The 55,728-nt window shown below is 61.0% G+C and carries 56 protein-coding genes (1 of these 56 only partly in view); 48 read left to right on the forward strand and 8 right to left on the reverse strand.

Translation table 11 applies throughout. The annotated features are described in order from the left end of the window. The first annotated feature begins 100 nt into the window (after positions 1 to 100). From Q0P59_RS01250 to Q0P59_RS01300, 11 genes are all read left to right on the forward strand, one after another. The gene (locus Q0P59_RS01250; protein ID WP_295002657.1) at positions 101 to 853 is read left to right on the forward strand and encodes an ABC transporter permease; all 753 of its coding nucleotides are present in this window, start codon (positions 101 to 103) and stop codon (positions 851 to 853) included. A 5-nt stretch (positions 854 to 858) separates the two neighbouring features. Beyond that, complete coding sequence (locus Q0P59_RS01255) at positions 859 to 1,101, forward strand: BolA family protein (RefSeq protein ID WP_295002659.1); 243 nt, start codon at positions 859 to 861, stop codon at positions 1,099 to 1,101. Then, entirely contained in the window at positions 1,094 to 2,347 is a 1,254-nt protein-coding gene (gene murA, locus Q0P59_RS01260; RefSeq protein WP_295002661.1) for a UDP-N-acetylglucosamine 1-carboxyvinyltransferase, read from the forward strand. Before Q0P59_RS01255 ends, murA begins: the two co-directional genes overlap by 8 nt. Before the next feature lie 223 nt (positions 2,348 to 2,570). Further along, positions 2,571 to 2,777: a cold-shock protein gene (locus Q0P59_RS01265; RefSeq protein WP_295002663.1), complete on the forward strand. Its 207-nt coding sequence runs from the start codon at positions 2,571 to 2,573 to the stop codon at positions 2,775 to 2,777. Positions 2,778 to 2,898: 121 nt separating this feature from the next. Then, positions 2,899 to 3,921: a DctP family TRAP transporter solute-binding subunit gene (locus Q0P59_RS01270; RefSeq protein WP_295002665.1), complete on the forward strand. Its 1,023-nt coding sequence runs from the start codon at positions 2,899 to 2,901 to the stop codon at positions 3,919 to 3,921. 67 nt (positions 3,922 to 3,988) lie between these two features. Beyond that, positions 3,989 to 4,471 carry a TRAP transporter small permease gene (locus tag Q0P59_RS01275; protein WP_295002667.1) on the forward strand — a complete coding sequence of 161 codons (483 nt, stop codon included), beginning with the start codon at positions 3,989 to 3,991 and terminating at the stop codon, positions 4,469 to 4,471. Beyond that, positions 4,471 to 5,751, forward strand: a complete 1,281-nt coding sequence (locus Q0P59_RS01280) for a TRAP transporter large permease (RefSeq protein ID WP_295002669.1) — start codon at positions 4,471 to 4,473, stop codon at positions 5,749 to 5,751. The genes Q0P59_RS01275 and Q0P59_RS01280 overlap by 1 nt, the downstream gene beginning before the upstream one ends. A gap of 46 nt (positions 5,752 to 5,797) precedes the next feature. Then, positions 5,798 to 6,442 (forward strand): ATP phosphoribosyltransferase, encoded by a 645-nt coding sequence (gene hisG / locus Q0P59_RS01285; RefSeq protein WP_295002671.1) that lies wholly within the window; start codon positions 5,798 to 5,800, stop codon positions 6,440 to 6,442. Between the two features lie 4 nt (positions 6,443 to 6,446). Next, entirely contained in the window at positions 6,447 to 7,748 is a 1,302-nt protein-coding gene (gene hisD, locus Q0P59_RS01290) for a histidinol dehydrogenase (protein WP_295002673.1), read from the forward strand. A 13-nt stretch (positions 7,749 to 7,761) separates the two neighbouring features. Beyond that, the gene (locus Q0P59_RS01295; RefSeq protein WP_295002675.1) at positions 7,762 to 8,325 is read left to right on the forward strand and encodes a chromate transporter; all 564 of its coding nucleotides are present in this window, start codon (positions 7,762 to 7,764) and stop codon (positions 8,323 to 8,325) included. Continuing rightward, positions 8,322 to 8,840: a chromate transporter gene (locus Q0P59_RS01300; protein WP_295002677.1), complete on the forward strand. Its 519-nt coding sequence runs from the start codon at positions 8,322 to 8,324 to the stop codon at positions 8,838 to 8,840. Before Q0P59_RS01295 ends, Q0P59_RS01300 begins: the two co-directional genes overlap by 4 nt. Here Q0P59_RS01300 and Q0P59_RS01305 read toward each other — a convergent pair. Continuing rightward, a complete protein-coding gene (locus tag Q0P59_RS01305) occupies positions 8,796 to 9,320 on the reverse strand; it encodes an Rrf2 family transcriptional regulator (RefSeq protein WP_295002679.1) in 525 nt (174 codons plus the stop codon). The two genes, Q0P59_RS01300 and Q0P59_RS01305, sit on opposite strands and share 45 nt — an antisense overlap. 147 nt (positions 9,321 to 9,467) lie before the next feature. On the opposite strand from Q0P59_RS01305, the gene ccoG reads away from it, so the two are divergent. After that, positions 9,468 to 10,874 carry a cytochrome c oxidase accessory protein CcoG gene (ccoG, locus tag Q0P59_RS01310; protein WP_295002681.1) on the forward strand — a complete coding sequence of 469 codons (1,407 nt, stop codon included), beginning with the start codon at positions 9,468 to 9,470 and terminating at the stop codon, positions 10,872 to 10,874. A gap of 20 nt (positions 10,875 to 10,894) precedes the next feature. Here the strand turns inward: ccoG and Q0P59_RS01315 are convergent, their stop codons facing one another. Next, positions 10,895 to 11,104, reverse strand: coding sequence for a hypothetical protein (locus Q0P59_RS01315; RefSeq protein ID WP_295002683.1), 210 nt, complete (start codon positions 11,102 to 11,104; stop codon positions 10,895 to 10,897). A 5-nt stretch (positions 11,105 to 11,109) separates the two neighbouring features. Next, positions 11,110 to 12,180, reverse strand: a complete 1,071-nt coding sequence (gene hisC, locus Q0P59_RS01320; protein ID WP_295002685.1) for a histidinol-phosphate transaminase — start codon at positions 12,178 to 12,180, stop codon at positions 11,110 to 11,112. A gap of 77 nt (positions 12,181 to 12,257) precedes the next feature. Here hisC and hisB point away from each other — a divergent pair, with 77 nt between their 5' ends. The 23 genes from hisB (at position 12,258) to tatC (ending at position 36,187) form a co-directional block, all read left to right on the forward strand. Then, on the forward strand, positions 12,258 to 12,845 hold the full coding sequence (gene hisB / locus Q0P59_RS01325) for an imidazoleglycerol-phosphate dehydratase HisB (protein WP_295002687.1): 588 nt from the start codon (positions 12,258 to 12,260) through the stop codon (positions 12,843 to 12,845). Beyond that, on the forward strand, positions 12,842 to 13,498 hold the full coding sequence (hisH, locus tag Q0P59_RS01330; RefSeq protein ID WP_295002688.1) for an imidazole glycerol phosphate synthase subunit HisH: 657 nt from the start codon (positions 12,842 to 12,844) through the stop codon (positions 13,496 to 13,498). The genes hisB and hisH overlap by 4 nt, the downstream gene beginning before the upstream one ends. Before the next feature lie 34 nt (positions 13,499 to 13,532). Continuing rightward, on the forward strand, positions 13,533 to 14,285 hold the full coding sequence (gene hisA, locus Q0P59_RS01335) for a 1-(5-phosphoribosyl)-5-[(5-phosphoribosylamino)methylideneamino]imidazole-4-carboxamide isomerase (protein ID WP_295002690.1): 753 nt from the start codon (positions 13,533 to 13,535) through the stop codon (positions 14,283 to 14,285). Next, the gene (gene hisF / locus Q0P59_RS01340) at positions 14,282 to 15,043 is read left to right on the forward strand and encodes an imidazole glycerol phosphate synthase subunit HisF (protein WP_366090145.1); all 762 of its coding nucleotides are present in this window, start codon (positions 14,282 to 14,284) and stop codon (positions 15,041 to 15,043) included. Before hisA ends, hisF begins: the two co-directional genes overlap by 4 nt. Continuing rightward, the gene (hisI, locus tag Q0P59_RS01345; RefSeq protein ID WP_295002694.1) at positions 15,040 to 15,441 is read left to right on the forward strand and encodes a phosphoribosyl-AMP cyclohydrolase; all 402 of its coding nucleotides are present in this window, start codon (positions 15,040 to 15,042) and stop codon (positions 15,439 to 15,441) included. The genes hisF and hisI overlap by 4 nt, the downstream gene beginning before the upstream one ends. Before the next feature lie 458 nt (positions 15,442 to 15,899). Continuing rightward, positions 15,900 to 16,706 carry a PEP-CTERM sorting domain-containing protein gene (locus tag Q0P59_RS01350; protein WP_295002696.1) on the forward strand — a complete coding sequence of 269 codons (807 nt, stop codon included), beginning with the start codon at positions 15,900 to 15,902 and terminating at the stop codon, positions 16,704 to 16,706. Between the two features lie 470 nt (positions 16,707 to 17,176). Beyond that, positions 17,177 to 18,700 carry an MraY family glycosyltransferase gene (locus Q0P59_RS01355; RefSeq protein ID WP_295002698.1) on the forward strand — a complete coding sequence of 508 codons (1,524 nt, stop codon included), beginning with the start codon at positions 17,177 to 17,179 and terminating at the stop codon, positions 18,698 to 18,700. Between the two features lie 34 nt (positions 18,701 to 18,734). Next, positions 18,735 to 19,175, forward strand: a complete 441-nt coding sequence (locus tag Q0P59_RS01360; protein WP_295002701.1) for a low molecular weight protein-tyrosine-phosphatase — start codon at positions 18,735 to 18,737, stop codon at positions 19,173 to 19,175. A gap of 84 nt (positions 19,176 to 19,259) precedes the next feature. Continuing rightward, positions 19,260 to 20,435 carry a polysaccharide biosynthesis/export family protein gene (locus Q0P59_RS01365; protein WP_295002703.1) on the forward strand — a complete coding sequence of 392 codons (1,176 nt, stop codon included), beginning with the start codon at positions 19,260 to 19,262 and terminating at the stop codon, positions 20,433 to 20,435. A 95-nt stretch (positions 20,436 to 20,530) separates the two neighbouring features. Next, positions 20,531 to 22,771, forward strand: coding sequence for a polysaccharide biosynthesis tyrosine autokinase (locus Q0P59_RS01370; RefSeq protein WP_295002705.1), 2,241 nt, complete (start codon positions 20,531 to 20,533; stop codon positions 22,769 to 22,771). Positions 22,772 to 22,848: 77 nt separating this feature from the next. Continuing rightward, positions 22,849 to 24,066 carry an oligosaccharide flippase family protein gene (locus Q0P59_RS01375; protein ID WP_295002707.1) on the forward strand — a complete coding sequence of 406 codons (1,218 nt, stop codon included), beginning with the start codon at positions 22,849 to 22,851 and terminating at the stop codon, positions 24,064 to 24,066. 4 nt (positions 24,067 to 24,070) lie between these two features. Next, positions 24,071 to 25,366 (forward strand): hypothetical protein, encoded by a 1,296-nt coding sequence (locus Q0P59_RS01380; protein ID WP_295002709.1) that lies wholly within the window; start codon positions 24,071 to 24,073, stop codon positions 25,364 to 25,366. A 13-nt stretch (positions 25,367 to 25,379) separates the two neighbouring features. Continuing rightward, the gene (locus Q0P59_RS01385; protein ID WP_295002711.1) at positions 25,380 to 26,441 is read left to right on the forward strand and encodes a glycosyltransferase; all 1,062 of its coding nucleotides are present in this window, start codon (positions 25,380 to 25,382) and stop codon (positions 26,439 to 26,441) included. Positions 26,442 to 26,554: 113 nt separating this feature from the next. After that, the gene (locus tag Q0P59_RS01390) at positions 26,555 to 27,490 is read left to right on the forward strand and encodes a glycosyltransferase family 4 protein (protein WP_295003189.1); all 936 of its coding nucleotides are present in this window, start codon (positions 26,555 to 26,557) and stop codon (positions 27,488 to 27,490) included. Between the two features lie 97 nt (positions 27,491 to 27,587). Then, complete coding sequence (locus Q0P59_RS01395) at positions 27,588 to 29,651, forward strand: glycoside hydrolase domain-containing protein (RefSeq protein ID WP_295002713.1); 2,064 nt, start codon at positions 27,588 to 27,590, stop codon at positions 29,649 to 29,651. 51 nt (positions 29,652 to 29,702) lie between these two features. Then, positions 29,703 to 30,812: a UDP-N-acetylglucosamine 2-epimerase (non-hydrolyzing) gene (gene wecB / locus Q0P59_RS01400; protein ID WP_295002715.1), complete on the forward strand. Its 1,110-nt coding sequence runs from the start codon at positions 29,703 to 29,705 to the stop codon at positions 30,810 to 30,812. A 3-nt stretch (positions 30,813 to 30,815) separates the two neighbouring features. Continuing rightward, on the forward strand, positions 30,816 to 32,468 hold the full coding sequence (locus Q0P59_RS01405; RefSeq protein WP_295002717.1) for an alginate lyase family protein: 1,653 nt from the start codon (positions 30,816 to 30,818) through the stop codon (positions 32,466 to 32,468). A 4-nt stretch (positions 32,469 to 32,472) separates the two neighbouring features. Next, on the forward strand, positions 32,473 to 33,753 hold the full coding sequence (locus Q0P59_RS01410; RefSeq protein WP_295002719.1) for a glycosyltransferase family 4 protein: 1,281 nt from the start codon (positions 32,473 to 32,475) through the stop codon (positions 33,751 to 33,753). A gap of 289 nt (positions 33,754 to 34,042) precedes the next feature. Then, positions 34,043 to 34,369, forward strand: a complete 327-nt coding sequence (locus tag Q0P59_RS01415) for a phosphoribosyl-ATP diphosphatase (RefSeq protein WP_295002721.1) — start codon at positions 34,043 to 34,045, stop codon at positions 34,367 to 34,369. After that, a complete protein-coding gene (locus Q0P59_RS01420) occupies positions 34,366 to 34,716 on the forward strand; it encodes a histidine triad nucleotide-binding protein (RefSeq protein WP_295002724.1) in 351 nt (116 codons plus the stop codon). Before Q0P59_RS01415 ends, Q0P59_RS01420 begins: the two co-directional genes overlap by 4 nt. A 10-nt stretch (positions 34,717 to 34,726) precedes the next feature. After that, positions 34,727 to 34,957, forward strand: a complete 231-nt coding sequence (tatA, locus tag Q0P59_RS01425) for a Sec-independent protein translocase subunit TatA (RefSeq protein WP_295002726.1) — start codon at positions 34,727 to 34,729, stop codon at positions 34,955 to 34,957. A gap of 58 nt (positions 34,958 to 35,015) precedes the next feature. Then, positions 35,016 to 35,381, forward strand: coding sequence for a Sec-independent protein translocase protein TatB (gene tatB / locus Q0P59_RS01430; RefSeq protein ID WP_295002728.1), 366 nt, complete (start codon positions 35,016 to 35,018; stop codon positions 35,379 to 35,381). Next, positions 35,378 to 36,187 (forward strand): twin-arginine translocase subunit TatC, encoded by an 810-nt coding sequence (gene tatC, locus Q0P59_RS01435; protein ID WP_295002731.1) that lies wholly within the window; start codon positions 35,378 to 35,380, stop codon positions 36,185 to 36,187. Before tatB ends, tatC begins: the two co-directional genes overlap by 4 nt. A 42-nt stretch (positions 36,188 to 36,229) precedes the next feature. Here the strand turns inward: tatC and Q0P59_RS01440 are convergent, their stop codons facing one another. Both Q0P59_RS01440 and Q0P59_RS01445 read right to left on the reverse strand, forming a co-directional pair. After that, positions 36,230 to 37,036: a class II glutamine amidotransferase gene (locus Q0P59_RS01440; RefSeq protein ID WP_295002733.1), complete on the reverse strand. Its 807-nt coding sequence runs from the start codon at positions 37,034 to 37,036 to the stop codon at positions 36,230 to 36,232. Positions 37,037 to 37,044: 8 nt separating this feature from the next. Further along, positions 37,045 to 38,199 (reverse strand): Do family serine endopeptidase, encoded by a 1,155-nt coding sequence (locus Q0P59_RS01445; protein WP_295002736.1) that lies wholly within the window; start codon positions 38,197 to 38,199, stop codon positions 37,045 to 37,047. Between the two features lie 13 nt (positions 38,200 to 38,212). Between Q0P59_RS01445 and Q0P59_RS01450 the strand changes: the two genes are divergently transcribed. Beyond that, the gene (locus tag Q0P59_RS01450; RefSeq protein WP_295002739.1) at positions 38,213 to 38,959 is read left to right on the forward strand and encodes a Nif3-like dinuclear metal center hexameric protein; all 747 of its coding nucleotides are present in this window, start codon (positions 38,213 to 38,215) and stop codon (positions 38,957 to 38,959) included. Positions 38,960 to 38,972: 13 nt separating this feature from the next. Here Q0P59_RS01450 and Q0P59_RS01455 read toward each other — a convergent pair whose 3' ends face one another. Continuing rightward, positions 38,973 to 40,733 (reverse strand): hypothetical protein, encoded by a 1,761-nt coding sequence (locus Q0P59_RS01455; RefSeq protein ID WP_295002742.1) that lies wholly within the window; start codon positions 40,731 to 40,733, stop codon positions 38,973 to 38,975. 106 nt (positions 40,734 to 40,839) lie between these two features. On the opposite strand from Q0P59_RS01455, the gene Q0P59_RS01460 reads away from it, so the two are divergent. The 12 genes from Q0P59_RS01460 to tfpZ all read left to right on the forward strand — a co-directional run bounded on the left by Q0P59_RS01460 (position 40,840) and on the right by tfpZ (position 52,902). Then, complete coding sequence (locus Q0P59_RS01460) at positions 40,840 to 41,541, forward strand: fumarylacetoacetate hydrolase family protein (protein ID WP_295002744.1); 702 nt, start codon at positions 40,840 to 40,842, stop codon at positions 41,539 to 41,541. A gap of 99 nt (positions 41,542 to 41,640) precedes the next feature. After that, complete coding sequence (locus Q0P59_RS01465; protein WP_295002746.1) at positions 41,641 to 42,969, forward strand: MATE family efflux transporter; 1,329 nt, start codon at positions 41,641 to 41,643, stop codon at positions 42,967 to 42,969. Positions 42,970 to 43,117: 148 nt separating this feature from the next. After that, positions 43,118 to 44,278: an ADP-forming succinate--CoA ligase subunit beta gene (gene sucC, locus Q0P59_RS01470; protein ID WP_295002750.1), complete on the forward strand. Its 1,161-nt coding sequence runs from the start codon at positions 43,118 to 43,120 to the stop codon at positions 44,276 to 44,278. Between the two features lie 11 nt (positions 44,279 to 44,289). After that, a complete protein-coding gene (sucD, locus tag Q0P59_RS01475) occupies positions 44,290 to 45,183 on the forward strand; it encodes a succinate--CoA ligase subunit alpha (RefSeq protein WP_066882103.1) in 894 nt (297 codons plus the stop codon). A gap of 66 nt (positions 45,184 to 45,249) precedes the next feature. Further along, entirely contained in the window at positions 45,250 to 45,951 is a 702-nt protein-coding gene (locus Q0P59_RS01480) for a TerC family protein (protein ID WP_295002753.1), read from the forward strand. A 12-nt stretch (positions 45,952 to 45,963) separates the two neighbouring features. After that, positions 45,964 to 46,917: an ornithine cyclodeaminase family protein gene (locus tag Q0P59_RS01485; protein ID WP_295002755.1), complete on the forward strand. Its 954-nt coding sequence runs from the start codon at positions 45,964 to 45,966 to the stop codon at positions 46,915 to 46,917. 201 nt (positions 46,918 to 47,118) lie between these two features. Continuing rightward, positions 47,119 to 47,952: a Stp1/IreP family PP2C-type Ser/Thr phosphatase gene (locus Q0P59_RS01490; RefSeq protein WP_295002757.1), complete on the forward strand. Its 834-nt coding sequence runs from the start codon at positions 47,119 to 47,121 to the stop codon at positions 47,950 to 47,952. Positions 47,953 to 47,967: 15 nt separating this feature from the next. Then, a complete protein-coding gene (locus Q0P59_RS01495) occupies positions 47,968 to 48,672 on the forward strand; it encodes an FHA domain-containing protein (protein ID WP_295002759.1) in 705 nt (234 codons plus the stop codon). Between the two features lie 181 nt (positions 48,673 to 48,853). Continuing rightward, on the forward strand, positions 48,854 to 49,621 hold the full coding sequence (locus Q0P59_RS01500) for a 3',5'-cyclic-nucleotide phosphodiesterase (protein WP_295002761.1): 768 nt from the start codon (positions 48,854 to 48,856) through the stop codon (positions 49,619 to 49,621). Position 49,622: 1 nt separating this feature from the next. Next, positions 49,623 to 51,251 (forward strand): HD family phosphohydrolase, encoded by a 1,629-nt coding sequence (locus Q0P59_RS01505; RefSeq protein ID WP_295002763.1) that lies wholly within the window; start codon positions 49,623 to 49,625, stop codon positions 51,249 to 51,251. A 269-nt stretch (positions 51,252 to 51,520) separates the two neighbouring features. Continuing rightward, positions 51,521 to 52,069 (forward strand): pilin, encoded by a 549-nt coding sequence (locus Q0P59_RS01510; RefSeq protein WP_295002765.1) that lies wholly within the window; start codon positions 51,521 to 51,523, stop codon positions 52,067 to 52,069. A 98-nt stretch (positions 52,070 to 52,167) separates the two neighbouring features. Then, entirely contained in the window at positions 52,168 to 52,902 is a 735-nt protein-coding gene (gene tfpZ, locus Q0P59_RS01515; RefSeq protein WP_295002767.1) for a TfpX/TfpZ family type IV pilin accessory protein, read from the forward strand. A 2-nt stretch (positions 52,903 to 52,904) separates the two neighbouring features. On the opposite strand, the gene Q0P59_RS01520 is transcribed toward tfpZ, so the two are convergent. Together Q0P59_RS01520 and Q0P59_RS01525 are read right to left on the reverse strand one after the other, a co-directional pair. Continuing rightward, positions 52,905 to 54,368, reverse strand: a complete 1,464-nt coding sequence (locus Q0P59_RS01520; protein WP_295002769.1) for a CYTH and CHAD domain-containing protein — start codon at positions 54,366 to 54,368, stop codon at positions 52,905 to 52,907. Between the two features lie 3 nt (positions 54,369 to 54,371). Continuing rightward, positions 54,372 to 55,728 carry the 3' portion of an EAL domain-containing protein gene (locus Q0P59_RS01525; RefSeq protein ID WP_295002771.1) on the reverse strand. 557 nt of this gene lie beyond the right edge of the window, so only the last 1,357 of its 1,914 coding nucleotides appear in the window; the start codon falls outside the window, past its right edge; its stop codon occupies positions 54,372 to 54,374.

Genomic DNA, 55,728 nt, shown 5'->3' on the forward strand with positions numbered 1-55,728 from the left:
CCCGAGACCAACACCCTGCATATCGTCGGCAGCGTCAGATGTGTATAAGAGACAGCCCGGGAGCGTCGCTGGAAGAGGTGTTCGTCAGGACGCTGCAGTCGTGATCGGCTTTCTGACCCTGCTCGAAAAGGAATTCCTGCGCTTCTGGAAGGTGGCTTTCCAGACGGTTGCCGCGCCGGTGTTGACGGCGCTGCTCTACCTGCTGATCTTCGGTCATGTCCTCGACGATCACGTCACGGTGCACGGCGTGCGCTACACCAGCTTCCTGATTCCCGGCCTGGTCATGATGCAGGTGTTGCAGAACGCCTTCGCCAATTCGTCGTCCAGCCTGATTCAGGCCAAGATCACCGGCTCCATCGTCTTCGTGCTGCTGCCGCCGATTCCCTACGGGGCCTTTTTCGCCGCCTATGTCCTGGCCGCCGTCTTGCGCGGCCTGATGGTCGGCTTGGGCGTTCTGCTGGCGACCGTCTGGTTTGTCGAGCTGAAGGTGGTGGCGCCGCTCTGGATTGTTGTTTTTTCGATGCTCGGCGGCGCCCTGTTCGGCGCGCTCGGCATGATTGCCGGCATCTGGTCCGAAAAGTTCGACCAGCTGGCCTCCTTCCAGAATTTCCTGATCATGCCGCTGACCATGTTGTCCGGCGTTTTCTATTCGATTTACACCTTGCCTGCATTTTGGCAGGGCGTGTCGCATTACAATCCTGTTTTTTACATGATCGACGGCTTCAGATATGGCTTTTTCGGCGTCTCGGATGTGGCGCCTGAAACCAGTCTGCTGGTCGTCGTTGCCTGCTTCGCTGCCGTGTCCTGGGGGACGCTGGGCTTGCTGAAGCGAGGCTGGAAGCTTAGAGCCTGAGTCACATGCACCCCGAACATATCAAGCAACTGATCCTGGCCGGCATGGCCTGCGATTTTCTCGAACTGGACGGCGACGGCCAGCATTTCCAGGCCATCGTCGTGAGTAGCGAATTCATCGGCAAGAGCCGCGTACAGCGCCAGCAGCGCGTCTATGAAACCCTGCGGGAAAAGCTGGCGACCGGCGAGTTGCACGCCTTGTCCTTCAAAACCCTCACCCCGGAAGAATGGAGCGCCCAGCGTGGATAAGTTGTTGATTGAAGGGGGCAAAGTGCTCTCCGGCGAAGTGGCCATGTCCGGCGCCAAGAATGCGGCGCTGCCCATCCTGTGCGCCTCGTTGCTCACCGCCGAACCGGTGCATTTCACCAACGTGCCGCACCTGAACGACATCTCGACCATGCTGCGCCTGCTCGGCGACATGGGTGTCGGCGTCACCATGGACGGCGTGGATGGCCTGGTGCTCAACGGCGGCGGCCTGAACAATCCGGTCGCCTCGTACGAAATGGTCAAGACCATGCGCGCCTCCATCCTTGTGCTCGGCCCGCTGGTCGCCCGCGGCGGCGAGGCTCGCGTCTCGCTGCCCGGCGGTTGTGCCATCGGCGCCCGGCCGGTGGATCAGCACATCAAGGGCCTGCAGGCCATGGGCGCCGAGGTCAAGGTCGAACAGGGCTACGTCCATGCCAAGGCGACCCGCCTGAAGGGCGCGCGCATCTGTACCGACATGGTCACCGTGACCGGTACCGAGAACCTGATGATGGCCGCCTGTCTGGCCGAGGGTGAGACGATCATCGAGAACGCCGCTCGCGAGCCGGAAGTGGTCGATCTGGCCAACTGCCTGATTTCCATGGGCGCCCGCATTTCCGGCGCCGGCACCGACGTCATTCGCATCCAGGGTGTGGACAAGCTGCACGGCGCGACGCACGCCATCATGCCGGACCGCATCGAAACCGGCACCTACCTGTGCGCCGCGGCGGTAACTGGCGGAGATATCCGCCTGCTGAAAACCTCGGCCGCCTATCTGGATACCGTTGTCGACAAGCTGATGGATGCCGGTTGCGACATCACCGTCGAGCGCGATGCCATCCACCTGGTCGCCCCGAAGCGGCTCAAGGCGGTCAGCCTGCGCACGGCGCCGTACCCGGCCTTCCCGACCGACATGCAGGCCCAGTTCATGGCCATCAATTGCGTGGCCGATGGGGTGGCGACCATCCGCGAAACCATCTTCGAAAACCGCTTCATGCACGTCAACGAGCTGATGCGCCTGGGTGCCAATATCCAGATCGAAGGCAACAATGCCATCGTGCGCGGCGTCGAGCGACTGGAGGGGGCGACCGTGATGGCGACCGACCTGCGCGCCTCGGCATCGCTGGTCATCGCGGCATTGGTGGCGGACGGCGAAACCCTGATCGACCGTATCTACCATCTGGATCGCGGTTACGAACGGATCGAGGAAAAGCTGGCCAAACTGGGTGCCTCCGTCAAGCGGGTGCATTGATCGTCGGGGGGGGCTGCCGGGCGTTGTTTCGTTGCTGAAACTTTACTTGCCAGGCGTCCCGTCAACGAAAAGTGAAAAAAATGCTTGGCGTATTCGAAATGCTGCTCCATACTCTCCAACTCGGGATTTCCAGGCAGTGTGTTGTTCCTGCACCGTAATCGGTTTGTCAGCTCCTCGGTCTTGGCTCTCGTAATTTTTTCAATCTTTTCCAAGGAAGCTACAAATGGCAACTGGTACCGTCAAGTGGTTCAACGACGCTAAGGGTTTTGGTTTCATCTCTCCGGACGGCGGCGGTGAAGACCTCTTCGCTCACTTCTCCGCAATTCAAGGCAACGGTTTCAAGACCCTGGTCGAAAACCAGAAGGTCACCTTCGACATCGTTACCGGCCCGAAGGGCAAGCAAGCCGCGAACATCAACAAGGCCGACTAAGTCGCCCTGTTGATCGCGAAAAGCCCGGCTTGCCGGGCTTTTTTGCGTTTACGCCCGGTTGCGCATGGCATGGGCAGCGGCCATAATCGATTCTTTGCCCCATAAGAACGAGGAGACATCGATGTTGCGCAGAACCTTCATCGCCGCTGCCGTGGCCACAGCCATGTTTGGCGCCGCCGCCGTCCAGGCGCAGACCTATCGCGCCGAATACCGTCTGTCGACCACGCTGGGTACGGCTTTCACCTGGGGGCAGGCCGGCGAACGCTGGGTCGAACTGGTCAAGGAAAAGACGCAAGGGCGCATCAACATCAAGCTCTACTCCGGCAACTCGCTGGTCGGCGGCGAACAGACGCGCGAATTCACCGCCATCCGCCAGGGTGTGATCGACATGTCCATCGGCTCGACCATCAACTGGTCACCGCAGATCAAGGAACTCAATCTCTTTTCACTGCCTTTCCTGATGCCCGATTACAAGGCGATCGACGCGCTGACCCAGGGCGAAGTGGGCAAGGATCTGTTCGCCGTGCTGGAAAAGCGCGGTGACGTGATTCCGCTGGCCTGGGGGGAGAACGGTTTCCGTGAGATGTCCAACTCCAAGCGTCCGATCGCCTCGCCGGCCGACATGAAGGGCATGAAGTTCCGCGTCGTCGGGTCGCCGCTGTACAACGAGACCTTCTCGGCGCTGGGCGCCAACCCGACCCAGATGAGCTGGGCCGATGCCCAGCCGGCCCTGGCTTCCGGGGCGGTCGACGGCCAGGAAAATCCGCTGTCGGTTTTCGTCGCCGCCAAGTTGCCGACGGTCGGCCAGAAATACCTGACCCTGTGGCATTACGTCGCCGATCCGCTGATTTTCGTGGTCAACAAGCAGGTCTGGAACAGCTGGACGCCGGCCGACCGCGAGGCAGTGCGCCAGGCCGCGCTGCAGGCCGGTCGCGAGAACGTCGACAAGGCACGCAAGGGGATTGCCGGCAACGACAACGCCGTGCTGAAGCAGATCGAGGCTGCCGGCGTGACCGTCACCCAACTGACGCCGGCCCAGCGCGACGCTTTCGTTCAGGCCACCCGTCCGGTGTACGACAAGTGGGCCAAGACCATCGGCGCCGATCTGGTCAAGAAGGCCGAAGCGGCCATCGCCAAGCGCTGAGCCTGTCCTTGTCCCGCCGCGCCGACCACGGGTTGGCGCGGCGTTTTCGTTTTTCTAGAAGTGATCCATGTCTGAATCCGACAAGGCCGCCCCAGGCGGCAAGCTGACGCTGGGTGCCATCGAGCGTTTCCTGATGGCCGCCTCGATGGGCGTGCTGTGCCTGCTGACCATGGCCAATGTGCTGGTCCGCTACTTCACCGATATTTCCTTCGCTTTCACCGAGGAAATTTCCGTGGCGCTGCTGGTGGTCATGACCCTGGTTGGCGCATCGCACGCCTTCGCCAGCAACCACCATATCGCCATCAGCTTCTTCGTCGATCGCAAGCCGGCCCTGCACGGTGCCGCCCGTCGCCTCGCAACGCTCTGTTCGCTGATCATGTTCGGCCTGCTCGCCTGGTACGGTGTGCTGATGGCCTGGGACGACTACAGTTTCGAAGTGACCTCGCCGTCGCTCGGCGTGCCGCAATGGTGGTACACCGTCTGGCTGCCGCTGCTCTCCGTTCTTATCGTGCTGCGCCTGCTGGCGGTGCTGTGGCGAGGGGGCAAGTGATGGACTGGATACTCTTCGGCATTTTCATCGTTCTGATGTTTTCCGGTGTGCCGCTGGCCGTGGCCATGGGCTTGGCCGGCGTGGCGGTGGTGGCGATCGCCGACTTCGGCATGCTGTCGCTGCCGACCAACGTCTATACCGGCATCGCCAAGTATCCGCTGATGGCCATCCCGGTCTTCGTCATTGCCGGCCTGATTTTCGAAAAAGCCGGCGTGGCGGCCACCATCGTCCGCTTCGCGTCGGCGCTGGTCGGCCAGCGCCGGGGCAGCCTGGCCATCGTCGCCATCCTGGTGGCGATGATCCTGGGCGGCATTTCCGGCTCCGGGCCGGCCGATTCGGCGGCGGTCGGCGCGGTGATGCTGCCGTCGATGCTCAAGGCCGGCTATCCGCGCTCCTTTACGGCCGGCGTCATCGCCGCTGCCGGTTCGACGGATATCCTGATCCCGCCGTCCATCGCCTTCGTGATCTACAGCCTGCTCGTGCCGCAGGCCTCGGTGCCGGCGCTGTTCGCGGCCGGCATGATTCCCGGCATCCTGTCCGGCCTGACGCTGATCCTGGTCGCCTGGTGGCTGTCGGTGAAGCATGGCTTCGAGGCGGATGTGCAGGAAAAGCGCCCGCTGTTCTGGAAAAGCCTGAAAGAGGCCGGCTGGGGCCTGGCGGCGCCGGTCATCATTCTCGGCGGCATGCGCAGCGGCCTGTTCACGCCGACCGAGGCGGCAGTCGTCGCGGTGTTCTACGGTGTGCTGGTCGGTACGGTGATCTACCGCACGCTGAACTGGAAGGACATCTACAACGTCCTCGTCGAATCGGCCGAGATTTCCTCGGTGATCCTGACCGTCGTCGCGCTGGCCAGCGTCTTCGCCTGGGCGAGCAACACGCTGGGTACCTTCGACCATCTGGCGGCGGCCCTGCTCGGCACCGGGCTGTCGGAAATTCCGATGCTGCTCAGCATCCAGTTGCTGTTGCTGATCGCCGGCATGTTCCTCGATGCCATCTCGATCTATTTCATCTTCCTGCCGCTGCTGGTGCCCATCGCCATGCACTTCAACTGGGATCTGGTGTGGTTCGGCGTGATCATCACGATGAACATGGCCCTCGGTCAGTTCCACCCGCCGCTCGGCGTGAACCTGATGGTGACCTGCCGGATGGCCGGCGTGTCGATGGAATCGACCGTGCCCTGGGTGCTATGGATGGTGGCGGCGATGGCCGGAACGATGTTCCTGGTGACTTTTGTGCCCGATCTGGCCCTCTGGTTGCCGCGTCACCTCGGGTATCTGTAAGGGGCTCTGCTAAAATGGCGCTTTCGCCTATTTAGCAAGCCTGCCCGTGACGACCATCACCATCGCCCTGTCCAAGGGCCGCATTTTCGACGAAACCCTGCCGCTGCTCGCGGCCGCAGGGATCGTGCCGACCGAGAACCCGGAAACCTCCCGCAAGTTGATCATCGAGACCAATCAGCCGAACGTGCGGGTGGTCATCGTCCGCGCCACCGATGTGCCGACCTATGTCCAGTACGGTGCCGCCGACATCGGCGTGGCCGGCAAGGACGTGCTGATCGAGCATGGCGGCGAGGGGCTCTACGCGCCGCTCGACCTGAATATCGCCAAGTGCCGGATGATGGTCGCCATTCCCGAGGGCTTCGATTACGACAATGCCGTGCGCCAGGGCGCTCGCCTCAAGGTGGCCTCGAAATACACCAAGACGGCGCGCGAACATTTTGCCGCCAAGGGTGTCCATATCGACCTGATCAAGCTCTACGGCTCGATGGAGCTGGCGCCGCTGGCCGGCCTGGCCGATGCCATCGTCGACCTGGTGTCGACCGGCGGCACGCTGAAGGCCAACAAGCTGGTCGCCTGCGAGCACATCATGGACATTTCGTCGCGCCTGGTCGTCAATCAGGCCTCGCTGAAGGTCAAGCGCGAAACCCTGCAACCGATTATCGACGCCTTTGCCCAGGCGGTGGAGAAGTAACATCATGGTGGCTATCAAGCGTCTTTCCACGGTCGATGCCGATTTCAAGGCGAAAATGGATGCGCTGCTCGCCTTCGAGGCGGCGGCCGACGAGAACATCGAACGCACCGTTGCCGGCATCCTGGCCGACGTCAAGACGCGCGGCGATGCGGCCGTCGTCGAGTACACCAACAAGTTCGACCGCCTGACCGCCGCTTCGATGGCCGATCTGGAGCTCTCCAGGGAGGAAATGCAGAAGGCCCTCGACGGCCTGCCGGCCGAGCGCCGCGCCGCCCTCGAAGCCGCTGCCGGCCGCATCAAGGCCTACCACGAGCGCCAGCGCATGGAAGGCTGGTCCTACACCGAAGCCGACGGCACCATGCTCGGCCAGATGATCACCCCGCTCGATCGCGTCGGCCTCTACGTGCCGGGCGGCAAGGCGGCCTACCCGTCGTCGGTGCTGATGAACGCCATTCCGGCCAAGGTCGCCGGCGTCGGGGAACTGATCATGGTCGTCCCGACCCCGGGCGGCGAGCACAACCAGTTGGTCCTGGCAGCAGCCTGCCTGGCCGGCGTCGACCGGGTATTCACCATGGGCGGCGCCCAGGCCGTCGGCGCGCTGGCCTACGGCACGCAGACCGTGCCGCAGGTGGACAAGATCGTCGGTCCGGGCAACGCCTATGTCGCCACGGCCAAGCGCCGGGTGTTCGGCATCGTCGGCATCGATATGGTCGCCGGCCCGTCGGAAATTCTCGTCGTCTCGGACGGCTCGGGCAACCCGGACTGGGTGGCGATGGACCTCTTCTCGCAGGCCGAGCACGATGAACTGGCGCAGTCCATCCTGATCTGTACCGACGCCGCTTTCATCGAGCAGGTGCAGACCAGCGTCGAAAAACTGCTGCCGACCATGCCGCGCCGCGAAGTGATCGAGACCTCGCTGACCAACCGTGGCGCCTTCATCCTGGTGCGCGATCTGGCCGAGGCGGTGGCGATCGCCAACCGCGTCGCGCCGGAACACCTCGAACTGGCGCTGGCCGATCCCGACCCGTGGGTCGCCCAGATTCACCATGCCGGCGCCATCTTCATCGGCCACTACACCTCTGAATCGCTCGGCGACTACTGTGCCGGCCCGAACCACGTGCTGCCGACTTCCGGTTCCGCCCGCTTCTCGTCGCCGCTCGGCGTCTACGACTTCCAGAAGCGGACCAGCCTGATCAAGGTGTCGCAGGACGGTGCCCAGACGCTGGGCCGCATCGCCTCGACGCTGGCGCAGGGTGAAGGCCTGCCGGCGCATGCCAAGTCGGCGGAATTCCGCCTGGAAAATTGAGCCGGAAACGACCTTGAGCCTAGCCAGCCAGAAACCGCAAAACCGCCCGGACCTCCGGGCGCTTTTTTTGGGATTTTCGTCGGTCGGTCTTTCCGGTTTCGGCGGCGTACTGCCTTTTGCCCGGCGCATGCTGGTCGAGGAGCGGCGCTGGATGACGGCCGAGGAATTCAACGCCCAGCTTGGTCTGTGCCAGTTCCTGCCCGGGCCGAACGTCATCAATCTGGCGGTGGTCGTCGGCAAGCGCTACCAGGGCCTGCCGGGCGCCATCGTGGCGCCGGTCGGCCTGCTCGGTGGGCCCTTCCTGATCGTGCTGGTGCTCGCCATGCTCTACGACGCCTACGGCAGTTTGCCGCTGGCGCAGGGCATGTTGCGCGGCATCGCCGCCGTCGGCTGCGGCCTGCTGTTCGCGATGGCCTGGCGGATGGCGATGGCGATCAAGGACAAGGCGGCCTTCCTGCCCTTCACGATCCTGGTCGTCGCCGCCATCGCGTGGCTGCGCTGGCCGATGCCGCTGGTCATGCTCGGCGGCTTGCTGCTCTCCGGTGGGGTGGCCTACTGGAAACTGGGCCGGCGATGATCGCCCTGCAGCTTTTCCTCGAATTCGCCTTGCTCTCCGGCGTCGCTTTCGGCGGCGCCACGGCCCTGTTGCCGGAAATGCACCGCGTCGTGGTCGACAATCACCACTGGCTGGACGATGCGACCTTTACCCATCTCTATGCCATCGCCCAGGCGGCGCCGGGGCCGAACGTGCTGGTCGTGACGCTGATTGGTTGGGAGATTGCCGGTCTGGCCGGGGCGCTGGCGGCGACGACGGCCATGTGCCTGCCGATGAGCGTCCTCATCTACCAGCTCATCGACCGTTGGGAAAGCTTCGCCGGCAAGCGCTGGCAGAAGGCGATCAGCATTGGCGTGGCGCCGCTGGCGGTCGGCCTGATCTTTTCGGGGGCGACGCTGATCGCCCAGGCGGCAGCCTTCGGTTGGGCGGCGTGGCTGATCGTCGGGGCGACGGTCTTCGTCAATCTGAAGACCAGGCTGCATCCGCTCTGGCTAATTGTCCTGGGCGGGGCGATCGGCCTGTCGGGTTGGGTCTGAGCGATCCGGACGATCCGCCGGGCCCTTGGGCAGGCGGCCCGGCGGGGTGCCGAGCCGCATCAGCGCGGCGAGCTCCTGGTCGTTGCCGGTCAGGTCGGCGAGCGTGTAGGCGTCGAGAGCCTCGAACAAGCCGTCGAAAGCCTGGGCAAGTATGCGATTCAGGCGACAGGCCGGGGCAATGCGACAGCCGTTTTTGTTTGCGGAGAAGCACTCGACGATGGGTGCGTCGCCTTCGCTGGCGCGGATGACGCCACCCAGCCGGATTTCGTCCGGCCGACGTGCCAGCTTGATGCCGCCGCCCTTGCCGCGAACCGATTCGACGAGCCCGCTCCTGGACAACTGATGCACGACCTTCATCAGGTGGTTCTGCGAAACGCCATAGGCGGTGGCGAGTTCCGAGATGGTTGCCAGGCGGTCCCTGGCGACGGCCAGATACATCAGTACGCGTAGCGTGTAGTCGGTAAAGGTGCTCAGGTGCATAAGGTGTCATCCGCGCCGAGCGGACTACATTTCATTTCTGGCGTTGTTTGCTTTTAAGATGTATAAAATATACATCTTCACGTGGCGTTTCATGATACGCCATTGGCAGTCTATCCCGACTCAATACGGACATACCAACCCCAGACGATGTCAGAGAACAAGCCCAGCAAGAGAGTGATCGAGATAAAGCCCGTGCTCGATGTCGATGCGAAAGTCTATCCACGGTCGATCACGGGGTATTTCCAGCGTTGGCGCTGGGTCATGGTCGGGCTCACCCAGCTCGTTTTCTACGGCTTGTGCTGGCTGCCCTGGAACGGCCGGCAGGCGGTCCTGTTCGATCTCGACGCCCGCCGCTTTTATCTGTTCGATTTCGTTCTGTGGCCGCAGGACACTATCTACCTGGCCATCCTGCTGGCGCTTTCTGCACTGGCGCTGTTCCTGTTCACGGCCGTCGCCGGGCGCCTGTGGTGCGGATATACCTGTCCGCAAACGGTCTATACCGAGATATTCCTGTGGCTGGAGCGCCTGGTGGAAGGCGACCGTCCCAAGCGGATCAAGCTCGACGCCGCTCCCTGGTCGCCGCGCAAGCTGGCGATCAAGAGCGCCAAGCACGGGCTGTGGCTGGCCCTGGCGTTGTGGACCGGCCTGACTTTCGTCGGCTATTTCACCCCCATCCGCGAGTTGCTGGCGGGGGTGGGCAACTTCTCCCTCGGTCCCTGGGAAATCTTCTGGGTATTCTTCTACGGTGCCGCCACCTACGGAAATGCCGGGTTCCTGAGGGAGCACATGTGCAAGTACATCTGTCCCTACGCCCAGTTCCAGTTCGTGATGTTCGACCGCGACACGCTGAACATTACCTATGACAAGGAGCGCGGCGACCCGCGCGGCGGGCGGGCGAAAGGAGCGGACCCGCGCTCGGTGGGGCTGGGCGACTGCATCGATTGCAGCATTTGCGTCCAGGTCTGCCCGACCGGCATCGATATCCGCGATGGCTTGCAACTCGAATGTATCGGCTGCGCGGCTTGCGTCGACGCCTGCGATCAGGTCATGGACAAGATGGGTTATCCGCGGGGACTGATTCGTTATTCAACCGAGAATGCGGTGCTCAACAAGGCAACGCGGGGCGAGATAATCCGCCGTGCCTTCCGCCCCCGGGTGCTCATCTATCTGGCCATATTCCTGTCGGTATCCCTTGCCACGGCCTGGTCGCTGGCCACCAAGGTGCCGCTCAAGGTGTCGGTGATCCGCGACCGGGCCGCCATGTCGCGGGAGGCGGCGGACGGCAGCATCGAGAACAGCTATACCCTGCAGCTGACCAATGCCAGCGAGCAGACGCGCCGCTACCGCATTTCCGTTGACGGCCTGCCTGGCCTGCGCATTGCCGACGAGCAGGAGGTATCTGTGCCTGCTGCGGCCATTGGCGAAGCGGCGCTGGTGCTGTCGCTGGAGCAGGGCGCCGTCGGTGCTGGAGCGCACAACATTCGCATCCGGGTCGAGGATGTGGCCGACCCCGCCGTGGCGGCTACCGAGTCGGCCAGGTTCTGGATGCCCTAGCGTCGCCTGTCCGGCAGGCCCTAGCGATCCTGTCGGTAGGGGTTCTCGAGGCCGGTGATCAGGTCCTGAAAGACGGCCCTGATCTGGTTTTCGTCGCACTCCATCAGCAACGCGTCCTCGAAGGCGTCCTGCGCCATCTGGCGCAGTTCTTCGAGGTTTTCGCGCAGGACCTTGATCTTCTCGGTGCAGGCGACGATGCTGCCGTCGGGGCGTTTCCAGACGGTTTCCATGGGCATCAGCCGAGAATGCCGCGCAACCCGGCGACCAGCGCCTGGCATTCGGCATCGGTGCCGACGGTGATGCGCAGGAACTGCTCGATGCGCGGCAGCTTGAAGTGGCGGACGATGATGCTGCGTTCGCGCAGCGCCCTGGCCAGTTCGGCCGCGTCGCGCTGCGGATGGCGGACGAAGATGAAATTGGCCGCCGACGGCAGCACCTCGAAGCCGAGGCCGGCCAGGTCGGCTGACAGCGTGTCGCGGGTCGCGATCACGGCCCGGCAGCACTGCTCGAAGTGGGCGGTGTCATCCATGGCCGCGACCGCGCCGACGATGGCCAGGCGGTCCAGCGGATAGGAGTTGAAGCTGTTCTTGACCCGTTCCAGCCCCTCGATCAGGGCCGGGTGGCCGACCGCGAAGCCGACACGCAGGCCGGCCAGCGAGCGCGACTTGGACAGCGTATGGACGACCAGCAGGTTGTCGTAGCGGTCGACCAGCTTGATGGCCGATTCGCCGCCGAAATCGACATAGGCTTCGTCGACGACGATGGCCGAATCCGGGTTGGCCTTGGCGATCCGTTCGATGGCGTCGAGCGCGAGCAGGCGGCCGGTCGGCGCATTGGGATTGGGGAAAATGATGCCGCCGTTCGGCTTGCCCACGTAGTCGGCCGGATCGATGGAAAAATCGTCGGCCAGTGGCACGCTTTGGTAGTCGACCCCGTACAGCCCGCAATACACCGGATAGAAGCTGTAGGTGATGTCCGGGAACAGGATGGGCGCGTCGTGCTTGAGCAGGGCCATGAAGATGTGGGCCAGCACCTCGTCCGAGCCGTTGCCGACGAAGACCTGCTGCGCCGAAACGCCGTGGTGGCGGGCGATGGCCGCCTTGAGCAGGTCGGCGTTCGGGTCCGGGTAGAGGCGCAGGCGCGCCGCGTCGCCGTCGAGTTCCGCCTGAATCGCGGCCAGCGCCTTGGGCGAGGGCGGATAGGGGTTCTCGTTGGTGTTCAGCTTGATCAGGTTGGCGATCTTGGGCTGTTCGCCCGGGACGTAGGGGGTGAGGTCGTTAACGACCTGGCTCCAGAAGCGGCTCATGGGAATTCACGGAAAGCGGAAAATCAGGCCGAAATGGTATCATGCCCTTCCGATTCAACGTTTTGCAGCCAACCGTCATGCGGCAAGCCGAAGTTACCCGTAATACCCTCGAGACGCAGATCACCGTGCGCCTCAACCTCGATGGCACCGGCCAGGGCAAATTCGCCACCGGTGTGCCTTTCCTCGACCACATGCTCGACCAGATCGCCCGTCATGGCCTGATCGACCTCGACATCGACGCCAAGGGCGATCTGCACATCGACGCCCACCATACCGTCGAGGACATCGGCATCACCTTCGGCCAGGCGCTGGCCAAGGCCTGGGGCGACAAGAAGGGCCTGACCCGCTACGGCCACAGCTACGTGCCGCTCGATGAAGCGCTGTCGCGCGTCGTGATCGACCTTTCCGGCCGCCCCGGCCTGGAGCTCAACGTCGATTTCACGCGGGCGATGATCGGCCAGTTCGATGTCGATCTGTTCAGCGAATTCTTCCACGGTCTGGTCAATCATGCCGGCATGACGCTGCACATCGACAACCTGCGCGGCAAGAACGCCCATCACCAGGCCGAGACCATCTTCAAGGCCTTCGGTCGCGCCCTGCGCATGGCGGTGACGCCCGATCCGCGCATGGCCGGCACCATGCCGTCCACGAAAGGCACCCTGTGAGCGTTGGCAGCAAGGGCGACGGCGCCATCGCCGTCATCGACTACGGCATGGGCAACCTGCGTTCCGTGTCGAAGGCGCTGGAGCATGTCTCCGGCGGCAAGCCGGTCGTCGTCACGGCCGACCCGGCCGTGGTGGCGGCTGCCGAACGCGTCGTCTTCCCCGGCCAGGGGGCGATGCCGGACTGCATGGCCGAACTCGACGCGCGCGGCCTGCGCGCCGCCGTCCTGCAGGCCGCCAAGGAAAAACCTTTCCTCGGCATCTGCGTCGGCGAGCAGATGCTGTTCCAGCGTAGCGACGAAGGCAATGTGCCGGCGCTCGGCGTCTTCGCCGGCAATGTCGTCCGTTTCCCGGATGAAAAAATGTTCCTGCCCACCGGCGAGCGCCTGAAAGTGCCGCACATGGGCTGGAACGAGGTGCACCAGGTGTCGCATGCCCTGTGGCATGGCATCGCCGATGGTGCCCGCTTCTATTTCGTGCACAGCTATTTCGTGCAGCCCGCCGATGCGGCGCTGGTGACCGGCACTTGCGAGTATGGCGTCCCCTTTACCTGTGCGGTGGGGCGGGATAATATCTTCGCGGTTCAATTCCACCCCGAGAAAAGCGCCCGCGACGGTTTGCAGTTGCTGAAGAACTTTGTCGAGTGGCACCCCTGATTCGCTTTCGTCGAATTTATTCTCCTAGACTCCCATGCTGATTATTCCTGCGATTGACCTCAAGGACGGCCAGTGCGTCCGTTTGAAACAGGGCCTGATGGAACAGGCCACCGTTTTTTCCGAAAGCCCTGCCGAGCAGGCGCGGCACTGGTTGAACCAGGGCGCGCGCCGCCTGCATCTGGTCGATCTGAACGGCGCCTTCGCCGGCAAACCGAAGAACGCGGCGGCGATCAAGGCCATCCTGGCCGAGGTCGGTGACGAAATCCCGGTCCAGCTCGGTGGCGGCATCCGCGACCTCGACACCATCGAGGCCTGCCTCGATGGCGGTTTGTCCTACGTCATCATCGGCACCGCGGCGGTCAAGAACCCAGGCTTCCTGCACGACGCCTGCGTCGCCTTCCCCGGCCACATCATCGTCGGCCTCGATGCCAAGGACGGCAAGGTGGCGACCGATGGCTGGTCCAAGCTGACCGGCCACGACGTGGTCGATCTGGGTAAGAAATACGAGGATTACGGCGTCGAGTCGATCATCTACACCGATATCGGCCGCGACGGCATGCTGTCCGGCATCAATATCGAAGCCACCGTGCGCCTGGCGCAGGCGCTGAGCATTCCGGTCATCGCTTCCGGCGGCCTGTCCAATCTCGACGATATCAAGGCGCTGTGCGCCGTCGAGGGCGAGGGCGTGGTCGGCACCATTGCCGGTCGTGCCATCTACGACGGCTCCCTCGACTTCGCCGCGGCCCAGAAACTGGCCGACGAATTGCTGCCCAAAGCGGGCGCCTGATGCTCGCCAAGCGCATCATTCCCTGTCTCGACGTCACGGCCGGTCGTGTCGTCAAAGGCACCAATTTCGTCGGCCTGCGCGATGCCGGCGATCCGATCGAGATCGCTCGCCGCTACAACGAGCAGGGGGCCGACGAGGTGACCTTCCTCGATATCACGGCTTCAAGCGACCAGCGCGACATCATCCTGCACATCGTCGAAGCCTGCGCCGAGCAGGTCTTCATTCCGCTGACCGTCGGCGGCGGCGTGCGCAAGGTCGAGGACGTCCGTCGCCTGCTCAATGCCGGGGCCGACAAGGTGTCGATGAACACGGCCGCGGTGCAGAATCCGGACCTGGTGTTCGACGCGTCGAGCAAGGTCGGCTCGCAGTGCATCGTCGTCGCCATCGACGCCAAGCAGGTGGCGCCGGGCAAATGGCACGTGTTTACGCACGGCGGCCGCAACGATACCGGCCTCGATGCCATCGAATGGGCGAAAAAGGTCGAGGCGCTGGGCGCCGGCGAAATCCTGCTCACCAGCATGGACCGTGACGGCACCAAGAACGGTTTCGATCTGCCGCTGACCCGTGGCGTGTCCGATGCGGTCAAGATCCCGGTCATCGCCTCCGGCGGCGTCGGCAACCTGCAGCACCTGGCCGACGGCGTCTCCGAAGGTCGCGCCGACGCCGTGCTCGCCGCCTCTATCTTCCACTTCGGCGAATACACCGTGCGCCAGGCCAAGGAATACATGGCAACGCGCGGGATCGAAGTCCGCCTGTGAGCGATCTCGACAATTCCCTCGACTGGCTGACTGCCCTCAAGTGGGACGCCGACGGCATGATTCCCGCCATCGCGCAGGACCAGAACGGGCGGGTCGTGATGTTCGCCTACATGAACCGCGAGTCGCTGCAGGAAACGATAGCCTGCGGCAACGCGGTATACTGGTCGCGTTCAAGGAAGCGTCTGTGGCGCAAGGGCGAGGAATCGGGTCACTTCCAGAAGATTCTCTCCATTCGAACTGACTGCGATGGCGATGTCCTGTTGCTCCGTATTGAGCAGGTCGGCGGCATAGCCTGTCATACCGGCCGTGAAAGTTGCTTCTTCAATGAGCTCAGCGGCAAGCGCTGGGTTCCGGTCGATCCGGTTCTAAAAGATCCCAAAGATATTTACACGGCCTGATCGGTCGTGTGTTGCCGATACCCGACGGCTGAAAAGTATCGAGTATTGCGTAGGGCTGAATCAGCCATTCCTTTGTTTGTGCGCTAAGCCGAACTTTTTCTGACGCGATCAGTTTCGTGTCCGGCCGTATCTCGGCCGATTCCTGTCCCCGAAGAGCGACATCATTGCCGCTGAATTGGCGTGGCTAATTGTTCGCACACGTCGACTTGTCATTCATTAGCGCAATGTTTTCAAATTAAGCAATTGACAATCCATTGTCATATTCGTAATGGGTGTCGATATTCTTTACATGGTTTTTAAAAATTGCTTTGTCATTTATTGTTTCTTCTGAAAGTACAGGGAACTAGGCGAAGTGGACCAGTTATTGCTACAGAAATGCGGCTACTGTTTGGCATGTTGATATTGAATTGTCGCATCGCCATGCATTGAAATTTGCTTGTTTTTTAGGGGTATTGGATATGAAGAAGATTGCTCTTGCGCTCGGAGTCGCAGCTACGCTGGGTGCGGCCAGCGCTCACGCCGGATACACCACCAGCTTCGCCGGCCTGAATGGCAGGTTCGTCATCGATCAGTTCGGTGTGGACCAGCCTGGTGCCAGCCTGACGCTGCCGGACGCTGATCAGCGTTTCCGCATCAGTCTTACCAATCTGAATGGCGCCGTCAGCATCCAGGTGCCGACGGCTGGTACCTACAGCGCCCAGGCCATGCCGGGCTTTGCGGGTGGTATCGACTACAACGGCGTGCCGGGCTTCGACTTGGGCGTGACGTATCCGCAGGGTGCAGGCCTGGGTACGGGCTATATCAGCGTCACCAATACCAGCACCAGACTGATCAACATGAACTTCAACGGGGTGAATGCAACCACCCTGTTGCTCGATGGTGTCGCCCAGACCTTGGATTACACCGGTCACCTTACGCTGAGTGGCTTTGGTGCCACCACCTTTTTTGCCAGCCTGTTTGGCCTGAATGGCTTCCTGACCGGGCCGGTATCCGGTTCAGTTGATGTGGCCTACACCGTCCGCCAGGATGCGCTGGAGGTTTTCATTGATGAAACCAATCTTGTTGGCACCAAGTTCGAAAACATCTTCCTGGCCCTCGACAATGGCGTGATTCCGGGGGCTCCCGCTGATCCGCTGAAGAATGCTCGGATCGATGGTGTCTTCGCAGTTAACGGCAGCATCAATGTTCCGGAGCCCGGCTCTCTCGCACTGTTGGGTCTGGGGCTTGCTACGTGCTTGACTTTGCGCCGCCGCAAGGCTGTATGACTCGACGATAAGATGCAAAAAAAAGCGGCGAAAGCCGCTTTTTTTATGTCTGCAATACATGACGTATTTGTGTAAAGAATATGTCTTTGAATTCAACATTGGTTGTTGTGTTGCATTGCAGTAAATTTTAACTGTCTTGAACCGTGCGTTGAGTGCTTTGTTGTATAACCAAAGTTATATCATGTTGGTTATAAACACATAAAATTCATGGCCTCGTCTTTTTCATATGCGTTCCGGGTTGTTACAATGTTGTGCACTTGCAGTGTCGGAATCCTTTCCATGTTCAGAGCAAGGCCGAAATATTCAAAAGACATTTCCATATAAATTAAATTGTTATGAATTTGGCATGAATATTGCACCTATGGGAGTGTTTGGGGAGGTGCGTAAATGGGGTCCAGAGAAACTCCAAATGCATAAATAGTGTTTCTTTCGAAGAAACAATTCTGTCAAATGGATTGTTGGGGACGATCATGTCGTTGAGCCTGTTTTTTGTCGTTTGTCTCATTGTGTCTGGCCTGGTTATTCGGATCGGGATGGCGCTCATGGCACGTTTCGGGGTTCTCGATCATCCTGGCGGGCACAAGCAGCACGATGCGAGTACGCCGTTCGTTGGCGGTTTTGGTATCGTTGTCGTGATGTTTGCCGTATTGGCTGTGGGGGAGGGGTTGTTTCCCGAGTTGTCAGCCTTGCCCTTGCGCGTGGTCGTGCTTGGTGCTGCAGTCCTTTTCGTGACGGGTTTTGCCGACGACATCTGGCATCTCTCTTTCAAGGTCCGGTTTGTCATCCAGGCGCTGGTTGCTGTGGCGATGGTGCTTCTGGGCGATGTGGGGCTGTCCTCGCTCGGTGAGTTGGTGCCTGGGTTATCCGCCGATTTGGGTGCGCTCGCCATCCCGTTCACCATCTTTGCCACGGTTGGTCTGATCAATGCCCTCAACATGATCGACGGCATCGATGGCCTTTCCGGTTCGCTGTCATTTAGCAGCATGGCGGGTGTTGCCATGATTGCGGTAACCTCCGGCCAGATGGGCTACCTGACGATGGCTGTGGCCCTCATGGGCGGCCTGGCCGGCTTCCTCTATTTCAACCTGCGCTACCCAGGCAACCTCAAGGCTCGCGTCTTCATGGGCGACAACGGCAGCATGCTGCTCGGCTTTGTCTTTGCATGGATGCTGATCGGCCTATCTCAAGGCGAGCAAGCGGCCATGGCGCCGGTCACCGCCCTGTGGCTGTTTGGCGTTCCGCTGCTCGATACGGTGAGCGTCATGCTGCGCCGCGTCTGGCTGGGCAAGTCGCCATTTCATGCCGACCGCCACCACCTCCACCACCTCTTCCTGCGGGCCGGTTTCCGGGTGAGCGATACGGTCCGCATGGTCATTCTGGTTCAGGTCTTGCTGGTAGTCATTGGGCTGGCCGGAGAGTATTTCAATGTTCCCGAATACCTGATGTTCGGTGCCTTCCTGATGGTGTTTGCCAGCTACTTCTACGTCATATTCCGGCCTTGGCGGGTCGTTCCCAACCTGTCTCGTCTTAACGCCTGGCTGGGTCTGCCCTCGGTTGCGGCACGCGGGGTGTTTGTTGGTTATTTCACCGAAGCCGAGGCCAAGCGGGTTCTGGGCAACGTTATCGAAGATCTGGGGCGGCGATTCGAATATCGCCTCAGCCTGCATACGGTCGACAACAAAGCATTGGGGGGCAGCAACGTATTTGCCCTGGTGGAGCTTGATGAAGACGTCAATGAAGTCACGGTAGGCGCCACCAAGGCATTGATGGTGCAGATCAAGGAGCATCTCAGCTACCTGCCGAAAGCCCAGGTCCGCCTCTTCATGCATCGCAATGGCGACAACGATCGTCGTGCCGACCCGCGTCGTCAGAAGGGCGAGGCACCCAAATATTGCATCCGCGGCGGCGAGCGTCGCTCTTCCCAAGGCAGCGCCGTCTTTTACGAGGTCGAGTTGAGCGTGTCAAAGAAAGATGCTGATGCCGTCCGGGTGTAGAATTCAGCCTCTTGGTATTTGAAAAATAACGGTTTTGTTTAAAAGTATTCTCACTGTCTGCACAGGAAATATATGCCGTAGTCCCGCTGCGGAATATTTCCTGAGAGATCGCCTCGCACGGCGAGAAGCTTGGCAGGGTGTTGTTCAATCGGCCGGGGTGGCTGCGCTGGACGGGCGCGCGGCAGATGAGACTACGCAGGCGCTGATGCTGGAGCGGGGCATCGACCTTGGCGGTCATCGGGGCAGGCAGTTGACAGTCGATATCCTGCGCAAGGTCGATCTCGTGCTGGTCATGGAAAAGTACCATCGCGACGCCCTGCTCGATATCGATCCGGCAGCAAGGGGCAAAACCTTCCTGCTGGGGCACTGGATGAACATGGAAATCGCCGACCCGTACCGGCGAGGTCGTGAAGCGCATGGCGAATCACTGCGCCTGATCGATATGGCAATCGAATCCTGGCTGGGCAAACTGTAAGCGCAGTAGAGCCCGGCTGTAATGAAAATGGGTAGGCGGTCCAAACGGCCTACAGGAAAGAAATTTGGGAGTTCTGGAATGAAGATGTCTGATATTCGACCCATGGCCCTGCGCGCCGTCATGACCGCCCTAGTTGTCTGCGGCATGACTGCCTGTGCCATCTCGCCGGGTAATCCCAGTTACTCCAGTCGCGATCAGTCGGACAACAAAATCCCGGTCAAGAAAGGCGACGAAGTCGTGCCGGAAAACGTCAAGGTTCGGCAGATCAACTCCGAGCTGATCATCGACATGTACAAATCGGCCCGTCCCTTCCGAGAAGTCGGCGTCGGCGCCAGCAAGGAAACCGCAAAGGCCACCCCGGTCGACCCGGCAGCCAAGGTCGGCGACTACAAGCTCGGCCCCGGCGACATCATCACCATCATCGTTTGGGACCACCCCGAACTGACCACGCCGGCCGGTAGCTTCCGTACCGCCGAGCAGGCTGGCACTGTCGTTTCCGAAGACGGCACCATCTTCTACCCCTACGCCGGCGTGCTCAAGGTGGCCGGCAGGACCACCCGCGAAGTCCGCGACGCCCTGGCCGCCAAGCTCGCCAAGTTCATCGAAAAGGTCCAACTCGACGTGCGCGTGGCCGTCTATCGCAGCAAGCGGGTTTACGTCGTCGGTGAAGTGAATAGACCTGGCAACCAGGAAATTACCGACATCCCCATGACCGTGCTCGAAGCCGTCAACCGGGCCGGTGGCTTCTCGACCGAGGCAGACTTCAGCCGCGTGCTGCTCACCCGCAAGGGCTCCACTTACCGCGTCGACATCCAGGCCATGTACGAAGAGGGCGCCACCGAACAAAACGCGATGCTCGAACCCGGCGACATCGTCAACGTGCTCGACCGCAGCTACAACAAGATATTTGTGCTCGGTGAAGTGCTCAAGCCCGGTTCCATGCTCATGAACAAAAAGCGCTCCACCCTGGCTGAAGCCCTGGGCGACGCCGGTTACATCAACCAGGAAAAAGCCAGCCCGCGCTGGATCTACGTCATGCGCAGCGACGACGACACCCCGGAACTCTTCCACCTCGACGGCCGTTCGCCGGATGCCATGTTGCTGGCCGACCGCTTCCCGCTCAAGCCGCGCGACATCGTCTATGTGGATGCCTCCGACCTCATTCGCTGGAACCGCGTCATCAGCAACATCCTGCCCACCTCGCAGATGCTCAACCTGACCAGCGGCACCAAGTACCCGTTGTTCGGCGGGCGGCAATAAATCCGCCTGACACAAGGCCGGCGCACACTTACCACATCACCTACCGGCAAACGCCATCCGCAAGGGTGGCGTTTGCTTGCAACATCGGATAACGCATGGAACAAGAGCAACTCAAACCTGTAGCCACCTCGCCAGCCATGGCCTCGCCCGGTACCCCGCAAATCCAGTTGGAAGAAGACGAAGAAGGCATCTCCATCGGCGAAATCATCGCCACCGTCATGGAATACCGCTGGCTCATCACCAGCATTACCCTGGCCGCCGTGGTTCTTGGCCTGGCCTATATCTTCGTTGCCAAACCGGTCTATCGCGCAGACGGCTTGCTGCAGATCGAGGAAAAGCACGCGGGTGGAGCGCTCAAGGCGCTGGAGCCCCTGATGGGTGACGACACCACTGTCGCCGCAGAGATGGAAATCCTCACCTCGCGCATGGTCCTCGGCCGTGTCGTTGAAAAGCTCAAGCTCGATATCGTTGTAGCCCCCAAGACATTCCCCCTGTTTGGTAGCGCCATCGCCCGCCGCCATACGGATGCCGAACCGGCAGGCGCCTTCCTCGGCCTTTCACGCTATGCATGGGGTGGCGAGCAGGTTCAGGTCGATTCGCTCGATGTGCCGCGCGATTATCTCGACGAAGCACTCCTCCTCGTTGCCGGTGACAACGGCGCCTACACCATCATCAATGACGACGACCAGACGGTGTTGGAAGGCAGTGCCGGCACGCGCGCCAGCAAGCAAGGCTTTTCCGCCTTCGTCTCCCAACTCAAGGCCCGCCCGGGAACACGCTTCAACCTGATGAAGTGTTCCATGGAAATGACCCTCACCGACCTGCGCAAGCAATATGTGGTCAAGGAGAGAGGCAAGAAATCAGGCGTTCTCGAACTTAGCTACCAAGGCTTCAAGCCAGAGCAGATCGGCCTTGTTCTCGACGAAATCCTCAACGCCTACGTCCGCCAGAACGTCGAGCGCCGCTCCGCCGAGGCCGAAAACACCCTCAAGTTCCTCGAAACCCAGTTGCCCGCCCTCAAGACACAAGTCGACACCGCCGAGGCCGCCTACAACAACTACCGCCAGAGTCGTGGCTCCCTCGACCTCAGCCTCGAAACCCAGGGCGTTCTCAAATCCGTCGTCGAAATCGAAGACGCTGCGCTGAAGCTCAAGCAGGAGCGTGAAGAGCTGCGCCAGCGCTTCACCGCTGAGCACCCCACCGTTCAGGCCGTAGACAACAAGCTCGCCCGCCTCAATGAGCGCCGCAAGCAATTCGAAGGCGAAGTCTCCAAGCTGCCGGACACCCAGCAAACCGTACTGCGCCTGGCGCGCGACGTCGAAGTCTCCACCAAGCTCTACACCGAGCTACTCAATACCGCCCAGCAACTCAAGGTCTCCAAGGCCGGCACCGTCGGCGACGTGCGCGTCATCGACAGCGCCATCGTCTCGCGCACTCCCGTTGGCCTGAAACCCGCAGCAGTGGTGGTCATTGCTGTCGTCATGGGTATCCTCATCGGTCTGATCGTTATCTGGATCATGCGTGCGATACGCGTTGTCGTCGAAGATCCGGAAATCATCGAAGCAAAACTGGGCCTGCCGGTATACGCCACCGTGCCACATAGCAAGGCCCAAATAGCGCTGGCAAGGGCTCCCAAGGCCGGGCCGGGCCATAGCCAGCTACTTGCCGTAATCCAACCGGAAGACGATGCAATCGAAAGCCTGCGCAGCCTGCGCACAACACTGCACTTCGCTTTGCTTGACGCCCAGCACAATTCCCTGCTGATCACCGGCTCCAGCCCCGGCCTGGGCAAGAGCTTCATTTCGAAAAATCTCGGCGTCGTGCTGGCACAAACCGAGAAACGCATCGTCATCGTCGATGCCGACTTGCGCCGGGGGCATATACACAAGGAGTTCGGCCTGCTGCGCGAAATTGGCGTATCGGAATACGTTGCCAGTCATGCCTCCCTGGCCGATATCGTCAAACCGACCGCCGTGCCCAATCTATCGATCATCACCACCGGGCGCATTCCCCCAAACCCGTCCGAATTGCTCATGCATTTGCGCTTTGAAGCGCTCCTCGCCGAGCTCGGCCGCCTGTTCGATACCGTCATCATCGACAGCCCGCCAATCCTGGCGGTATCCGACGCGGCCATCATCGGTCGCCATGCCGGAGCCACATTGATCGTGGCGCGGGCCGGCAAGCATCCGATCCGCGAGCTGGATCAAGCCGTCAAACGCCTCAACCACAGCGGCGTTGCGGTCAAGGGCTTCGTGTTCAATGACCTTGATACCGATCGGCAACGTTATCGCTATGGCTATAAAGGCTACGTCTATCGCTACTCGTACAAGCAGTAGCAAGGTGAGGCGAGAGTAGGAGCACCTTTTTCGCTATTCGCTTATCGCGTCGAACTTCAACAACATCAAAGTAACGAATGGCCACTTCCGGGCTGAAAAAAATTTCGCTGGTCATGGTTTCCAACCTGATCGCAAACGGTGTGACCTTTCTGATATTGATGGTCGCCGCCAGCGCATTGCCCGTCGACCGCTTTGCGAGCTTCAGCCTTGCCGTCTCGCTGGGATTCATGCTGACGACCCTGCTTGATTTTGGCGTCAATGTAACGGCGGTCCGGTCTTTCGGCATGGAAAAAAACAAGTTGGTGCTCGACGGCATGATGAGTGCCAAATGGCTTACCTTGGCGGTGGCCGCGTTGCCCAGTGTTGCGAGCCTCTACTTTTCGCCGGGGCCGGGCTCCTATTATTCAATCATTGCCAACGGGGTGATTGGCGCCGCAGTGCTCAATCTCTGGATGGGATGCAGGACGCTGGAGCAGGCCAACGAATCGTTTGCATCCTATGCCCGAAGCAACATCCTCTACGCCACGATTCGGCTTCTGGCAGGCGGCATCGTGCTGTGGCTCAGCAAGGATGCGCAGTATCTTTACCTGGCCTCCTTTGTCTTGCCGGGCCTGCTGTTTGCGCTGGCGCAGGGGGTATGGGGGCGAGCCTATGAACTTTCCTGGGCCGGGGTGAGACAGACATTCCGGCAGGCCAAGAACTACTCGATCTGGGTGTTCGTCAGCAGTGCAGCATACGGGGCCGTCTTGTACTCACCGCAGTTTTTCATTGCGAAGCAATTTGGTCCGGTAGAGGTTTCCAGCTACGGCATTGCACTCAGCTTTATGGGAATAGTGACCCTGATCGCCAATTCCATCCGCACCGTATTGCTGCCCAGAATGATGAAGGCGGGGGCAACGGAAACGGTGGGCAGCATTAACGTTTTGTTGAGCCGGCTTATCCGGTTTTTTCCAGCATTCCTCGGGGGCGCGGCCCTCATCCTGATTGCCGGTTGGTTCGTGATTGATTTCTGGTATGCCAGGACATTGCCGGATGCGGCATGGGTCTTTGTGGCATGCAGCGCTGGATTATTGGGAACTGTCTATGTCGGCTTTTTTAATATAGGCATTCATTCCCTCGGTATGCCCAATACCGAGGCGATAAACAATATAGGCAGGTTGCTGCTCCTGATCGGTTCATTATATTTGTTCGGAAAGTCAGCCATTGCCGTGGCTGTGGTGTTTGCGGTAGTTCTATTGCTTGGAGAACTGTGGACTGCCGCCATTGTATTCATGCGAACACGAAGCGAAGAATAGATAAATGAAATTGTCTATCTCGAAAATCATTATTGTTTTGTATGTAATGATGCTTCTCTTTTCTCCTCCTCTTAGATTTTCCGGAGTTTCCGGAATGCGTGGTGTGACTGCAGATCAGGTTTTTTTGTTTGTGTTGGTATTGACGCTTTTTTTTGTACAAACCAACGGTTTTTTAAAAGCATTAGCTACGCTGCTTGATAGGCGTAGGTTTCTAGGTTTTTGGTTCGTATTTTTACTTGTAATTGGCATCTTCTGCGCTGCACTCAGGATGTTGTTTGATGCTGCATCCGAGGGGCCTTTGATAGAAGTGGCAAGAATATATGGTTTTGTACGCCCAGCATTTATTTTCCTATTGACCGCTGTTTTGTTGCAAATCAAGTCAGAGCGGGATGGCGGAATATCTCTGAGATTCTTGAATCGCGTAATTGTTAGTGTTGGATTTGTCCCGGTTATGTGCGGTGCCTTGCAAGGGATTGGATATGAGCCGGTGTCAGATTTTTTAGTTGCCAACTACACGCGAGACGTTGATTTTGATGATGTGATTACTTATGGCAGAGCCTATTCATTCTTCGATGGCCAGCCTAATACCTATGGAACATTTTGCGCATTCTATCTACTATTGGTTCTTGGTTTAATCAGAGGCTTATTGTCACTTATATTGGCCCTGCCACTGATCGTGGTTTCTTGTTTCGGATTACTGGTTTCTGGGTCTCGAGGTGCCTTGCTTTCACTTCTTATCGTCGGTGCCGTCTGGATAGTCTCTAGGCGTAACTGGATGGCGCTATGGGCGATAGGGCTAACCTTGATGTGCTCATTGGTTGCAGTGAATTTTGCTGGCGAGTTTGTCCCGCCAATGATTCTGGATCGACTAGCTGATGCCCTTGGATTCGGTGGCCAAGGATCGGTAGGCTTGGTTACTAGCCGCTTACCTTATTGGGGTACAGTAATTTCATTATTGAGTGAAATGCCACAAAGAATGATTTGGGGGGTGCCCGGATTATTAATGCCGCCTGCAGATAATTTGCAGTTGGCATTAATCGGGTTGTTTGGTTTTGTAGGCATGGCTATCTTCATGATGATCGTCATGGTCATGATCTGGAAACTATTCAGACACCGAGATCCAGAGACCCAGGCGCTACTAGTTTTCGCTGTCTTGATGCTGTTCAATGGAATTTCTTATCCCACTTTTTTTAGTGCCCGCATTAGTGATCTGTACTGGCTATTTGCCGGAATTTTTTTCTTTTATCCACAAACAAAATTGAGAAATGCGAATACTGCAAGTTACCCCCAGTCTATATAACGGTGGAGGCGAAATGTTCGCATTTCAACTATCTGAGGCGCTAGCTAACCGTGGCCATGATGTTTGTCTTGTTTCGGTGACAGAGCCAGATCCGCGCAGCCCGCTTTTTGAACGACTAAAAACGGCTCCATTCGAATTTATTTCTCTGGATAAGCGGAGTGGAAACGGCGTTGATTTGAGAATTCCGTTCAGGATATTGGGGCGTACCCTTGCGTGGAAACCTGAGGTTATTCATACACATCTGCGTGCTCTTGCTTATTCGTTATTCTCAACGCCGGTGGCTGGCGCAAAATTTCACACCGTACATAGTTTGGCAGAAAAAGAGTCGTCGTCACGCACTCGGGTACTTTATGGCCACTTGTTTTCGCTAGGTTGGAATCCGGTCGCCATTTCGACTGCCGTCGCAGAAAGTATTAGACAGGTTTATAAATTAAATCCTCCTCAAGTGGACAACGGGGTAATTGAGCTTGCCTCTAGCCCGAGAGAGTATTTTCGAAATGAAATAGGAGCCACTAAGCAGGATAGAATAATTTGCCACGTTGGGCGCCTGACAGATACGAAAAATCAGTTGGGATTGCTCAAGGCTTTTTTGCAACTGCGGCCCCTTGCCCAAGATTTGCGTCTGGTACTCGTGGGTAATGATCCAGCGATTGGCGAGCCCTATAAGCGGATGTTGCAAACGGAGATCGCGGCTCTGGCTCCATCGCTACGCGACAGGATTCACTTGCTCGATGTTCGTTGTGACATTGGCAATATTCTTGGGGCATCGGATGTTTTTGTGCTTTGCAGTCGATATGAAGGGTTGCCGCTATCGCTTCTGGAGGCTATGTCCTTGGGCATGAAATGCGTTTGTACCCGTGTTGGCGGTATTCCGGATGCGATTGACGAAAGTAGCGGCTGGTTGGTTGCGCCCGATGATGAGGCTGCCCTCGCAGCGGGTTTGACCGAGGCACTTGAGTCTGCCGGCAATGGCCGAGGGGCGGTGGCGCGCGCAGTGTTCGAATCTCGGTTTTCGATGGAAAAGTGCGCAGAGGCTTACGAAGCGCTTTATTCGCAGCAATTGGGAGTGAGTTGATGAGGTTGTTGGCGCTTGGGCCTTTGCCCCCCCCTTTGGGCGGTACCACTGTTCTGTTTGACGATTTTCGGCAGCGCGTTATCGACTTGCCGGTAGACGTGGCTGTCGTGGACATGAATGACAGGAGGGCTGGTAGCGGAAAGCTGGCTCGCCTGGGTGCTGCCCTGTCTGCCTGGAAGGAGATTTTTGGCGGTTGGAGCGCGAGCGACGTGGTCACGCTCCACGCTTCTTCAAAGCGTTTCATTTTGTATGGGGCTTTCCTGCGGCTGTTGTCGTTGTTGAGCGGTAAGCCCGTTGTGCTGAGGGCGTTTGGCGGTTCTCTCGACCTGGTTTACCAACGCTCCGGTTGGTTGATGCGCCAGGCGTTCGGACTGGCTTTTGCCAATTCGCTGGTGCTGCTGGAAACCACGCATCTGGGCAATTATTTCAGGCAGGTCTTTCCCAAGGCACGGATTGATCGTTTGCCAAATAGTCGCTCGATCATGCCCCCCTCTGATTCCGGCTCGTCGCGGAACGGGCGGTTTGTGTTCGTCGGTCATGTCAATGATGCGAAGGGTGTGGGTACGCTGATTGAAATGCTGAAGCGCAATGTTGGCGCCGGTATCCGCATCGACGTCATCGGGCCGCTGACTCAGGGATTCGCCAGGGCGCGCCTGGATGGCGTGCCCGGCCTGAACTACATCGGTGTCCTTCCTCCCGAGGAGGTGGCTCGCTGCCTGGCCGGCTACGAAGCCTTGGTCCTTCCCAGCCAATACGAGGGAGAGGGGCATCCGGGGGTCATTCTTGAGGCGTATGCACAGGGGACCCCTGTTGTTTCGACCCATTGGCGGTCTATTCCGGAGATTGTGCAGGAACGCAAGACAGGGCTGTTGGTTGAACCAGGTAATCCGGATCAATTGTTCGCCGCGCTACAAGAACTGCGCGGGAACGAAGCACTCATGCAGCGCATGCGCAGGAATGCATTGCGTTATGCCCGTTGTTTTGATGCGAAGTATTGGCACTTGAGCAAGTGGCGTGTTTGGCTTCATGAGGTACATCCGCCTGCCTAGCATGAGCCTACTGGGCCGCTTTTTTGTTCTCTTGGTTATTTGCTGGGACGTCTCGTGTTGGGCAGATGTCTCATCAATCAACGCAGGGCGGCCGTATATGGTCGAACCCCCCGCAAATTACCGAGTCGGAGCCAATCCCTCTGCTCCCGTTTTAACCGATGGTCGTGAGGCCAGCCAACTCGGACGCTTCTGGACCCAGAGTGCAACGGCGGGTTGGGAGTCGGTAAGGCTGATCAAGGCTTCGTTCGATCTGGGGGCGGCGCACGATCTGGACAAATTGGCGCTTACCGTGGCAAGTGGTACGGCGTCAGGGGTGCATTTTCCAGTGGCCAGCTATGTTTTTCTCAGCGAGGACCAGGAAAGCTGGACGCTGGGTGGTTGTTCCCGGCATGTGTCGCCAGGTGCCGGTGTTGGCACCGACCGGGAGATTCGGGAGCGCCTGGAAATCACCTTGGGTAATCAGCGGGCACGCTTTATACGGTTTTTTGTCGTGCCGTCGGGAGAGTTTTTCTTTACCGACGAGGTCAGTGTCTTGCCAGCCAAGCCTGGCGCGCCCCGGGCGCTTCGTCCTGTGCCGGTGTCGCGTCAGGGGCTGACGAAAGCAGTCGATTCGATGCGGCATCGCGATTGGTCGCGTTATCTGGCAGCGAGCCGTGAGCCGGTTCGCACCCGCTCTCCGTTTGTGGATTGTGTACTGGATGAGGTGGGGGCACCGAGGGATTTTGCGGTGGATGACAGGGCACGGAGCGGAGGGGCGACGAGGGAGCTTGCGTCGTTTGCTGTGTTTCCTTGCGCGGACGATGAGCGAATTTCTGTTGGTGCCGGGTGTTCCGGTGGCTCGGGCTTGTTGCGGAAGCAGGAGTGGTTGCGCTTGGGGGGGCGCCAGTACCGGGCGTTCAGGATCAAGGCGAATTCCGGTGGCGCGTTGCCTGTTGTGGTGCGTAGCCTGCATGGCAAGGTTCGCGCGGCTGTCTTTGAATCGCCATTTGTTCAGGCCTTGAACGGGGAACTGCTGGCTGACCCGTTGCGCGTCAGCGATGGCTTGATCGGCGTGGATTCATCGCACGGAGGCGTGGTGGTGCTCGAACTGGATGCCGTTCAAGCCGGGCGCGATCGGGTCGAGGTGCAGTTTGGCAAGGGGAGCAAGGCTTGGCGTCACGCCTTCGATGTCGATGTGCTACCCGTGGTCGAGTCTTCGCGTTTGTTCGGGAATGTCTGGCCTTATCTGGACTGGCCCTTGGTGGCCGACCGCCAGGAGGCCGCAGTAAGGGATTTGAAGCGCCACGGCGCTGACGTGCTGGTGGTGCCGTATCGTGCCTTGCCGGTGCCGGGCGGGGGAGGCGATTTTTCGGGCCTGACCGAGCTGGCTGCAAAGTTTGACAAGCCGCGGGCGGTGTTGCTTTACCTGGGGGTCGATCAGCGCGGACCGGAGTCGGGTAATCCCTGGTTTGACAAGGGGTTGCTGGGGCAATGGCTGGCCGGTGCGTATGCCGCACTGGCGCGGGCCGGCGTGGCGCGGGAGCAGGTCTATCTTTACCCGGTGGACGAGCCGCGCGGCAGTTCGCTGGAGACCGCGCAGCGGTTTGTGCCTTTTTTGAGAGCGAATCATCCGGGAGCCAGGCTGTACTCGACTTTGAGTGTGCGCGATGCGCTGGTTTTGTTGCCGCAGTTGGATGTTGCACAGGTTTTGGATCGCAAGGGCTTGGCGGAGGCGGCGGCCAGGCAGATCAAGCCGGGCCAGCAACTGTGGCTGTATATGACGGATGGCCCTTCCAAACTGAATGATCCCTACGCGTATTACCGGCTGATGGGGTGGCGCGCTTTTGCACTGGGCGCAGAGGGCGTGGGGTTCTGGAATTATGCGGATACCCAGCGCGGGGCTTATGCAGGCGATGGCTGGGACGATATCGACAGCGGTCGTGACTTTGCGGTGGTATATCGCGGTGCAGGTGGCTCGATTGTCGATGGCCGACGCTGGGAGGCTTTTTCGTCTGGCCTGGACGATTTTCAGGTGCTCAAGGCTTATCAGCGCTTCGCCGGGATTGAGGCTGCAAGGCGCCTGGCAGTCGAGGTTGTTGAGGGAAAAATGCCGGGCCAGGCAGAGAACGTAAGGCAGCGCATGTTGCGAGAGCTATCTGTTGGCGCCATTTTGGCGAAATGAATACGGCATAATATGGCGTTTTGTTTTACCGCATCTTGTTGGGAAGCTTGAATGAAAACAATCGATATCATTGCCGGGGCGCGTCCCAATTTTATGAAGATTGCCCCGATCATCCGGGCTCTTGAGGCGCACCGGTCTGCCGGGGGAGCATTGCGTTATCGCCTGGTCCATACGGGGCAGCATTACGACGCGCGCATGTCCGGGGACTTTTTTACACAGTTGGGTATCCCTGAGCCGCAGGTGAATCTGGAGGTGGGTTCAGGTACGCAGGCCGAGCAGACGGCGGCGATTTTGGTGCGCTATGAGCAGTTGTTGCTGGAGGCGCCGTGCGATGTCTGCCTGGTGGTGGGCGATGTGACGTCGACGATGGCCTGCGCCATTGCGGCGCAAAAGCTGCGCGTGCCGGTTGCGCACGTGGAGGCGGGTATCCGCTCCGGGGATTGGTCCATGCCTGAGGAAATCAACCGGATGGTGACGGATTCGATCACCAACTGGTTTTTTACGACCAGCGATGTGGCAAACGAGAATCTGCGGCGCAGCGGGGTGGGCGAGGAGCGGATTTTCTTTGTCGGCAATACGATGATCGATACCTTGCTGGCCAACATGGCGCGTTTGCGCCCGCCGCCGTTTTTTGAGGAGTTGGGCCTTTCGGCGGGGAATTATTTTGTGGTGACTTTGCATCGCCCGGCCAATGTGGATACGGCGCAGGGCTTTGCTGCGCTGCTGTCGGCCATTGGCGAGAGTACGCGCGGCTTGCCGACGGTTTTCCCGGTGCATCCCCGTACGGCAAAGACCTTGCAGGAGGTGAGCGCGCTCCCGCCCAACGTGCATTTGGTCGATCCGCAGCCTTATCTGGAATTCAATTACCTGGTGAAAAATGCCCGGGCGGTGATTACCGATTCCGGCGGCATTACCGAGGAAACGACGGTGATGCGCGTGCCGTGCCTGACCTTGCGGGATTCTACCGAGCGCCCGGAAACGGTGACGGTGGGGACAAACGAGTTGATCGGAACCGATCCCGCCAGGATCAAGCCGGCAATGGACAGGTTGTTTGCCGGGGAGTGGAAGAAGGGCGGCATCCCGCCGTTATGGGATGGCCAGACGGCTACGCGCATTGTTGCGGCGCTCGATTCCTTGCTCATGCCTGCGGCCGGGCGTTGATCGATGGCGCTGGCTCGCGTCCTGCGCTTGTGGAGAACGGCGCGCCATTTGCGTGCGGAGCAGGTGGCTTTCCGTTTGTATTTTCGCCTGGCCAAGCCCTGGGTGCGGCACCGCGCTTTGGCTGCGGTGGGCGAGGCGGTGCGTCGCCCCTGGCTGGCTTCGTGGTTGGCGCCTCTGATCGGGGCGCGCAGCCATGTTGAGTTGGGTGAGTTCGAGTTTCTGGGGGAGCGCGGCAACCTGGCGGCGATGCGCGGCTGGAATTCGCCGGAGAAGGCGAAGTTGTGGTTGTACAACCTGCATTACCTGGACGACCTGAATGCGGCCGATGCGGATGGGCGTGGCGAGCAGCATGCCTGGTTGATCGATCGCTGGATCGAGGGAAACCCGGCTCTGGCGGGGAATGGTTGGGAGCCTTACACGCTTTCGTTGCGCATCGTTAACTGGGTCAAGTGGTTTGCCCGCCAGACGGCGATTCCGCAACCTTGGCTGGATAGCCTGGCGCGACAGGCTCAGGCGCTGCTGGTGCAGGAGGAGCGGCACATTCTGGCCAATCATTTGTTTACCAACGGTAAGGCGCTGGTTTTTGCCGGGGCGTTTCTAGGCGGGGATATTGGCCAACGCAGTTTGCGGCGTGGCCTGGCGATTTTGGATCGCGAGATTGATGAGCAATTTTTGGCGGATGGCGGGCATTTCGAGCTGTCGCCGATGTATCACGCGACGTTGTTGTGGGATTTGTGCGACCTGCTGAATGTGGCGGGCTGCAGTGGCGTTGCGACGCTGACCGAGCGGATTGGCCATTGGCGGGGTGTTGTGGAGCGCGGTTTGTCGTGGCTGGATGCGATGTGCCATCCAGATGGCGAGATCGCGTTTTTTAACGATGCCGCGTTTGGTATTGCGCCTTCGCCTCTGGCCGTCCGTGCCTACGCGGCCTGGCTGGGGTGCACCCTGCCTGCTGGTGATGCCGGCGATGCCTGCGCGGCGAGGCATTTGGCCGATACGGGCTATGTCTCGGTGTCTCTGCCGGCCAACGGCAAGGCGATTGTGGATGTGGCCGAGGTGGGGCCGGCGTATCAGCCGGGTCATGCCCATGCGGATACGCTGAGTTTCGAATTGAGTCTTTTTGGCCAGCGCGTTCTGGTTAATTCCGGAACTTCGCAGTACGGCGAGGATGCGGAGCGGCAGCGGCAGCGGAGTACGCAGGTTCATAACACCGTCGAGGTGGACGGCGAGAATTCGTCGGAGGTGTGGGCCGGCTTTCGCGTGGCGCGCCGGGCGAGTGCCCGTGATGTGAGCGTGGGCCGCGCGGGGCCGGGCGATCTGCTGGTGTACGGGGCGCACGATGGTTATTTGAGGCTTCCCGGCAAGCCGGTGCATGGTAGGTCGTGGTGTTTTTCGGGTAAGAGTCTGCGCGTGCTTGATCGGGTTTCGGGGCGCTATGGGCGAGCTGTTGGGCGGTTTTTCCTGCATCCGGCGGTGGCTGTCGAGAACGACAGGCTGGTCTTGCCGGGCGGTGAGGTTGTGCGCTGGTCATGTTCCGGGGGGCGGGCTGCGGTCGTGCCTTCAACCTGGCATCCGGCATTTGGGGTTTCTGTTCCAAGTCGCTGTCTGGAGGTTTCGTTCGAGGCCCCTGAGGTGACGATGGTTTTTTCTTGGTGATGACATGCATATCCTGTTTCTGACCGACAACTTTCCTCCGGAGGTGAATGCCCCGGCCAGCCGCACTTTTGAGCATTGTCGCGAGTGGATCAAGGCCGGTCACGAGGTGACGGTGATTACCTGCGCGCCGAATTTTCCGAAGGGCCGGGTTTTCGACGGTTATCGCAACAAGCTGTTCCAGCAGGATCGGATGGAGGGGATTCGCGTCATCCGGGTGTGGTCATACATCACGGCCAACGAGGGGTTCGTGAAGCGGATTCTCGATTACCAGAGCTTCATGGTGAGCGCGACGCTGGCGGCCTTGTTCGTGCGCCGGGTGGATGTGGTGATCGGGACTTCGCCGCAGTTTTTCACCGTGTGTGCGGCGTGGATGGTGGCGCTGCTGAAGCGTGTTCCGTTCGTGTTCGAATTGCGCGATCTTTGGCCGGAGTCGATCAAGGCGGTTGGGGCGATGGGTGATTCGGCGGCAATTCGCTGGCTGGAGAGGTTGGAGCTGTTTTTGTATCGCAAGGCGAACCTGATCGTTTCGGTGACCCATGCCTTCAAGCGCAAGTTGATCGAACGCGGCGTGGATGGACGGAAGATCGGGGTAGTCACGAACGGGGTCGACATGACTCGTTTCAAGCCGATGGAGAAGGACCCGGCCTTGGTCGAGCGCCTGGACCTGGCGGGCAAGTTCGTGGGCGGCTATGTCGGCACGCACGGCATGGCCCATCACCTGGAAACGATTCTGGATGCTGCCGAACGTTTGTCGGCAGAGGGGCTGGGCGATCGGTTTCATTTCATCCTGCTGGGAGATGGCGCACGCAAGGGGGCGCTGAAGGAGTATGCCGCGCAGCGCGGTTTGGCCAACGTGACGTTTGTGGATTCGGTTTCCAAGGACGAGGTGGCGCGTTATTGGTCGGTGCTCGATGTATCGATCATTCATTTGCGCAAGACCGAGTTGTTTACGACGGTGATTCCGTCCAAGCTTTTCGAGTGCATGGGCATGGGGTTGCCGGTCTTGCATGGCGTGGAGGGCGAGTCGGCGGATATCGTCCGTGCGGAGCAGGTGGGGGAGGTCTTCGAGCCGGAAAACGTTGATCAACTTGTTTCATTGTTGAAGGTTTTCAGAAATGACACTGAGCGGTATCGGGTGCATCAGGCCAAATGCCTTGCCGCCGCAAAAAAATACGACCGTTCGGCGCTGGCCCTGCGCATGCTTGATTTAGTGGTGAGTGCGGTGTGTCCGGCTCGGCGCTTGTCCGATAAGGCCGTTGGAGGGCTGGCCGATTCCGAGCGCTGAGGATTGACGATGCGGCAACAATTCCGGCCCAGACCGGAGCCGGGTACGGCCCGCTGGTTCAGGCGTTACCGTAAGTACGTGCTTAGTGCCTGGGCGGATGGGGCGTGATTTCCTTTGTGGTGCGGTGCAGATGGGGCGAAGCTCGGGCGCCTGATGTAGAATCCTGTCGTTGAATCGGCGGCGTTGCTTTGCGGGTATTCCCGGATGAGCGTTGGCGCGGATTTTGGTGAAAATGCCCCTGCCTTGCCGGGCTTGTATTTGAATTTTGAAAGACCCTGAGGATTTATCAATGAGCACGCATGACATCCTGCACCGTCTTTCCGAGACGCTGGCGTCCCGTCGCCATGCCGATCCGGAAAAGTCGTATACCGCCAAGCTGTTCGCCGATGGACCGGATTCGATCCTGAAGAAGATCGGCGAGGAGTGCGCCGAGCTGATCATGGCCGGCAAGGATGGCAAGCGCCTCAACATCGTGCGTGAATCGACCGACGTGATTTATCACATCCTCGTTCTCTTGGCCTTCTTCGACATGACCATCGAGGACGTGTCGCAGGAAATGCGCCGCCGCGAAGGCATTTCCGGCATCGACGAGAAGGCGTCGCGGGGCCAGAAGTGAGCGATTGCATCTTCTGCCGGATCGTTGCGGGGGAAATCCCTTCTTCCAAGGTCTACGAGGACGAGGATATTCTCGCTTTCAACGACATCAATCCCGCTCGCCCGGTGCATGTGCTGGTCATCCCGAAGAAGCACATCACCTCGCTGGCGTCGGTGACGGCGGAAGATACCCTCGTGCTGGGCAAGATTCTGGCCAAGGCCAACGAAATTGCGGTGGCTCAAGGCAGCCCGGACGGTTTCCGGGTCATCATCAACACAGGTCGTGTGGGGCAGCAGGAAGTGCCGCACCTGCACGCGCACATCGTGGGCGGTCCGGAACCGGTCGGCCCCATGCTGAAACGCATCTAGGAGACAAACCATGGGCAGTTTTTCCATTTGGCACTGGCTGATCGTTCTGGTCATCGTCATGCTCATTTTCGGCACCAAGAAGTTGCGCAACGTCGGCCAGGATCTCGGCGGCGCGGTGAAGGGTTTCAAGGACGGCATGAAGGAAGCCAACGCCGACAAGCCGGCCGAGGAAGCCAAGCCGGCCCAGCAGGTCGGTGGCCAGACCATCGACGTCGAGGTCAAGGAAAAGACGAAAGGCTAGTTTTTAGTCGCTAGTCCTTAGCTTTTGGCTAAAAACTAGTAACTAACCACTAACAACTATGTTCGATATCGGCTTTTCCGAATTGATGGTGATCGGCATCGTGGCGCTGATCGTCATCGGACCCGAGCGCCTGCCCAAGGTGGCACGCACGCTCGGCCATCTGCTCGGCCGCGCCCAGCGTTATGTCAGTGACGTCAAGTCGGACATCAATCGCGAAATCCAGCTCGACGAGCTGAAGAAGCTGCAGACCCAGGTCACCGACTCCGCCCGCGCCATGGAAGAGTCGGTACGCAAGGAATACGATTCGGCGCGTTCCGCCATCGAGGCACCGGCCCAGGAGGCGGCAGCCGAATTGCAATCCGCCGCCAAGCTGGCCGAGGGCTTGCCGCAGGCTGCCGATACGACGGGCAAACCCACCGCATGAGCGACGTTCAGGAAGACTCTTTCATCTCGCATCTGGTCGAGTTGCGCGACCGTTTGTTGCGCAGCCTGATCGCCATCGCGGTGGTGCTCGGCATCCTGTGCCTCTACCCCGGGCCGGGCGAAATCTACGACATCCTGGCCGCGCCGCTGACCAAGGCCCTGCCCGAAGGCACCAAGATGGTCGCCATCGGCGTCATCACGCCCTTCATGGTGCCGCTCAAGGTCACGGCCATGGTCGCCTTCATCCTGGCCTTGCCGTACATCCTTTTCCAGGCCTGGGCCTTCATTGCGCCCGGCCTGTATGCCCACGAGAAGCGTCTCGGCATTCCGCTGATCATTTCCAGCACGCTGCTCTTCATCGCCGGCATGTCCTTCTGCTACTTCTTCGTCTTCGGGCAGGTGTTCAGCTTCATCGCCAGTTTCGCGCCGAAGAGCATCACGCCGGCGCCGGATATAGAGGCCTACCTGTCCTTCGTGATGACCATGTTCCTCGCCTTCGGCATCACCTTCGAGGTGCCGGTGGCGCTGGTCGTGCTGGTCAAGCTCGGCATCGTCACCGTCGAGAAGCTCAAGGAATGGCGTTCCTACTTCATCGTCGGCGCCTTCGTCGTCGCCGCGGTGGTGACGCCGCCGGACGTGGTGTCGCAACTGGCGCTGGCGATTCCGATGTGTCTGCTCTACGAACTGGGCATTCTGGCGTCGCGCCTGGTCTCTCCTCGCCAGAAGGCTGAGGCTGCCGGTGCCGCGGAAGGGGCAACGGATGCCGAGATGGACAAGGCTGAAGAGGAGTTTCGCAAGCTGTCCTGAGAGGGCTGTCGGTAGCCCCGGGAGCAACCCGTGACCGGCCGATCAGGCCGTTTTTTTCATGGGGCCCGGGCGGGTGGCCAGGGTTTTGACCGGTGCACCTTCCTCGAACCACCACAGCGTTCCCGCCGGCATTTCGGTCCAGGTTTCGTTGTCGGTCAACGGCTGGGTGGCGATGACGGCGACCCGGTCGTCCGGATCGGTCAGGTCGCTGAAGTCGACGGTGACGTCCTGGTCCTTAAGGTGGGCCTCGGCGAACGGCGCCTGGCGAATGATATGGCTGAGCTTGGTCGACGCATGGGCAAACAGCCAGTCCCCGTTCGAAAGCAGGAAGTTGAATTCGCCGTGCCGGCTGATCGCCAGCGTCAGCCGATGGACCGCATCGAACAGCGTGGCGCGTTCCGGTGGTTGGCTGCCGAAGCGGCGGCGCAACTCCTGCAGCAGCCAGCAGAAGGCGCGCTCGCTGTCGGTCAGGCCGACCGGCATGAAGCTGCCGTCGAGTTCCGGCGCGAAATCGAGCAGGTTGCCATTGTGGGCGAATATCCAGTAACGGCCCCACAGCTCGCGGATGAAGGGATGCGTGTTTTCGAGACCGACCGAACCCTGCGTCGCCTTGCGGATGTGGGCGATGACGTTCTTCGAGCGGATCGGGTACTGGCGAACCAGTTCGGCCACCGGCGAGGTGCTCGACGGTTGCGGGTCGAGGAAGAGTCGCGTGCCCTTGCCCTCGAAGAAGGCGATGCCCCAGCCGTCGGAATGGACGTCGGTGCCACCGCCCCGGGCCTGGAATCCGCTGAAGGAAAAGCAGATGTCCGTCGGGACATTGCAGTTCATTCCCAGCAGCTGGCACATGGCGCGGCTTACTCCCGCTCGGCGCGCATGGCGGGGCGCTTGCCGATCCGGACCTGCAGTTCGACGATGCCCTTGTCGCGGCGCAGGCGGAACGCCGAGCGCTCCTCCGGCGTCAGGGCGGCGATCAGGTCGAGCATGACCTGCGGGTCCTTGACCGGCTTGCCATTGACCGACAACAGGATGTCGCCGGGGCGGATGCCGGCGGTATCGGCGGGGCTGCCGCGCACGACGCCGGCGATCAGCGAGCCTTCGGTGCCCGGCAGGCCGAAGGATTCGGCCAGTTCCGGAGTGATTTCCTGGGCCTCGACGCCGATCCAGCCGCGGGTCACGGAGCCGGTGCGGATGATCTGTTCCATGATGCTGCGGGCGCTGGATACCGGGATGGCGAAGCCGATGCCGAGCGAGCCGCCGCTGCGCGAGTAGATGGCGGTGTTGATGCCGACCAGGTGCCCCTCGCTATCGACCAGGGCGCCACCGGAATTGCCGGGGTTGATGGCGGCGTCGGTCTGGATGAAGTTTTCGAAGGTGTTGATGCCGAGATGCGAGCGGCCAAGCGCCGAAACAATGCCCATGGTCACCGTTTGCCCGACGCCGAAGGGGTTGCCGATGGCGAGCACGACGTCGCCGACGCGCAGGCTGTCCATCTGGCCGAAGGTGACGGCGGGCAGCTTGTCGGCCTTGATCTGCAGGATGGCGAGATCGGATTCCGGGTCGCTGCCGACTACCTTGGCCTTGTAGGTCTTGCCGTCGTTGAGCGAGACCTGGATGTCGTCGGCGCTCTCGATGACGTGGAAATTGGTCAGGATGTAGCCGTTGGGGCTGACGATGACGCCGGAGCCGAGGCCGGAGTTGCGCCGGGGCTGCCCTTCGGGGCGGTCGCCGAAGAAGTGGCGGAAAATCGGGTCGTCGAACAGCGGATGCCGCTGCTGCTTGATTTCCTGCGTGGTGTAGATGTGCACGACCGAGGGCAGCGCGGCGCGGGCGGCGTCGCGGTAGGAGCCGGTGGGCGTGGCCCTGGCTTCGTCGCTACCCGCCGGCGCTTCCTTGAGGGCGACGACACCGTGGCGCGCCGGCAGCCACTCGGGTTTCAGCGTGGAGACGACGAACAGAATGGCGAGCGCAACCGTAACCGTTTGTGCAAAAATCAGCCACAACCTCTGCATGGAATCGTCTCGAATGAAGCGTGAAGAATTGGTGGACTATCTGGATGGGCTGTTGGTGCCCGGAAAGTTCCGGGATTATTGCCCAAACGGCCTGCAAGTGGAAGGACGCGGCGAGATCGCCCGCATCGTCGCCGGCGTCACGGCGAGCCAGGAACTGCTGGACGCCGCGGTGGCGAGAAATGCCGATGCCATCCTGGTACACCACGGCTATTTCTGGAAGGGCGAGGATGGCCGGGTGACCGGTATCCGGCGCAAGCGCCTGTCCACGTTGCTGGCGAACGACATCAGCCTTCTCGCCTATCACCTGCCGCTCGATGCGCATCCGGAGCTGGGCAACAACGCCCAGTTGGCGCAACGCCTGGGCTGGGTGGCGGAGGGGCGCTTCGGCGAGCAGGACATCGCCTGGCTGGGCAGCCTGGCCAGGCCGGGGCGGCTGGCCGAGCTGGCTGCCGATGTCGCGCGCGTACTGGGGCGCGTGCCGCTGGTGATCGGCGATGGCAACCGGCCGATTCGTCGTATCGGCTGGTGTTCGGGCGGCGCCCAGGGCTACTTCGAACAGGCCATTGCCCTGGGGGTCGATGCCTACCTCTCGGGCGAGATTTCAGAGCAGACCGTCCATTTGGCGCGGGAAAGCGGCGTCGCCTACCTGGCCGCCGGGCATCATGCCACGGAGCGCTACGGCATCCAGGCGCTTGCCGAACACGTCGGGCGGCAGTTCGGCGTCGCCTGCGAATTCATCGATCTCGAGAATCCGGTTTGATGCTTATCCGGCGTCAGCGCCGGAGGCCGTAGCCATCTTCCTGGATGCCCAGCAACAAGGCAATTTCCTCGACGACTTCAAGCGGAAAGCCGTTGCGCAGCCCGGCCCGGGTGTCGTGCACCAGGCCGTGCAGGTAGTCGACGCCGGCCTGGGTGCCCCAGAGGTGAGTCGCCTTCTGCACGATGTGGGGATAGTCCTCCAGCGTTTTCAAGCCGGAGATCGGCGTCGTCGAATCGTTCCAGTCCGCTACCTGGACGTTGAAGCGGTCGTGGATCCGTCTGGCCAGCGCTTCGAACTCGGGGCGCATGCCGCCGCGGCGGTAGAGGTCGAGCAGCATGCTCCAGGGCGTGATGCTGGCCGGCATGGCCTGTTCGATGTGCTCGGCCAGCGTTTCCGTGGCGCCTTTCAGGCGGCCGAAGGACAGCATGATTTCGGCCAGCGCGAGGACGGAGTGCTCGTCCTCGTTCCTGGCCTCGATGACTTCCGGCTCCGGCGCCAGGAGGATGTCGCATTCGGGCAGGCGGGGAGCGGGAAAGTCATCTTCGGGTGCTTCGCGGTGTTGGCGCGGCGCCGGCGCGATGGGCCGCGGTGGCGGAGGCGGTTCGCTCGGCGCCGGGCGGGGGGCGACCTCCTGGCGGTAGCCGGAAAACGCCAGCGGCGCCTCGTCGTCGCCGGGATAGCGCCGGCGGCGGCCGAGAAACTGCGCCATGCCGACGGAGATGAAGGCGCCCACCGCGGCGCTGATGGCCAGTTCGGACCAGTTGGTGCGAGGCGGCGGGGTTCCGGGCAAGGCCGTGCCGAGCTTCGGTCCGGCGGCCGGTGGCGAGTTGACCGATTGCGCCAGCTGCAACTGGTTCTGCACCTCAATGGCCTTGCTTGCCAGGTCCAGCGCCTGGTCCAGTTTGGCTACCTCCTGGGTGAGGAGGTGGAGGGTGGTTTCCAGTTTGAGCAGGCGCTCGTCGGCCTCGGCCTGGCTGGCGAGCGCGCTGTTTCCCGGCTTGCCGGGGGCGCTTTCCTCGGGCGGCGCGCCGAGCAGCAGGCGGTCCGTTCCCCCTCTCTTGGCGACCGGCGGGGCGGCCGGTGCCGGGCGCGGTTTGCGCGGCGGGGCGGGGGGCGCGGCCATCGTGCTTGGCGTCGCGCTTGCGGCGGCCGGGCGCGGCGGAGACTGGCGCCCCGGCATCCGGACACGGGTTCCTTCGGCCAAGGGCTGGTCGGCGGCAAGATCGGGGTTGGCTTGTTGGAGGCGGTTCAGCAGGCGCTGGCGTTCGGCCGGGCTTGCCGGTTCCTGCGCGTCGGCGATCTCTTCCAGGGTTTCGCCTTCGCGGGCCTGCCAGGTCGCGCCACGTCCGGTCTTGCGGGGCGGTGGCTGGAGCTCGGTAGGGGCCGCCATGGCTTGCGGCAGCGCCATCGGAGCCTCCGGCATCAGCACGTATTCGCGTTCGATGTCGTAGCCGCATCCGGCGCGTAGGCCGATGGCGAAGATGGGTTCGTTGACCGGCTTGCTGCCGACGATCTGCAGGATGTAGCCCTGGCCTCGCCGAATCAGGCGGGGTTTGGCCGCCGTGACCACCGGAAAGTCGGCGCCGCGCAGGGCGATCATCGAGAAACAGGCGGCGACCGGCGCTTCCCCGCTGTTGTTGAGAATGGGCACTTCCGCCATCAGGGCTTCGCCGATGCGCGATTGCAGGGTGATTTCCCCGAAGCCGACGGCATTCGCCATGCCGGGAGCGAGCAGGGCGGAAAGTGCGACAATGCGGGTCAGTTGGCTTGTCATGATGCTTCTCGTAAGTTGTTTTTTGCGCTTTTGAGAAAAATATCACTTTACTCCCGGTGTGCGGTGAAATATTCCACGGTGCGCCTGCATTTCGGAGAATCCGTTCGTGAATTACGTTTTCAATCCCCACCCCGTGACATCGCTGCCCATCGCCGGAACCGACGCCCGTTTCCCGGTGCGCCGCATTTTCTGCGTGGGCCGCAACTACGCCGAGCATGCCCGTGAAATGGGGGCCGCCGACCAGGCCGAGGGGCGCGAGCCGCCGTTCTTCTTCACCAAGCCGGCGGATGCGCTGGTCGGGGGCGACGGCGAGCTGGCGGTGGCCTATCCCTCGTTGACAACGAACCTGCACCACGAAATCGAAATGGTGGTGGCCCTGGGGGCCGGGGGCGAGAACCTTGCCGTCGGGGATGCGCAGCGCCTGGTCTTCGGCTACGCGGTCGGCCTGGATCTCACGCGCCGCGATATCCAGGCGCGGGCCAAGGAAAAGAGCCACCCCTGGGACATGAGCAAGGGCTTCGACCAGTCGGCGGTTGTCGGCGTCATCACCCCGGCAACGCAGTGCGGCCACCCGGCGACGGGGCGCATCTGGTTGAACGTCAACGGCCAGGCGCGTCAGCAGGGCGATCTCGCCGACATGATGTGGAAGGTGCCGGACATCATCGCCAACCTGTCGACGATGGTGCGTTTGGAGGCCGGCGACCTGATCTATAGCGGCACCCCGGCCGGGGTCGGGCCGCTGCTGCGGGGCGACGTGCTGGCGGCGGGAGTGGACGGGGTGGGCGACCTGCACGCCCGGATCGTCTAAGGCTTGTCCCGAGGGGGCTGGCTCGGTCTGCGTGTTCACGCGCAGCCGGGCTGCGGCTGATGGCCATTGGCCCTGCCTCGACGTGCGACAATGCGTGCCATGTTTCGTGCTGCTGCCAGCGGGCTGATCGCCCACGCCTTTCCCATCCTGATCGCCCAACTGGCGTCCATCGGCATGATGGTCGTCGATACCGCCGTCCTCGGGCACGTCAGTCCGGTCGATCTCGCTGCCGTGGCCATTGGGGGCGGCATCCACATTTCGGTGGTGTTCGCCCTGGTCGGCATCCTCCAGGCAGTGGCCCCGGTCGTCGCCCACCTGCATGGCGCGGGGCGCGATGACGAGGTTGCCAACGTGCTGCAGCAGGGCTTCTGGCTGGCGGTGCTGCTGGCCATTCCCGGCATCCTGTTCCTGACCCATCCCGGCGCCGTGCTCGGGATTTCGAGCATGGATGCCGCCATCGAAGCCAAGGTCCGGCAGTATCTCGGGCTGCTTGCCTGGAGCTTGCCGGCAGCCTTGTTCTATCGGACTTTCTACGCCTTCTGCAACGCCCTCGGCAAGCCGCGCGTGCTGATGGCCATCGGCCTGTTCAGCCTGGCGCTGCATGCGCTCCTCGCCTGGGGGTTCGCCGCCCAGGGCTGGCTGGGCGAACCGCTTGGCGTGACGGGGTGTGCGCTGTCGAACGTGCTGATCAGCTGGCTGGCCTGTGCCGGTGGCGCGCTTTACCTGCAGCTCGGACCGCTGGGGCGGCGCTATCGTCCGTTTGCCGACTGGGCGCGGCCGCGCTGGCCGACCTGGCGGGAGTTGCTGCGCCTCGGCGTGCCGATGGGCTTGTCCAACCTGGTCGAAATCACCTCGTTTACCTTGATCAGCCTGTTCGTCGCATCGCTCGGCGCCACGGTGGTGGCGGGGCATCGCATCGTTGCCAACCTGTCGGCGCTGACCTATATGCTGCCGCTGTCGCTCGCCATCGCGACCATGGCGGCGCTCGGGCAGGCGCTTGGCGCGCGGGACGAGGCGCGGGTGCGTGCAACCGTCCGGGCGGGGCTGGCCTTGTCGGCAGTCTCTTCGTCGGTGGTCGGCCTGCTGTTGTGGCTGTCCGCCGAGCCGGTGGTCGCCGCCTATACCGACGATCCGGATGTCCGCCTGATTGCCGTCGGCCTGGTCGGCTATGTCGCCGTCTATCAGTTTTTCGACGCCCTGCAGACGGTGGCCGGGCATTGCCTGCGCGCCTACCGCGTGACCTTTGTGCCGATGCTGGTCCAGACTTTCTGTTTCTGGGGAATCGGTTTGCTCGGCGGCGCCTGGCTTTGCTACCGCTGGCTGCCGCCTTTCGGCGTTGCCGGATTCTGGCTGGCCGCAGTGCTCAGTTTGATCTGCGCGGCGACCCTGCTTTTGCCGCTCCTGCGCAAGGCGATGAGCGCTTCGTAACGCATCCTGTAATTATGAATTTTGGCCTGATCAAGTTTTTGATGTATGTGTTAAGATTTCGGGTTACAAACGGTATAACCGGGTGGGGTCGGGGGATTGTTCGGCCACTGCTCATTGCTCGCAACTCAACTAAACGCAAGGAAAGCGCATGAAAATTCACGAATATCAGGGCAAACAAATCCTGAAGAAATTCGGCGTTACGGTTCCGCGCGGGATTCACTGCACGACCGTCGAAGACGCAGTCAAGGCAGCCGAAACCCTGGGCGGCAAGGTCTGGGTCGTCAAGGCCCAGATTCACGCTGGTGGCCGTGGCAAGGGCGGTGGCGTCAAGGTTGCAACCTCGCTCGAAAAAGTCCGTGAGTACGCCGGCCAGATCCTCGGCATGCAGCTGATCACGCACCAGACCGGTCCGGAAGGCCAGAAGGTCCGTCACCTGCTGATCGAAGAAGGCGCCGACATCCAGCACGAATACTACGTTGCCGCGCTGACCGACCGCGCCACCCAGTCCGTCGCCATCATGGCGTCGTACGAAGGCGGCATGGACATCGAGGAAGTTGCCCACAAGACCCCGGAAAAGATCGTCAAGGTTTTCGTTAACCCGCTGGTCGGCCTGACCGACGAGCAGGCTCTGACCCTGGCCAAGGGCATGGGCATGAACGAAGCCTCGATTCCGCAGTGTGTTGAAACGCTGAAGAACCTGTACACCTGCTACATGGAAACCGACGCTTCGCTGGCCGAAATCAATCCGCTGATCCACGAAGCCGATGGCACCGTCAAGGCGCTCGACGCCAAGTTCAACTTCGACTCCAACGCCCTGTACCGTCAGGAAGAAATCGTCGCCATGCGCGACCTGGACGAAGAAGATGCCGACGAAGTCGAAGCTTCCAAGTTCGATCTGGCCTACATCTCCCTCGACGGCAACATCGGCTGCCTGGTGAACGGTGCCGGCCTGGCCATGGCCACCATGGACACCATCAAGCTGTTCGGCGCCGAGCCGGCCAACTTCCTGGACGTCGGCGGCGGCGCCACGACCGAGAAGGTCACCGAAGCCTTCAAGATCATGCTCAAGAACCCGAAGGTCAAGGGCATCCTGGTCAACATCTTCGGCGGCATCATGAAGTGCGACACCATCGCTACCGGCGTCGTTGCTGCCGCTCGCGAAACCCACCTGTCCGTGCCGCTGGTCGTGCGCATGAAGGGCACCAACGAGGATCTGGGCAAGAAGATCCTGAAAGAGTCCGGTCTGCCCATCATCTCTGCCGATTCCATGGCCGAAGCCGCCACCCAGATCGTTGCTGCGGTCAAGTAAGGAGCTATTGAATGTCCATCTTCATCAATAAAGACACCCGCATCATCACCCAGGGCATCACCGGCAAGACCGGTCAGTTCCACACGGAAAAGTGCCAGGAATACGCGAACGGCAAGGAATGCTTCGTTGCCGGCGTGAACCCGAAGAAGGCTGGCGAGTCGATCTTCAACATTCCCATCTACGCCTCCGTCAAGGAAGCCGCTGCCGAAACCGGCGCCACCGTTTCCGTGATCTACGTGCCGCCCCCGGGCGCTGCCGCCGCGATCTGGGAAGCCGTTGAAGCCGACCTCGATCTGGCCATCTGCATCACCGAAGGCATTCCTGTTCGCGACATGCTGATCCTGCGCAACAAGATGAAGGAAAAGGAAGCCAAGGGCGGCAAGAAGACCCTGCTGCTCGGCCCGAACTGCCCTGGCCTGATCACCCCGGACGAAGTGAAGATCGGCATCATGCCGGGTCACATCCACCGCAAGGGTCGTATCGGCGTGGTTTCCCGTTCCGGCACCCTGACCTACGAAGCCGTCGGCCAGCTGACCGAAATCGGCCTGGGCCAGTCGTCTGCCGTCGGTATCGGTGGTGACCCGATCAACGGTCTGAAGCACATCGACGTCATGAAGGCCTTCAACGACGATCCGGACACCGACGCCGTCATCATGATCGGCGAAATCGGTGGTCCTGACGAAGCCGAAGCCGCCATGTGGTGCAAGGAAAACATGAAGAAGCCGATCGTCGGCTTCATCGCCGGTGTCACCGCCCCGGCCGGCAAGCGCATGGGCCACGCCGGTGCCTTGATTTCCGGCGGTGCCGACACCGCCGATGCCAAGCTCGCCATCATGGAAGAGTGCGGCTTCAAGGTGACGCGCAACCCGTCCGAAATGGCCAAGCTGCTCAAGGCCATGCTGTAAAATACGAGCCTAGCTCAACCCAGAAAGGCGGGCCTTGTGCCCGCCTTTTTATTTGCCTGACGTTTCATGGAAATCGACCTCACTTCTGCTGCCTTCTGGATCGCCGTCGGCCAGATCATCCTGATCGACATCGTGCTCTCCGGCGACAATGCCGTGGTGATCGCGCTGGCCTGCCGCAACCTGGCGCCCGAGCAGCGCAGGAAAGGCATCTTCTGGGGCGTGGCGGGCGCCGTCGGCTTGCGCGTCGTGCTCACCGTTTTTGCCGCGCTGGTCATGAACCTGCCCTGGCTCAAGTTCGCCGGCGGCCTGCTGCTGCTGTGGATCGCCGTGAAGCTGATGCTGCCCGAGGACGAAGACGGCCACGATATCGAGTCGTCGGCGCACTTGTGGGGCGCGGTCAAGACCATCGTCGTCGCCGATTTCGTCATGAGCCTGGATAACGTCATCGGCGTCGCCGGGGCGGCGCATGGAAACCTCGTCCTGCTGCTGTTCGGCCTGGCCGTGAGCATTCCGCTGATCGTCTGGTCCAGCCAGCTGATCTTGCACTGGATGGAGCGTTTCCCGGTCATTGTCCTGTTCGGTGCCGGTCTGCTGGGTTACGTGGCCGGTCAGATGATCTTCAGCGATCCCGGCGTGCGCGCCGCGCTGCCGCCCTTGCCGGCATGGTCGGCCACGCTGGCCGGCGGGGTGGGGGCGTTGCTGGTCGTTGGGCTGGGACGCTGGCTCGAACGCCGGATTCTCGCCAGGCAGGATGTCACCATCGTTTAGGAGTTCGCGTTCATGGCCCTCTATCTCTCGGAAGACGACGTCAGGCAACTGCTGACCATGGATTTGGCGATCGAGGGAGTGGAGTCCGCCCACCGCGATCTCTCCCTTGGCCTGGCGATCGACACGCCGCGGGCGCGCAGCCGCTTGCCGCAAACCGCCCTGCACATCCTGCAGGGGGCCTTGCCGGCCCAGGGTGTGCTCGGCTACAAGGCCTATACCAGTAACCGCTCCGGCAACCGCTTTCAGGTTCATCTTTTTGACGCCGCCAGCGGCATGCTGCTGGCGGTCGTGTCGGCCGACTTCCTAGGCATGATGCGCACCGGTGCGGCGAGCGGGGTCGCCGCCCGCTGGCTGGCACGCAAGGACGTTACGGAAGCGGGCGTATTCGGCGCCGGCTGGCAGGCGGAAGGGCATGTCCGCGCGCTCTGTGCCGTCATGCCTGTGCGGCGCATCAAGGTGTTCAGCCGCAAGGCCGAAAGGCTCGAGGCATTTTGCCGTCGCCTGAGCGAACAGACCGGCGTGGCCGTCGTCCCGGCCCGGAGCCCCGAGGAAGCGGTGCGCGGCAGCGGCCTCGTCGGAACGGTGACCACGGCCGCGACGCCGCTGTTCGATGCCGAGTGGCTGGAGGCGGGCGCGCACATCAACGCGGCCGGTTCCAATGCGCTGATCCGGCAGGAGCTGTCGGAGACCACGGTGCGTCGTTGCGACCTGGTCGCCGTCGATTCCGTGCCGACCGCGTTGGCGGAGGCAGGCGATCTGTTTTCGCTCCTCGAAAAAGGCCGTTTGCACGAGCGGCAACTGCTGGAGTTGGGCGATGTCATCACCGGCCGGCGCGCCGGCCGGGAGAGCGACGGGCAGATTAGCTTGTTCGAGTCGCAAGGCATGGCCATCCAGGATCTTGCGGTTGCCCTGCGGGTGGTCAAACTGGCCGAGGAAAAGGGGCTGGGCACGCGCTTGCCTTATTGATTCGTTTGACCCGTCGGGCGTGAGCGTTGAAAATGCAGGAAATGGCAGGTTTCACGCACTTCATGATGGTGCTGGAGTCAGGGACACGACAATGAGCGGCAAGTTGACCGGGGTGGCATGCGGCGGAACAGGCTTCCGCAGGCGTTGGGCCGTGAGCGCCAAGCTGCCTCGTGCTTCGCGGGTGACCCGTTTTTCCGAAAGATGGCTCGGGTGATCGCCGAGAATTGCCTCGAAGTTGCTGTCAGCACCGATCCGGGCATCATCCGCTCGCATAACGAAGACTCGGTTTTTGCAGACGCGCGCCTCGGCCTGGCCATCCTCGCCGACGGCATGGGCGGTTACAACGCCGGCGAGGTGGCCAGCGGCATGGCGACGACCCGGCTGGCCGCCGACCTCGAGCGCGTCATTACCTCCATTACCTTGTCGGATGGAGGGCAGGAAGGCGATACGGCAACCATCGAGCGCCACCTCCTCAATGAAGTCAGCGCAGCCAACTTTGCCGTTTTCCACGCGGCAGCCAGTTCGTCGCGTTATGCCGGCATGGGGACCACGCTGGTGCTTGCCTGGTTCCACAACAACCGGATGACCGTGGCGCACGTCGGAGACTCCCGGCTGTATCGCTTGCGGGGCGAGGAGTTGGCGCAGCTGACGCGCGACCACTCTCTTTTACAGGAGCAACTGGATAGTGGCATGATTACCCCTGAAGAAGCCCGCTACTCCGGCAACAGGAATCTGGTGACCCGGGCGCTTGGGGTTGATCCGGTGGTCGATGTCGAGATCGGCGGTTTTGATGTCATGAGGGGCGACATTGTTTTGCTGTGCTCCGACGGCCTGAATGACATGGTCGAAGACGAGGATATCGCCCTCGCCCTGCGAACGCTCGGCGGGAATTTGCAGCTGGCGGCCGATCATCTGGTGCAGTTGGCAAATGATAACGGTGGCCGAGACAATGTTTCGGTTATCCTGATCAAGGTGCGGGACGAGTTTGCGACGGGCCGAAACTGGTGGCAGCGAATGCGCGACATTTTGAAGTGAGATGAGGAAAGAGAGATGGCGAAACTGATCCTGTCGATGGATGGATTGGTACTCAAGGAGATTCAGCTCAACAAGGAGCGGCTGAGTATCGGGCGCAAGCCGCATAACGACATCCAGATCGACAACCTTGCCATCTCCGGCGATCACGCCGTGGTCGTGACCATCCTCGCGGACTCCTTTCTCGAAGACCTCAACAGCACCAATGGCACCCTGGTCAATGGCCAGCCGATCAAGAAACACTTTTTGCGCAACAACGACATCATCGAGCTGGGCAAGTACAAGCTCAAGTACCTGGCCGACTTGCAGGCCAGCGTGGCGGCCAGCGATTTCGAGCGAAACGCGGCGATCCGTTCCGGGCAGCTGAAAATGCCCTCTGAGTTGCAACTGGAACCCGGCGATACGATCACCCGCTCGAGCATTGGCCTGGCCTCCGTGCCCAAGCCGCCGTCTCCCCTGCCGGGCGCGGCCATCCAGCTGCTCAACGGTCCCAACGCCGGCAAGGAGCTGGAGCTGACCAAAACGCTGACGACACTTGGCAAGCCGGGCTTGCAGGTGGCGGTCATCGCCAAGCGGCCGCACGGCTTCTTCATCACTCATGTCGAGGGGCGGCAGTTCCCGGTGGTCAATGGCCGCAGTCTCGATGCCCAGGCCTACCCGTTGGGCGATCACGACGTCATCGAAATTGCCGGCATCAAGATGGAGTTTTTCCTGAAAGGGTAAGGGCTCCTCTGCCCGGAGTACCGGTTTTTCATTTGCCGCGAGTGTGAGTTATTTCACACATCTGGCTGGGCTATCCGTTGGTCGAAGAATAAAATCTTCTTTTGACATAGGGTGTTACCGCGAGGCCGGCACCCGGTTCGACTGATCGGAACATGGCAGGAAAAACTCAGGTATCCAGGGCATGAAGCTGCGCGTACTCGGCTGTAGTGGCGGTATTGGCGGCCGGCATTTGCGGACCACCTCGTTTCTGGTCGACCACGACATCCTGATCGACGCCGGGAGCGGCGTCGCCGAACTGTCTGTCGCGGAACTCGCGGCAATCGACCATGTCTTCCTGACTCACGCCCACCTCGATCATGTACTGGCCTTGCCGCTGATGATCGATGCGGTTGCCTCTCGTCGCGAACAGCCGCTGTTGGTCTATGGCCTGGCCGAGGTGATCGAGGCCTTGCAGCGGCATATCTTCAATTGGTCGATCTGGCCCGATTTCTCCCGCCTGCCGAGCGTCGAGCAGCCTTTCGTGCGCTTCGTGCCCATTGAGGTCGGCGGCGAAGTGCGCCTCGGCGACCGGAAAATCAGCGCGCTGCCGGTTGCCCATACGGTGCCGGCGGTCGGCTATTGCCTCGATTCCGGCACGGGGAGCCTCGTCTTCTCGGGCGATACCGGCCCCTGCGAGGATTTCTGGAAGGCAGTCCGCGTCGTTCCCAATCTTCGCTACCTGCTGGTCGAGTGCGCGTTTTCGAACCAGGAGTGCGCTCTGGCCAGCCTCTCCAAGCACATGTGCCCGCGCCTCCTGGGTGAGGAGCTGCGTCAGCTCCAGCGACCATGCGAATTATTCGTGACGCATTTGAAACCGGGTGAAATTGAGCGGACAATGATGGAGTTGGAAAGTAGCCTGGGCGATTTCGATCCCGGCATGCTCCAGAATAACCAGCTATTCGAGTTCTGAAATGAACCACCCCGGTGCCGGTGCCACGTTGCCGCCCGAATCCCGCAATACCCTGGAAGACCTCTTTCGGCGCCTCGATCAACTGAATGATGTCGGCGCTTCGCTGTCCAGCGAACACGATCTCGACCTGTTGCTTGAAAAGATCGTTCTCGCGGCCAAGCGCATTACCCGGGCCGATGGCGGCACCCTCTATCTCTTGTCCGATGACCGCGGTGCCCTGCATTTCGAGATTGTCCGGACCGATTCGCTGAATATCGCATTCGGCGGCTCCAGCGGCCAGCCGACCTCGGGGCTCTTCCCGGACCTGCCGCTGTATCGGCCGGACGGTTCGCCCAACGACGGCATGGTTGCCGCCTATGCGGCGATTACCGGCAACACGGTGAACGTTGCCGATGCCTATGCCGCGCGTGGCTTCGATTTTTCGGGAACGCGGCAGTTCGATGCCCGCAGCGGCTATCGCTCCACTTCGTTCCTGACGGTGCCGATGAAGAACCATGAAGGCGAGGTTATCGGCGTCCTCCAACTGATCAACGCCATCGATGTGTCGACCGGACAGGTCACGCCTTTCTCGCCGGCCGACCAGCGGCTCGCCGAATCGCTCGCCTCGCAGGCCGCGGTCGCCTTGAGCAATCGGCAACTCGTGCACCAGCTGGAGGCACTCTTCGAATCCTTCATCAGGCTCATCAACCTGGCCATCGATGAAAAATCACCCTACACCGGCGGACATTGCCAGCGCGTGCCGGAGCTGACCATGATGCTGGCCGAGGCCGCCGATGCCACGACCGAAGGGCCTCTGGCCGGGTTCAAGCTGACCGACAGGGATCGCTACGAATTGCGCATCGCCGCGTTGTTACATGATTGCGGCAAGGTGACGACGCCGGTGCATGTCGTCGACAAGGCGACCAAGCTGCAGACGCTGTTCGACCGGATTCACCTGATCGATACCCGCTGCGAGGTCGTCCGGCGCGACGCCGAGGTGCGCAAATGGCGACGCATCGCCGAAGGAGTGCCGGCAGACGAGGCCGAGCAGCGTTATCACGATTTCTGCCGGCAGCTCGACGACGACCGTCAGGCCTTGCGCGAAGCCAATATCGGTTGCGAAAAGATGCGCGATGAGGATATCGAACGTGTTCGCCGGATCGCCGAAGCCTATCGCTGGCGCAATCCGTCCGGAGGCGAGGTGCCGCTGCTGAATGGCGAGGAAGTGGAAAACCTGACCATCCGCTCCGGAACGCTCACCGTGGGGGAGCGCGACATCATCAACCATCACATCGTCGCCACCATCCGGATGCTGGAACAACTCCCCTGGCCCAGACACCTGAAGAACGTGCCGGAATATGCCGGTGGGCATCACGAGCGCATGGACGGCAAGGGCTATCCGCGCGGCCTGCGGCGCGGCGATATGAGCTGGCAGGCCCGGATGATGGGCATTGCCGACATCTTCGAAGCCTTGACCGCCAAGGACCGGCCGTACAAGGAAGGCATGGGCCTGGCGCAGGCCCTCTCCGTTCTTGAAGGGTTCAGCCGGAACGGCCATATCGATGCCGACCTGCACGAGGTCTTCGTCAAGGCCGGGGTTTTCCGACGGTACGCCGAGGCTTTTCTGGGGCCGCAGCAAATCGATTGCTGAAGTGTTTGGTGATTTTGACGATTTTCAGCCGAGAAACGATATTCGTGCCGCATTCTGTCAAGTCGATGTGCCGTGAATTGTCAGCTGCTGTCCTCGGTCGGGAGAGGTGGAGTGACTCTAGTTTTTGTGAGGGAGTAATTAACAGATTGAATTTAAATATGTTTTCGTTTCTTCTTCAGTCTGTGGGAGAGCGGCGGTGAAAGCTGGCATGGAATCTGTATTAGGTAATCCGAGCGGCTTTTCCGCCCTTTACCTTAAAGGAGATTGACATGAAGCGTATTCAACAAGGTTTCACCCTGATTGAACTGATGATCGTTGTGGCCATCATCGGTATTCTGGCCGCTGTCGCGCTGCCGGCGTATCAGGATTACACTGTTCGCGCTCGAGTTAGCGAAGGTCTGGCTCTTTCAGAAGATGCCAAGCAGCAAGTTGGTACAAACGCATCGACCTTGATTGATGTGCAGACGGCGGCAGGTACGTTTAACGCTCAAGCAGGTGGTGCTGGTGTCATTAGTAAGTATGTTAACCGAATTCAAATTGACGCAACTGCTGCAGGTGCAGGTGGTATTACTATTACCTTCAACAACACCAACGTAGGCGGTGGTATTCCGGCTAACTCTACCCTTATCCTGACGCCGAACGTCAACGTCGGTGCCGGTTTCATTACTCTGGCCGCAGCCTTGGCTGCCAACACTCCGGGTGCCGTAGATTGGGCATGCCAATCTGTCGGCACTGCCACCTTGACTGCTCGTACTATGCAAGGCTCTGGTGTTCCTGCTACTTTGCCGGCCCGCTTTGCTCCGAACGAATGCCGTTAATCGGTTGATATACGAGGGATTGTGTCCCTGGACTGAAATGAAACGCCCGCCTTGAGCGGGCGTTTTGCATTTTTTACCTGCGTTTGTGGCTATAGAGAATGATTCCGAAAATACGAGCCGGACTGATTCATTTGTCATTTTCTGCCTTGGTGGCATTGATTGCTGTCGGCATCGTTTTTTTGCTTTGGTATCCGCAGCCCTTGCATATTGCGGTTGGGGTTACGGAAATATTTTTCATTGTGCTGGGCGTCGATGTAGTGATCGGGCCCTTGCTGACCTGTGTAGTGTATAAACAGGGGAAAAAATCGCTGCACTTTGACTTGGCGACGATCGCTCTGTTGCAGTTGGTTGCATTTGGCTACGGCATGTGGGTCGTGGCTGAAGGCAGGCCCACCTGGCTGGTGTTCAGTGCAGATCGCTTCGATTTGGTTCAAGCCTATCAGGTTGATCAACGTAAGCAGAGTGAAGCCAAATTGGAATATCGTTCTGCTCCTTGGTTGGGACCCCAATGGGTGTCTGCTCGCGCTCCAGCTAGTGCCGATAAACGGCAGACCATCCTCTTTGAAGCAATGTTTGCTGGGGTCGATGTGCCGCAACGCCCTGAGCTTTATCAGCCTCTGGAAGCTGAGGCTGCGGCTATGCGTGAGCGCGCTCATCCATTGGAGGAATTGGTCCGCTACAACACGCAATCTGAGGTCGATGCTGCGCTACTGCAGTGGCCGAAAGCGAATGCCTACCTGCCGATGATGGCGCGTGCACGCCCAATGACGGTGTTGATCGACAAAACCTCAGCCCGAGTTATTGCGACCGTTGACCTGAATCCTTGGCAGTAGGTTCAGGCTGACTGGTGAGCAAGCCAAGTCTGCAGCGTATCTTCCAAGCTAGCAATCAGCAGTGCATGGCGGCCGGATATCCAGCCTTGAACGGGGCTGGCGCGGTGTTCGTCGAGTTCCTTTTCGATTAAGGTGCTGGCAGTGATGTGGTCGTTGATGAGACCCAGTTCATCCTGCAATTGGGTGAGTGCAGCCAGGTAGGGACGGGATTTTCTGGTGGCCACCAAAGATGCAAAAAACTCCAGCGTATAGCGTAGCTTCTTGAACGCAATCCGCATTTTGTGGCGTTCGGCCGGCGTCAGCTCGGCGTGTCGAACGGCCAGTTTGCGCGCCTTGCGGGTGTGCCGTGCGATCTGCTGGCGAGCGAAGTCCTCCAGTGGAATGGGCAGGCGCTGGTCGACGGTGTAGACGGCAGCCGTGAATTCGAGCAGCAGGCGCGGGTATTCGTCGATGGCGAGCAGACCGATGATCGATTTGCGGGCGTTTTGGGTCTTGCGCTGGGCGGCCTTGCGCAGGCGCTTGATGTCCTTGTCGTCCGGGAAGGCGGTGGCGATGGGGGGCAGGGTTTCTTCAAGAAATACATCCCAGTTGCGCGCTTCGCCTAGCGCGCTCCCCAGGGTTTGCCAGGTCTGGCCGTAGGTGGCGACGAATTCCGGTGGCAGGACCGGCGAGAAAAGCTTGATCGCCGAACGTAGCCGACGCAGGGCGACGCGGGCCTGGTGGACGAATTCCGGGTCCTTGCTGGTGAGCAGGCCTTGCTCGTTGCGCTGGAAGTGTTCGAGGCAGTTCAGGGCAATGCAGCGGAAGGCTTCGACCGGGGTGAGGTCGGCGCTGATGCTGGCCGGCCGGGCCTTGAAGGGGCGCAAGGGGGTGTCGAGAAACAGGTTATAGCCGCGTTCGGCCTTGCTGGCGATGGCCGGGTGCAGGTGGAGATCGCCTTGCAGCTGGCGGGTCAGCCAGAAAATATCCTCGACCTTGCCGGAGAGCAGCTCGAGTTCGATTTCGCAGATGGGGCTGGCGCGGCCGCGACTCTCGATATGCCCCCGGTCGATGGCCAGTTCGATCAGCGATTCGCCGAAGGGGACGTGCCAGATCTGGCGTTTGAAGTCGGTGGTGAATACCGGTTCCAGCTGGGCTATGCGCTGTTCGAGGAAGGCGCGGAAATCGGCGTTGTCGACATGGCTGAAATCGAAGGTGCCGGGCGTGGCCTGGGTTTCCCATTCGCTGCGCATGGCCAGGCCGCCGCTGGCCGGCTCGGCGGACTTGACGGTGCATAGCCATTGCCAGCCTTTCTTGCGGAAACGCACGGCGACGCGGCGTTCATGCAGTTCCAGCCTGGGCGTGTCGAAATAGGTGTTGAGCAGATGCTGGCGTTGCGACGCGATGTTGGCGAGCAGCGGATGTTTGGCGAGTTGCCTGGCCGCTTTCGGGCTCAGTTGCAGCTTGAGTTCGATTTCGGTGCTCATCGTTCAATTCCTCGGGACGGCCGGGCCGGTGGCGCCGTCGAAGCCCAGTTCGGGCAGGGTGGCGAGCTCTTCCGGCGTGTGGACGCCTTCGGCGATGACGGTGAGGCCGATGTTGTGGGCGATGCTGCACAGTCCCTTGAGGAAGGCCTGGTTGCCGCTCTGGCTGTCGATGGCGCGGATGAAGCTGCCGTCGACCTTGAGGTAGTCCAGTCCCATGCCATGCAGGCGACCGATTTCGCTGAACTGGCGGCCGAAGTGTTCGATGCCGAGGCGGCAGCCGAGCGGCCGGAGGGCGTCGCAGAAGGCCTGGAAGGCGGCGAAGTGCTGGAAAGCGCCGACTTCGGAGACTTCCAGCCACAGGCGGGGGGCCAGCTCCTTGCGGCTGCCGATCAGGGCCAGGAGGCGGGCGCGGAAGGCGGTGTCGACGATCGACTCGCCGGAGAGGTTGACGGCCACGGCCGAGGCGCCGGCGGCGATGCGCTCGAGGGCGAGGCGGGCGGCGGCGAGGTCGAGCTCGGCGGTCATCGCCAGGCGCGAGGCCATGGGCATGAAGCTGCCGGCGGTCAGCCATTCGCCGTCGTCGCTGGCCTTCAGGCGCAGCGGGCATTCGAGGTGGAGGAGCTGCCCGGCGTTGCCGGCGACCGGGAATTCGATCAGGCGCAGGCGCTGGGCGTGGATGGCGCCATCGAGCAGTTTCTTCCAGTCGGCATTCGAGGTGGCCTGCTGGTCGCTCTGGCTGTCGGCCTGCTGCCAGGCCAGCCCGCTCTGGTTCTCGGCGGCGGCGAGGGCGGTATCGACGCGCGACAACAGACTGCCGGCTGATTGCCCATGCAGGTAGGTGCCGCTGGCGATATGGCCGATGCGTTCGCTGTCGATCAGGCCGGCGGCGACGAGATCGTTGAGCAGGCGCAGCAGTTTTTCGGCGAGCGGTGCGGCGTCCTGGGTGCCGGGGACGATCAGGGCGAAATCGGCCCCGTTGAGGCGCGCGGCCGCGGCATTCGGGTGCGCGCCGGCGATGCCGGCGAAGGCGCCGCCGATGCGGCGCAGCAGGTCGTCGGCGGCTTCGCGCCCGGCGCGGCGGTTGATGCCGGCGAGGTCGGCCAGGCGCAGCATGAGCAGGGTGCCGTGCGGCGCGGCGTCGTCGTCGCTGAGCGCCGAGGCGAGCTGGTTCATGAAATAGGCGCGGTTGGCGAGGCCGGTCAGGGCATCGAGGTTGGCTTCGCGGCGAACGTGTTCCAGGCGGGCTGCTTCCTCGGCGAACATGGCTTTCAGGCGGTCGACCATGGTGTTCATGGCGCCGGCGACGCTCTTCAGTTCGGGGATTGCCGGTTCGGGCATGGTGATGAAACGGCGTTCGCTG

It is taken from the genome of uncultured Dechloromonas sp., assembly GCF_945957265.1.
Taxonomy (GTDB): Bacteria; Pseudomonadota; Gammaproteobacteria; order Burkholderiales; family Rhodocyclaceae; genus Azonexus.

What these genes read in the sequence shown, in the direction of transcription:
- Q0P59_RS01255 (WP_295002659.1), top strand. Translation starts at nt 859, where the DNA reads ATGCACCCCGAACATATCAAGCAACTGATCCTGGCCGGCATGGCCTGC.
- Q0P59_RS01265 (WP_295002663.1), top strand. Translation starts at nt 2,571, where the DNA reads ATGGCAACTGGTACCGTCAAGTGGTTCAACGACGCTAAGGGTTTTGGT.
- Q0P59_RS01270 (WP_295002665.1), top strand. Translation starts at nt 2,899, where the DNA reads ATGTTGCGCAGAACCTTCATCGCCGCTGCCGTGGCCACAGCCATGTTT.
- Q0P59_RS01275 (WP_295002667.1), top strand. Translation starts at nt 3,989, where the DNA reads ATGTCTGAATCCGACAAGGCCGCCCCAGGCGGCAAGCTGACGCTGGGT.
- Q0P59_RS01280 (WP_295002669.1), top strand. Translation starts at nt 4,471, where the DNA reads ATGGACTGGATACTCTTCGGCATTTTCATCGTTCTGATGTTTTCCGGT.
- hisD (WP_295002673.1), top strand. Translation starts at nt 6,447, where the DNA reads ATGGTGGCTATCAAGCGTCTTTCCACGGTCGATGCCGATTTCAAGGCG.
- Q0P59_RS01300 (WP_295002677.1), top strand. Translation starts at nt 8,322, where the DNA reads ATGATCGCCCTGCAGCTTTTCCTCGAATTCGCCTTGCTCTCCGGCGTC.
- Q0P59_RS01305 (WP_295002679.1), bottom strand. Translation starts at nt 9,320, where the DNA reads ATGCACCTGAGCACCTTTACCGACTACACGCTACGCGTACTGATGTAT.
- ccoG (WP_295002681.1), top strand. Translation starts at nt 9,468, where the DNA reads ATGTCAGAGAACAAGCCCAGCAAGAGAGTGATCGAGATAAAGCCCGTG.
- Q0P59_RS01315 (WP_295002683.1), bottom strand. Translation starts at nt 11,104, where the DNA reads ATGGAAACCGTCTGGAAACGCCCCGACGGCAGCATCGTCGCCTGCACC.
- hisC (WP_295002685.1), bottom strand. Translation starts at nt 12,180, where the DNA reads ATGAGCCGCTTCTGGAGCCAGGTCGTTAACGACCTCACCCCCTACGTC.
- hisB (WP_295002687.1), top strand. Translation starts at nt 12,258, where the DNA reads ATGCGGCAAGCCGAAGTTACCCGTAATACCCTCGAGACGCAGATCACC.
- hisA (WP_295002690.1), top strand. Translation starts at nt 13,533, where the DNA reads ATGCTGATTATTCCTGCGATTGACCTCAAGGACGGCCAGTGCGTCCGT.
- Q0P59_RS01350 (WP_295002696.1), top strand. Translation starts at nt 15,900, where the DNA reads ATGAAGAAGATTGCTCTTGCGCTCGGAGTCGCAGCTACGCTGGGTGCG.
- Q0P59_RS01355 (WP_295002698.1), top strand. Translation starts at nt 17,177, where the DNA reads ATGTCGTTGAGCCTGTTTTTTGTCGTTTGTCTCATTGTGTCTGGCCTG.
- Q0P59_RS01365 (WP_295002703.1), top strand. Translation starts at nt 19,260, where the DNA reads ATGTCTGATATTCGACCCATGGCCCTGCGCGCCGTCATGACCGCCCTA.
- Q0P59_RS01370 (WP_295002705.1), top strand. Translation starts at nt 20,531, where the DNA reads ATGGAACAAGAGCAACTCAAACCTGTAGCCACCTCGCCAGCCATGGCC.
- Q0P59_RS01375 (WP_295002707.1), top strand. Translation starts at nt 22,849, where the DNA reads ATGGCCACTTCCGGGCTGAAAAAAATTTCGCTGGTCATGGTTTCCAAC.
- Q0P59_RS01380 (WP_295002709.1), top strand. Translation starts at nt 24,071, where the DNA reads ATGAAATTGTCTATCTCGAAAATCATTATTGTTTTGTATGTAATGATG.
- Q0P59_RS01385 (WP_295002711.1), top strand. Translation starts at nt 25,380, where the DNA reads ATGTTCGCATTTCAACTATCTGAGGCGCTAGCTAACCGTGGCCATGAT.
- Q0P59_RS01390 (WP_295003189.1), top strand. Translation starts at nt 26,555, where the DNA reads ATGAATGACAGGAGGGCTGGTAGCGGAAAGCTGGCTCGCCTGGGTGCT.
- Q0P59_RS01395 (WP_295002713.1), top strand. Translation starts at nt 27,588, where the DNA reads ATGGTCGAACCCCCCGCAAATTACCGAGTCGGAGCCAATCCCTCTGCT.
- wecB (WP_295002715.1), top strand. Translation starts at nt 29,703, where the DNA reads ATGAAAACAATCGATATCATTGCCGGGGCGCGTCCCAATTTTATGAAG.
- Q0P59_RS01405 (WP_295002717.1), top strand. Translation starts at nt 30,816, where the DNA reads ATGGCGCTGGCTCGCGTCCTGCGCTTGTGGAGAACGGCGCGCCATTTG.
- Q0P59_RS01410 (WP_295002719.1), top strand. Translation starts at nt 32,473, where the DNA reads ATGCATATCCTGTTTCTGACCGACAACTTTCCTCCGGAGGTGAATGCC.
- Q0P59_RS01415 (WP_295002721.1), top strand. Translation starts at nt 34,043, where the DNA reads ATGAGCACGCATGACATCCTGCACCGTCTTTCCGAGACGCTGGCGTCC.
- tatA (WP_295002726.1), top strand. Translation starts at nt 34,727, where the DNA reads ATGGGCAGTTTTTCCATTTGGCACTGGCTGATCGTTCTGGTCATCGTC.
- tatB (WP_295002728.1), top strand. Translation starts at nt 35,016, where the DNA reads ATGTTCGATATCGGCTTTTCCGAATTGATGGTGATCGGCATCGTGGCG.
- tatC (WP_295002731.1), top strand. Translation starts at nt 35,378, where the DNA reads ATGAGCGACGTTCAGGAAGACTCTTTCATCTCGCATCTGGTCGAGTTG.
- Q0P59_RS01440 (WP_295002733.1), bottom strand. Translation starts at nt 37,036, where the DNA reads ATGTGCCAGCTGCTGGGAATGAACTGCAATGTCCCGACGGACATCTGC.
- Q0P59_RS01445 (WP_295002736.1), bottom strand. Translation starts at nt 38,199, where the DNA reads ATGCAGAGGTTGTGGCTGATTTTTGCACAAACGGTTACGGTTGCGCTC.
- Q0P59_RS01450 (WP_295002739.1), top strand. Translation starts at nt 38,213, where the DNA reads ATGAAGCGTGAAGAATTGGTGGACTATCTGGATGGGCTGTTGGTGCCC.
- Q0P59_RS01455 (WP_295002742.1), bottom strand. Translation starts at nt 40,733, where the DNA reads ATGACAAGCCAACTGACCCGCATTGTCGCACTTTCCGCCCTGCTCGCT.
- Q0P59_RS01465 (WP_295002746.1), top strand. Translation starts at nt 41,641, where the DNA reads ATGTTTCGTGCTGCTGCCAGCGGGCTGATCGCCCACGCCTTTCCCATC.
- sucC (WP_295002750.1), top strand. Translation starts at nt 43,118, where the DNA reads ATGAAAATTCACGAATATCAGGGCAAACAAATCCTGAAGAAATTCGGC.
- sucD (WP_066882103.1), top strand. Translation starts at nt 44,290, where the DNA reads ATGTCCATCTTCATCAATAAAGACACCCGCATCATCACCCAGGGCATC.
- Q0P59_RS01480 (WP_295002753.1), top strand. Translation starts at nt 45,250, where the DNA reads ATGGAAATCGACCTCACTTCTGCTGCCTTCTGGATCGCCGTCGGCCAG.
- Q0P59_RS01485 (WP_295002755.1), top strand. Translation starts at nt 45,964, where the DNA reads ATGGCCCTCTATCTCTCGGAAGACGACGTCAGGCAACTGCTGACCATG.
- Q0P59_RS01490 (WP_295002757.1), top strand. Translation starts at nt 47,119, where the DNA reads ATGGCTCGGGTGATCGCCGAGAATTGCCTCGAAGTTGCTGTCAGCACC.
- Q0P59_RS01495 (WP_295002759.1), top strand. Translation starts at nt 47,968, where the DNA reads ATGGCGAAACTGATCCTGTCGATGGATGGATTGGTACTCAAGGAGATT.
- Q0P59_RS01500 (WP_295002761.1), top strand. Translation starts at nt 48,854, where the DNA reads ATGAAGCTGCGCGTACTCGGCTGTAGTGGCGGTATTGGCGGCCGGCAT.
- Q0P59_RS01505 (WP_295002763.1), top strand. Translation starts at nt 49,623, where the DNA reads ATGAACCACCCCGGTGCCGGTGCCACGTTGCCGCCCGAATCCCGCAAT.
- Q0P59_RS01510 (WP_295002765.1), top strand. Translation starts at nt 51,521, where the DNA reads ATGAAGCGTATTCAACAAGGTTTCACCCTGATTGAACTGATGATCGTT.
- tfpZ (WP_295002767.1), top strand. Translation starts at nt 52,168, where the DNA reads ATGATTCCGAAAATACGAGCCGGACTGATTCATTTGTCATTTTCTGCC.
- Q0P59_RS01520 (WP_295002769.1), bottom strand. Translation starts at nt 54,368, where the DNA reads ATGAGCACCGAAATCGAACTCAAGCTGCAACTGAGCCCGAAAGCGGCC.